The 57,671-nt window shown below is 37.7% G+C and carries 46 protein-coding genes (1 of these 46 running past the window's edge); 13 read left to right on the top strand and 33 right to left on the bottom strand.

All coding sequences use genetic code 11. The features are described from left to right. Both prfA and prmC read left to right on the top strand, forming a co-directional pair. Positions 1-662, top strand: the 3' portion of a protein-coding gene (prfA, locus tag ACFIKU_RS02885) for a peptide chain release factor 1 (RefSeq protein ID WP_375656626.1). The gene continues 415 nt to the left of window position 1, outside the view; only the last 662 of its 1,077 coding nucleotides appear in the window; its start codon lies beyond the left edge, outside the window; its stop codon occupies positions 660-662. Further along, the gene (gene prmC / locus ACFIKU_RS02880; RefSeq protein WP_375656625.1) at positions 659-1,525 is read left to right on the top strand and encodes a peptide chain release factor N(5)-glutamine methyltransferase; all 867 of its coding nucleotides are present in this window, start codon (positions 659-661) and stop codon (positions 1,523-1,525) included. Before prfA ends, prmC begins: the two co-directional genes overlap by 4 nt. Here prmC and nrdF read toward each other — a convergent pair. Genes nrdF through nrdH form a run of 4 tightly spaced genes read right to left on the bottom strand, consistent with a single transcriptional unit; the run spans position 1,522 to position 5,262 of the window. After that, the gene (gene nrdF / locus ACFIKU_RS02875; protein WP_273722534.1) at positions 1,522-2,496 is read right to left on the bottom strand and encodes a class 1b ribonucleoside-diphosphate reductase subunit beta; all 975 of its coding nucleotides are present in this window, start codon (positions 2,494-2,496) and stop codon (positions 1,522-1,524) included. The two genes, prmC and nrdF, sit on opposite strands and share 4 nt — an antisense overlap. Positions 2,497-2,507: 11 nt before the next feature. Next, positions 2,508-4,658 (bottom strand): class 1b ribonucleoside-diphosphate reductase subunit alpha, encoded by a 2,151-nt coding sequence (gene nrdE / locus ACFIKU_RS02870; RefSeq protein ID WP_375641640.1) that lies wholly within the window; start codon positions 4,656-4,658, stop codon positions 2,508-2,510. Then, positions 4,640-5,038: a class Ib ribonucleoside-diphosphate reductase assembly flavoprotein NrdI gene (nrdI, locus tag ACFIKU_RS02865; protein ID WP_375636005.1), complete on the bottom strand. Its 399-nt coding sequence runs from the start codon at positions 5,036-5,038 to the stop codon at positions 4,640-4,642. The genes nrdE and nrdI overlap by 19 nt, the downstream gene beginning before the upstream one ends. Next, positions 5,038-5,262 (bottom strand): glutaredoxin-like protein NrdH, encoded by a 225-nt coding sequence (gene nrdH / locus ACFIKU_RS02860; RefSeq protein ID WP_005774163.1) that lies wholly within the window; start codon positions 5,260-5,262, stop codon positions 5,038-5,040. The genes nrdI and nrdH overlap by 1 nt, the downstream gene beginning before the upstream one ends. A 681-nt stretch (positions 5,263-5,943) precedes the next feature. Between nrdH and ACFIKU_RS02855 the strand changes: the two genes are divergently transcribed. The 4 genes from ACFIKU_RS02855 (at position 5,944) to ACFIKU_RS02840 (ending at position 9,971) form a co-directional block, all read left to right on the top strand. Continuing rightward, positions 5,944-6,696: an ABC transporter ATP-binding protein gene (locus ACFIKU_RS02855; protein ID WP_375656624.1), complete on the top strand. Its 753-nt coding sequence runs from the start codon at positions 5,944-5,946 to the stop codon at positions 6,694-6,696. Between the two features lie 3 nt (positions 6,697-6,699). Beyond that, positions 6,700-7,569, top strand: a complete 870-nt coding sequence (locus ACFIKU_RS02850) for a metal ABC transporter permease (RefSeq protein ID WP_273790610.1) — start codon at positions 6,700-6,702, stop codon at positions 7,567-7,569. A 10-nt stretch (positions 7,570-7,579) separates the two neighbouring features. Beyond that, complete coding sequence (locus ACFIKU_RS02845; RefSeq protein ID WP_375656623.1) at positions 7,580-8,497, top strand: metal ABC transporter solute-binding protein, Zn/Mn family; 918 nt, start codon at positions 7,580-7,582, stop codon at positions 8,495-8,497. A 1,336-nt stretch (positions 8,498-9,833) separates the two neighbouring features. Beyond that, positions 9,834-9,971: a hypothetical protein gene (locus tag ACFIKU_RS02840; protein ID WP_375641643.1), complete on the top strand. Its 138-nt coding sequence runs from the start codon at positions 9,834-9,836 to the stop codon at positions 9,969-9,971. A 465-nt stretch (positions 9,972-10,436) separates the two neighbouring features. Here ACFIKU_RS02840 and ACFIKU_RS02835 read toward each other — a convergent pair whose 3' ends face one another. The 7 genes from ACFIKU_RS02835 to ACFIKU_RS02805 form a co-directional block, all read right to left on the bottom strand. Then, a complete protein-coding gene (locus ACFIKU_RS02835) occupies positions 10,437-11,483 on the bottom strand; it encodes a sn-glycerol-3-phosphate import ATP-binding protein UgpC (protein WP_375656622.1) in 1,047 nt (348 codons plus the stop codon). Between the two features lie 2 nt (positions 11,484-11,485). Continuing rightward, positions 11,486-12,337 (bottom strand): sn-glycerol-3-phosphate ABC transporter permease UgpE, encoded by an 852-nt coding sequence (ugpE, locus tag ACFIKU_RS02830; protein WP_273722527.1) that lies wholly within the window; start codon positions 12,335-12,337, stop codon positions 11,486-11,488. A gap of 10 nt (positions 12,338-12,347) precedes the next feature. Next, positions 12,348-13,232, bottom strand: a complete 885-nt coding sequence (gene ugpA, locus ACFIKU_RS02825) for a sn-glycerol-3-phosphate ABC transporter permease UgpA (protein ID WP_273790614.1) — start codon at positions 13,230-13,232, stop codon at positions 12,348-12,350. Positions 13,233-13,327: 95 nt separating this feature from the next. Next, a complete protein-coding gene (gene ugpB, locus ACFIKU_RS02820) occupies positions 13,328-14,662 on the bottom strand; it encodes a sn-glycerol-3-phosphate ABC transporter substrate-binding protein UgpB (protein ID WP_375656621.1) in 1,335 nt (444 codons plus the stop codon). 968 nt (positions 14,663-15,630) lie between these two features. Then, complete coding sequence (locus ACFIKU_RS02815; RefSeq protein WP_375656620.1) at positions 15,631-16,353, bottom strand: glycerophosphodiester phosphodiesterase; 723 nt, start codon at positions 16,351-16,353, stop codon at positions 15,631-15,633. A gap of 171 nt (positions 16,354-16,524) precedes the next feature. Continuing rightward, a complete protein-coding gene (gene guaA, locus ACFIKU_RS02810; RefSeq protein ID WP_375656680.1) occupies positions 16,525-18,081 on the bottom strand; it encodes a glutamine-hydrolyzing GMP synthase in 1,557 nt (518 codons plus the stop codon). Between the two features lie 132 nt (positions 18,082-18,213). Beyond that, positions 18,214-19,500 (bottom strand): RsmB/NOP family class I SAM-dependent RNA methyltransferase, encoded by a 1,287-nt coding sequence (locus tag ACFIKU_RS02805; protein ID WP_375656619.1) that lies wholly within the window; start codon positions 19,498-19,500, stop codon positions 18,214-18,216. A gap of 497 nt (positions 19,501-19,997) precedes the next feature. Between ACFIKU_RS02805 and ACFIKU_RS02800 the strand changes: the two genes are divergently transcribed. Continuing rightward, the gene (locus ACFIKU_RS02800; protein WP_375656618.1) at positions 19,998-20,144 is read left to right on the top strand and encodes a hypothetical protein; all 147 of its coding nucleotides are present in this window, start codon (positions 19,998-20,000) and stop codon (positions 20,142-20,144) included. 176 nt (positions 20,145-20,320) lie between these two features. Here ACFIKU_RS02800 and guaB read toward each other — a convergent pair whose 3' ends face one another. The 3 genes from guaB to ACFIKU_RS02785 all read right to left on the bottom strand — a co-directional run bounded on the left by guaB (position 20,321) and on the right by ACFIKU_RS02785 (position 25,325). Continuing rightward, positions 20,321-21,820, bottom strand: coding sequence for an IMP dehydrogenase (guaB, locus tag ACFIKU_RS02795; protein ID WP_375656617.1), 1,500 nt, complete (start codon positions 21,818-21,820; stop codon positions 20,321-20,323). 149 nt (positions 21,821-21,969) lie between these two features. After that, entirely contained in the window at positions 21,970-23,541 is a 1,572-nt protein-coding gene (locus ACFIKU_RS02790; protein ID WP_375656616.1) for a phospholipase D family protein, read from the bottom strand. A 398-nt stretch (positions 23,542-23,939) separates the two neighbouring features. Continuing rightward, on the bottom strand, positions 23,940-25,325 hold the full coding sequence (locus ACFIKU_RS02785) for a sigma-54-dependent transcriptional regulator (RefSeq protein WP_375656615.1): 1,386 nt from the start codon (positions 25,323-25,325) through the stop codon (positions 23,940-23,942). A 253-nt stretch (positions 25,326-25,578) separates the two neighbouring features. Between ACFIKU_RS02785 and ACFIKU_RS02780 the strand changes: the two genes are divergently transcribed. After that, positions 25,579-25,938, top strand: coding sequence for a hypothetical protein (locus ACFIKU_RS02780; protein ID WP_273722518.1), 360 nt, complete (start codon positions 25,579-25,581; stop codon positions 25,936-25,938). A 275-nt stretch (positions 25,939-26,213) separates the two neighbouring features. Here ACFIKU_RS02780 and ACFIKU_RS02775 read toward each other — a convergent pair whose 3' ends face one another. Continuing rightward, entirely contained in the window at positions 26,214-27,206 is a 993-nt protein-coding gene (locus tag ACFIKU_RS02775; protein ID WP_375656614.1) for an SIS domain-containing protein, read from the bottom strand. A gap of 39 nt (positions 27,207-27,245) precedes the next feature. Next, positions 27,246-28,136 (bottom strand): UTP--glucose-1-phosphate uridylyltransferase, encoded by an 891-nt coding sequence (locus ACFIKU_RS02770; protein ID WP_375656613.1) that lies wholly within the window; start codon positions 28,134-28,136, stop codon positions 27,246-27,248. Between the two features lie 267 nt (positions 28,137-28,403). On the opposite strand from ACFIKU_RS02770, the gene ACFIKU_RS02765 reads away from it, so the two are divergent. Together ACFIKU_RS02765 and ACFIKU_RS02760 are read left to right on the top strand one after the other, a co-directional pair. Then, complete coding sequence (locus tag ACFIKU_RS02765; RefSeq protein WP_375656612.1) at positions 28,404-29,660, top strand: lytic murein transglycosylase; 1,257 nt, start codon at positions 28,404-28,406, stop codon at positions 29,658-29,660. 14 nt (positions 29,661-29,674) lie between these two features. Then, positions 29,675-30,751 carry an SGNH family hydrolase gene (locus tag ACFIKU_RS02760; protein ID WP_375656611.1) on the top strand — a complete coding sequence of 359 codons (1,077 nt, stop codon included), beginning with the start codon at positions 29,675-29,677 and terminating at the stop codon, positions 30,749-30,751. A gap of 168 nt (positions 30,752-30,919) precedes the next feature. Here ACFIKU_RS02760 and ACFIKU_RS02755 read toward each other — a convergent pair whose 3' ends face one another. Then, positions 30,920-32,944, bottom strand: coding sequence for a M3 family metallopeptidase (locus ACFIKU_RS02755; protein WP_375656610.1), 2,025 nt, complete (start codon positions 32,942-32,944; stop codon positions 30,920-30,922). Positions 32,945-33,492: 548 nt separating this feature from the next. Here ACFIKU_RS02755 and mgtE point away from each other — a divergent pair. The 3 genes from mgtE to ppa all read left to right on the top strand — a co-directional run bounded on the left by mgtE (position 33,493) and on the right by ppa (position 38,558). Beyond that, complete coding sequence (gene mgtE / locus ACFIKU_RS02750; RefSeq protein WP_375656609.1) at positions 33,493-34,869, top strand: magnesium transporter; 1,377 nt, start codon at positions 33,493-33,495, stop codon at positions 34,867-34,869. A 1,263-nt stretch (positions 34,870-36,132) separates the two neighbouring features. Beyond that, a complete protein-coding gene (gene typA, locus ACFIKU_RS02745; protein ID WP_375641659.1) occupies positions 36,133-37,959 on the top strand; it encodes a translational GTPase TypA in 1,827 nt (608 codons plus the stop codon). A 68-nt stretch (positions 37,960-38,027) separates the two neighbouring features. Further along, on the top strand, positions 38,028-38,558 hold the full coding sequence (gene ppa / locus ACFIKU_RS02740; protein WP_273722510.1) for an inorganic diphosphatase: 531 nt from the start codon (positions 38,028-38,030) through the stop codon (positions 38,556-38,558). 52 nt (positions 38,559-38,610) lie between these two features. Here the strand turns inward: ppa and ACFIKU_RS02735 are convergent, their stop codons facing one another. The 16 genes from ACFIKU_RS02735 to ACFIKU_RS02660 form a co-directional block, all read right to left on the bottom strand. Next, on the bottom strand, positions 38,611-38,925 hold the full coding sequence (locus ACFIKU_RS02735) for a DUF167 domain-containing protein (protein WP_012754584.1): 315 nt from the start codon (positions 38,923-38,925) through the stop codon (positions 38,611-38,613). A gap of 22 nt (positions 38,926-38,947) precedes the next feature. Next, positions 38,948-39,241, bottom strand: coding sequence for a YggT family protein (locus ACFIKU_RS02730; RefSeq protein ID WP_375641660.1), 294 nt, complete (start codon positions 39,239-39,241; stop codon positions 38,948-38,950). 347 nt (positions 39,242-39,588) lie between these two features. Continuing rightward, positions 39,589-40,149: an invasion associated locus B family protein gene (locus tag ACFIKU_RS02725; RefSeq protein ID WP_273790632.1), complete on the bottom strand. Its 561-nt coding sequence runs from the start codon at positions 40,147-40,149 to the stop codon at positions 39,589-39,591. Between the two features lie 99 nt (positions 40,150-40,248). After that, positions 40,249-40,770, bottom strand: coding sequence for an RNA pyrophosphohydrolase (locus ACFIKU_RS02720; protein WP_375641661.1), 522 nt, complete (start codon positions 40,768-40,770; stop codon positions 40,249-40,251). A 39-nt stretch (positions 40,771-40,809) separates the two neighbouring features. Continuing rightward, the gene (locus tag ACFIKU_RS02715; protein ID WP_375641662.1) at positions 40,810-42,120 is read right to left on the bottom strand and encodes a S41 family peptidase; all 1,311 of its coding nucleotides are present in this window, start codon (positions 42,118-42,120) and stop codon (positions 40,810-40,812) included. Further along, a complete protein-coding gene (locus ACFIKU_RS02710) occupies positions 42,110-43,390 on the bottom strand; it encodes a murein hydrolase activator EnvC family protein (protein ID WP_375656608.1) in 1,281 nt (426 codons plus the stop codon). Before ACFIKU_RS02710 ends, ACFIKU_RS02715 begins: the two co-directional genes overlap by 11 nt. 96 nt (positions 43,391-43,486) lie before the next feature. Further along, positions 43,487-43,969 (bottom strand): 23S rRNA (pseudouridine(1915)-N(3))-methyltransferase RlmH, encoded by a 483-nt coding sequence (rlmH, locus tag ACFIKU_RS02705; RefSeq protein ID WP_375656607.1) that lies wholly within the window; start codon positions 43,967-43,969, stop codon positions 43,487-43,489. 1 nt (position 43,970) lies between these two features. Further along, the gene (gene rsfS / locus ACFIKU_RS02700; RefSeq protein ID WP_375656606.1) at positions 43,971-44,357 is read right to left on the bottom strand and encodes a ribosome silencing factor; all 387 of its coding nucleotides are present in this window, start codon (positions 44,355-44,357) and stop codon (positions 43,971-43,973) included. A 110-nt stretch (positions 44,358-44,467) separates the two neighbouring features. Then, positions 44,468-45,061 carry a nicotinate-nucleotide adenylyltransferase gene (locus ACFIKU_RS02695; RefSeq protein WP_375656605.1) on the bottom strand — a complete coding sequence of 198 codons (594 nt, stop codon included), beginning with the start codon at positions 45,059-45,061 and terminating at the stop codon, positions 44,468-44,470. A 29-nt stretch (positions 45,062-45,090) separates the two neighbouring features. Further along, on the bottom strand, positions 45,091-46,347 hold the full coding sequence (locus ACFIKU_RS02690; RefSeq protein ID WP_375656604.1) for a glutamate-5-semialdehyde dehydrogenase: 1,257 nt from the start codon (positions 46,345-46,347) through the stop codon (positions 45,091-45,093). A 45-nt stretch (positions 46,348-46,392) separates the two neighbouring features. Continuing rightward, positions 46,393-47,532, bottom strand: coding sequence for a glutamate 5-kinase (proB, locus tag ACFIKU_RS02685; protein WP_375656603.1), 1,140 nt, complete (start codon positions 47,530-47,532; stop codon positions 46,393-46,395). A 1-nt stretch (position 47,533) separates the two neighbouring features. Beyond that, positions 47,534-48,559 (bottom strand): GTPase ObgE, encoded by a 1,026-nt coding sequence (gene obgE, locus ACFIKU_RS02680; protein ID WP_375656602.1) that lies wholly within the window; start codon positions 48,557-48,559, stop codon positions 47,534-47,536. A 173-nt stretch (positions 48,560-48,732) separates the two neighbouring features. Next, a complete protein-coding gene (locus ACFIKU_RS02675) occupies positions 48,733-49,461 on the bottom strand; it encodes an RlmE family RNA methyltransferase (protein ID WP_375656601.1) in 729 nt (242 codons plus the stop codon). Between the two features lie 29 nt (positions 49,462-49,490). Continuing rightward, on the bottom strand, positions 49,491-50,801 hold the full coding sequence (locus ACFIKU_RS02670; RefSeq protein WP_375656600.1) for a Ppx/GppA phosphatase family protein: 1,311 nt from the start codon (positions 50,799-50,801) through the stop codon (positions 49,491-49,493). A 757-nt stretch (positions 50,802-51,558) separates the two neighbouring features. After that, positions 51,559-52,161, bottom strand: a complete 603-nt coding sequence (locus tag ACFIKU_RS02665; RefSeq protein ID WP_375656599.1) for an invasion associated locus B family protein — start codon at positions 52,159-52,161, stop codon at positions 51,559-51,561. Further along, on the bottom strand, positions 52,158-57,626 hold the full coding sequence (locus ACFIKU_RS02660) for a Vomp family autotransporter (RefSeq protein ID WP_375656598.1): 5,469 nt from the start codon (positions 57,624-57,626) through the stop codon (positions 52,158-52,160). Before ACFIKU_RS02660 ends, ACFIKU_RS02665 begins: the two co-directional genes overlap by 4 nt. Positions 57,627-57,671 lie beyond the last annotated feature (45 nt).

Below are 57,671 nucleotides of genomic sequence, written 5' to 3'. Positions count from 1 at the left end.
ATGCCCATGCTCACAATTGGAAAGTAGAAGTTATTTCACTCAGTGAGGGGGAAGTTGGCGGATATAAAGAGATTATTGCTACCATCTCAGGAAAAGGTGTCTTTTCTAAATTGAAATATGAATCAGGGGTTCATCGTGTGCAACGCATCCCTGAAACAGAGACAGGTGGACGTATCCATACATCTGCTTCTACCGTTGCTGTGCTTCCAGAGGCTGAAGAAATTGATATTGATATTCGTCCTGAGGATATTCGTATTGACACAATGCGTGCATCTGGAGCAGGAGGACAGCATGTTAATACAACAGATTCAGCTGTTCGTATCACGCATATTCCAACAGGAATTATGGTCGTACAAGCAGAAAAATCACAACATCAAAACCGAGCGCGAGCCCTTCAAATTTTACGAGCACGCTTATTCGATATCGAACGACAAAAAGCGGAAAGTGAACGTTCAGCTTCTCGTAAAAGCCAAGTTGGTTCTGGCGATCGTTCAGAACGTATTCGTACCTATAATTTTCCACAAGGACGCGTCACGGATCACCGTATTAATCTAACCTTGTATAAGCTTGATCGCATTCTAGAGGGAGATCTTGATGAGCTTCTTCATGCACTCATCTCAGATTATCAAACAACACAGCTGATGGAAATGGATAATAATTGAGCAAATATTCTTTCAAGAACGTCATCCAACAAACGCGAGAAAAATTGCGTACGAAAGGAATTTTGGAAGCCGATCTCGATGCGAAAATACTTGTTGAATGGATAACAGGAATAAATGCTGCTGAACGAATTTCTAAACCAGATATGCATCTGTCTTCTGAGCATATTATACAAATAGAACAGGCTGTACAACGGCGTATTGCAGGCGAACCCGTCTACCGTATTATAGAGATGAGAGAATTTTATGGCATATCTTTCGCATTGTCTCAAGAGACGTTAGAACCCCGTCAGGATACAGAAACGCTCATCGATCTTGTTCTCCCTTTTCTCAAAAAACAGGTCGAAAATTCGAGAAAAACAACATTCCTTGATATGGGGACAGGAAGTGGTGCCATTGCCATTGCACTCCTTAAACAAATTCCCCAATCCTATGCGGTGGCGGTCGATATTTCTGAAGATGCCCTTAATACAGCGAAAAAAAATGCAAAAAATGCTGAAGTAGAACACCGCTTCACACCTCTTCTTAGCGATTGGTTTGATTCTGTCACAGGTCCCTTTGATTTCATTGTTTCCAATCCACCTTATATTCCCACAAAAGATATCAAAAAACTTGCAAAAGAAGTGCGCTTACATGACCCATTGCGCGCTCTGATAGGAGGGGAAGATGGACTTGATTTTTATCGAAAACTCGCCCATGAAGCAGCCGACTACTTAAAAGAAAACGGCTATGTCGCTGTTGAAATTGGTTTCTCTCAAGAAAATGAAGTCTGTAATTTGTTTGAAAAAAATGGTTTTCAATGTTTAGAAATGCGCAAAGATCTGAGTGGAATACCCCGCGCACTTCTATTTGCATGCAAACATTAAAATTCCCAATCATCATCCGTGGTAGCAACTGCCTTGCCAATGACATAAGAAGAACCTGCCCCTGAAAAAAAGTCATGGTTTTCATCAGAGTTTGGTGATAACGCTGCCAAAATAGCAGGATTAACACGACAAACCTCAGGGGGGAAAAGAGCTTCAAAACCTAAATTCATTAAAGCCTTATTAGCATTATAATGAAGAAAAATTTTAACATCTTCTGTTAATCCAAGCGCATCATAAAGATCTTCAGTATATTTGCATTCGATGTTATAAAGGTCAAAGAGCAGGTTAAAAGCAAAATCTTTAATTTCTTGTCTTTTGGCTTCATCAAGCTTTGCAAAGCCCAATTGGAATTTATAACCTATATAATAACCATGGACTGCTTCATCACGAATGATTAATCGAATGAGATCTGCTGTATTGGTCAACTTAGCGCGACTGGCCCAATACATGGGCAAATAAAAACCAGAATAAAATAAAAAGCTTTCCAGCAAAGTCGAAGCAATTTTTTTCTTCAGTGGATCATTTGCTTCATAACGCTCAAGTACTAATCTAGCCTTTTTCTGCAAATGAATATTTTCTTCTGACCATCTAAACGCATCATCAACTTCTACCGTCGAACAAAGGGTTGAAAAAATAGAGGAATAAGAACGTGCATGAACCGCTTCCATGAAGGCAATATTCGTCAAAACTGCCTCCTCATGCTCTGTTATCGCATCAGCCAGAAGCGAAATGGCTCCTACGGTGTTTTGAATTGTATCTAGAAGCGTTAATCCTGTAAAAACACGAATTGTGAGTTTACGTTCTTCATCCGTTAAGCTTGACCATGAAGGAATATCATTGGAAAGTGGTACCTTCTCAGGTAACCAAAAATTCCCAGTTAAGCGGTTCCATACTTCAAGATCTTTCTCATCATGTAATCTATTCCAATTAACAGCGCACACAACAGGATTTTTGGTTGTAATCTTTGTCATATGATGATCTCCTATAAACTACACGAAACACAGCCATCAACTTCTGTTCCACTTAATGCTACTTGCCGTAATCGTACATAGTAAATACTCTTTATACCCTTTTTCCAGGCATAAATTTGTGCGCGGTTAATATCACGTGTGGTAGCGGTATCAGGAAAAAATAATGTTAATGAAAGACCTTGATCAACATGCTGTGTTGCAGCAGCATAGGTATCTATAATTTTTTCAGGACCAATCTCATAAGCATCTTGGTAAAAATTCAAATTCGTATTATCCATATAAGGAGCGGGATAATAAACCCGCCCAATTTTTCCCTCTTTGCGAATTTCAATTTTTGAAGCAATTGGATGAATAGAAGAAGTAGCATGATTAATATAGGAAATAGATCCCGTAGGTGGAACTGCCTGCAAATTGCGGTTATAAAGCCCATACTCAATAACTAATTTTTTGAGTTCCTGCCAATCCTTTTGATCTGGGATAACAATATTGTTCCGTGCAAAAAGCTCTTGCACAAGCGCAAATTGTGGTTTCCATTCTTTTTCAATATATTTTTCGAAAAAACATCCATCTGCATAAGCTGATTTTTCAAACCCTGCAAACATTTCTTGACGTTCACGTGCAATCAAATTGGAAGCCCGTATAGCGTGATATGTCACAATATAAAAATAGATATTAGTAAAATCAATCGCTTCTGGAGACCCATAATAGATTTGCTCACGTGCTAGAAACCCATGCAAATTCATTTGTCCCAAACCAATCGCATGACTTTCAGCATTGCCTTTCGCAATGGAAGGCACACAGGCAATATTGCTCATATCTGAAACCGCAGTAAGAGCACGAACAGCAGATTCCACGGTCTGTCCGAAATCAGGACTTTCCATTGCTTTGGCAATATTCATGGATCCAAGATTACAAGATATATCACTTCCAATCGTGCGATAAGTTAAATCTGTCTCCAGTTCACTCGCCTCACTCACCTGCAAAATTTCTGAACATAAATTGCTCATACTTATGCGCCCAGCTATCGGATTCGATCGATTAGCAGTATCCTCAAATAAAATATAGGGATAACCCGACTCAAATTGAATTTCCGCTAATGTCTGAAAAAAAACGCGTGCACTTATTTTCTTTTTACGAATTTTTGCATTATCAACAAAAGAACGATAATGCTCCGTTAAAGAAATATCGCTAAAGGGCTTACCTGTCACACGCTCGATATCATAAGACGAGAAGAGGTACATATCCTCATTATTCCGTGCAAGCTCAAAAGTAATATCAGGAATGACGACACCAAGGGAAAGCGTTTTGATTCTAACTTTTTCATCAGCATTTTCACGCTTTGTATCCAAAAACTTCATAATATCTAAATGATGGGCATGCAAATAAACAGCCCCAGCCCCCTGCCGTGCCCCAAGCTGATTGGCGTAAGAAAAAGAATCTTCTAAGAGTTTCATCACCGGTAAGACACCTGAGGACTGATTTTCTATTTGCTTAATTGGTGCCCCAGCTTCCCGCAAATTGGTTAAACAAAGCGCCACACCTCCACCACGTTTTGAAAGCTGCAAAGCCGAATTAACCGCACGACCTATCGATTCCATATTATCTTCAACACGTAGCAAAAAACACGAAACCAATTCACCACGTTGTTTTTTCCCAGCATTTAAAAATGTCGGGGTTGCCGGTTGAAAACGTCCTGTAATAATTTCATCCACAAAATTTTCAGCAAGAGCTTTATTCCCTTGTGCCAAATATAAAGCTACAAGACAGACGCGATCTTCATAACGTTCAAGATAACGTTTCCCATCAAAAGTCTTCAGTGTATAGCTGGTATAATACTTAAATGCGCCTAAAAAGGTAGGAAAACGAAACTTAAATGCATAAGCACGTTTAAAAAGTTTTTTTATAAAAGAAAAATCATAAAGCTCAAATAAAGCTTTTTCATAATAACCTTCTTCTATTAAGTAATCTATTTTTTCCTTCAGGTTATGAAAAAAAACTGTATTTTGATTAACATGCTGAAGGAAATACTGCCGTGCGGCAAGCCGATCCATATCAAATTGAATATGACCATTTTCATCATAAAGATTAAGCATTGCATTCAGCGCATGATAATCAGTAATCTGATCCGGTTTCTGCGATTGTCCTATACCAATTGTTTCCAAAATCTTTCCAATCCCTTTTTTACATAAATAACGTCTTCATCAGTTCCACGCAGCTCAAAACGATAAAGGCAAGGTACACAACATTTTTCAGCAATGATTTTACTTGCTAAATTATAATAGCAACCAAAATTACGATTCCCACCACCAATGACACCACGAATTAATTTTCGATTCTCAGCTTCATTAAGAAAATGGATAACAGCTTTCGGCACTGCCCCTCTTCCCTCACCATCTGCATATGTAGGAACAACCAGTACATAAGGTTCACCAACCAATGCAGAAGGCTTTCTTTTATCAATTTTGAAGAGTCGTTGACCAAGTTGCGAGACAAAATGTTCTGTATTACCCGTTGCACTCGAATAATAAACAATAAGCCCCATTAAGCACAAAGACCACTAATCATATCTGGTCTAAAACCAGACCAATGATTTTCACCACAAACAACGACAGGAACCTGACGATACCCCAGAGATTGAACAAAACTGTATGCTTGTTCATCACAAGAAATATCAACAACACGATAATGAATGCCTTTTGCATCAAAAGCGCGGCGTGTAGCATCACATTGGACACAAGATGGTTTACTATAAATAGTGATCGACATTTTCTTCAACTTTCACAATTCCAAACAATCAACCCTACACGGTTAATCTAATAATTTTATAGGTACTCAAGAATAACAAAAAAACAGAAATTGTACGCAAAACATGTGGTTATTTTCAAATAGTACGCAACTTCCTGAACATAACAAAATTCCTCATCAAATAACGTCAAAGACTATGATGAGAATAAGCGATTATTCTACAACTTAAATGGCAAAGCCCCCTAGTTATAAACAATCTTTTGCTTGGCAAACAATTCCCTCCTGCTGTCTAAAAAACTCACGTTCTAAACTACCGTTTTTCAAGAGCTCTGTTTGCTCTTTTACGGCAAAAATCAATTACAAAAACGAAAGGAAATCCTTCTAAAAGAGATCCTTCAGTAAAAATACTGCTATGCCTTTGGCCAGTAAACTCTTTACAATAATGGAAATAACTTAGATACCAAACGAAACACACTAACACCCTCTCTTGTGCTTATTTAGAATCACCAATCATTTTGATACTATATATAGTATATACTCTCTCTCTTTCGTCAAGGTGAATCCAATTATTATTTTTAATTTTCCACGATCTTCCCACTAAAATTTTCAGTCCTCAAAAACTATGTAATAATATAACATTTTATTGACAAACGTTATATTATTACATAGTTTCCAAACTAATAAGCAACGATGGTAAAGAATATGGATCTGCACTTCAATAAGACAACATTAGGTTATGGGAATAGGGTAGCAATAAAGAACTTTTCAGCAAAGTTAAAAGCTGGTTCATTGGTCGCAATAACAGGTGATAATGGCGCAGGAAAATCAACATTGCTAAAAGCCATCGCCGGATTGCTTAAGCCTCTTAAGGGAAAAATTACAAAACCAAAAAAAAGCCGCATTGCTTATCTTGCTCAGCAATGTGATGTAGATAAAACATTTCCAATTGATGTGAAAACGCTTGTAAAAACAGGACTGTGGTCTTTTTGTGGATTATGGAAAAACCAGCGCCCTTATGATTCTAAGATTCAAAATGCGCTTAAAATGGTTGGACTTACAGAACTCGCACCCCGTTCGCTTGAAACATTATCAGGCGGGCAATTACAACGCGCTCTTTTTGCACGTATCATTGTGCAAGATGCCAATATTATTTTGCTTGATGAACCTTTCAATGGTGTAGATAATAATACCCAAAAAGACCTTCTTGCACTGATCACATACTGGCAACAGCAAGGACGCACAGTTCTCACCGCACTCCATAACCCTCTCATCGTGCAAGAATTTTTCCCCCAAATGATTCAAATTGATCAACAAAACGCCTTTTATGGAGAAACAACACAGTTTTTAAACAACGCCATTCATCACGTTATGCCACTTCTCACATCCAATTCTTTCCCTATTAGCGCACAAAAACAAAATCTTCCCATCAATGATCCTCTCTTTCTTAGGTTATAAGACGTGTATGCATTTTTTCTTGCCCCCTTTGTTGATTTCCAATTTATGCAAAACGCCCTTATCGGTTCTATTTTTCTGTCTATTAGCGCTTGTCCTGTTGGTGTATTTTTAATGCTCCGTGGAATGAGCTTGACAGGAGATGCTATCTCTCATGCCATTCTTCCTGGTGTTGCAACTGCTTTTCTGATTTGTGGCTTTTCCCTCATATCTATGACACTTGGTGGCATCTTCGCTGGTATTATTGTTGCTTTAGCAACCATTTTAATTTCACGAAATAGCTTTCAGAAAGAAGATGCATCCATGACTGTTTTTTATCTTATTGCACTCGCGGCAGGTGTCATTATTATCTCACTAAAAGATTCAACAATTGAGCTGCTTCATCTCTTATTCGGATCGGTTCTTGCACTTGATGCACAAGCCCTCTGGTTAATCACTACTATAATGCTGATTACACTATGCAGTCTTTGTATTTTTTGGCGTGCACTCGTTTTAGAAAGCTTTGACCCCCTCTTTTTTAAATCACTCTCTCCATTGAGTAAATATATTCATATTTCATTGCTTGGACTTGTGGTGTTGAATCTGGTTGGAGGCTTTCAGTCACTAGGAACATTACTTTCCGTTGGCATTATGATGATTCCAGCTATTACAGCCCGTTTTTGGTTTTCACGGCTAGGCCCTATTTGCGCGCTTTCCACTCTTTTTGGAATCATTTCTAGCGTATGTGGTCTCCTGCTTTCTTTTCATCTTTCACTTCCCTCCGGCCCTGCTATCATCATTGCTGCAGGATTTATTTATCTTGTTTCCTGCTTAATAAGTCCACGTGGCTTTATTGTAACATGGTTTCCCCACCTCTTTTATACCTCCTCACTTTAAGGAAAAAAATGTGCCTAAGTTTGCTCAAACAATTGTTTTTCTTGGAGCTTTATTGCTTGCCCTTTCTCCATTTTCTGCTTCTGCACACAATAAAATCAAAGTTGTTGCGAGCTTTTCTATTCTTGCAGATCTCGTAAAAAATGTAGGAGATAACCATATCTCTATGACCACTTTTGTCGGTCCCAATGCGAATACCCACACTTATGAACCTACCCCCCATGATGCTCAAGCTCTTAGAAATGCTCAAATTATTTTCATCAACGGACTTCATTTAGAAGGATTCATTGATCGCCTCATTACAGCAAGCGGTACAAAAGCACTTCTTGTCGAAGTTAGCGCTAACATTCCCTCCCTTAAAATGAAAAATCAAGAACATAATGCCCATCACCACCACAGCGTTATTGATCCACACGCTTGGCAAACAATTCCCAATGTCAAAATCTATGTAAAGAATATCGCTGCTGCTTTTTGTAAAATCGATCCACAATCCTGCACCAGCTACAAAAAAAATGCCGAAACCTACATCAAAAAACTTGAAATAGCACAAGATACCCTGAAAACAAAAATTGCTACTATTCCTAAAGATAAACGTATCATTATCACATCTCATGATGCCTTTGGCTATTTTGCCGAGGAATATGGTTTTACTATCCTTGCCCCTCAAAGTGCTTCAACAGAAGCTGAAGCAACCGCAGCCGATGTTGCTAAACTTATCAAACAAATTAAAGCGAATAAAGCAGCTGCACTATTCGTTGAAAATATCTCTAACCCCCGTCTCATAAAACAGATTGCAAAAGAAACAGGTTTAAAAATTGGTGGGACACTTTATTCTGATGCATTGTCAAACAAAAATGGCCCTGCAGCAACTTATCTCGATATGATGGAACATAATGTGAATACCATCATTGATGCCATCACAAAACATTAAGATCTTCTACAAAAGAGATAAAAAAGAGTTCATAAAATCCTAAGTCTATGATTATGTTACTAATGATACCCAATATCTATAATTGATAACATTGATATGAAATAAAGTTACTTTTAAAGAGAAATTTATACTCAATAAATGCTAAGATAGATAAAGTAAGTGAATTTATTGCCTCATGGTGCCCAGATCGTCAGCGACATCATTCTATTTCCAACGCTTCTTTTACAATAACTCTCAACACTTGAAACGATTCATAAGAAGCATTTTGGGTCTCTTTCTTAAAGTATTTTTATCTACCCAACTCCATTTATAACATGCAAGTAAAATTAATGTATGAATAAAAAAACTTGAAAAAAATACCCCTTATGACGAGTCCAACACAATAATTGTTGCAATGTTGGAAACTGGCAGAGAGTACGATGATGACCCAAGCTTGCATTTTATAAGCATAAAGATGGAGATACACTATGGATTTTATATTATACTACTCATAAACGACTGCGTGAGAAAATAGTTGGAACAACCTTACAAGATATTTTTAAACAAGTGCGTGAATTGGCAACCTAATAGCCTTCTGTTTAGGTGTTCTGTTTTGTATGAGAGATGCAACTCTATTCAAAGAACGTAATAAAAAATGTGTTCGGCAATGCGTAATCTCCATTATGTAAGAGACATTGGCTCAGATATTTTTGAAAATCGCAATACTAAATTAAAAGATGATGCTAGAGATAGAATCTATTTTTTATCTTGATGCTTTCATATTCCCCTAAATTAAGCAGTCCCCTCATTTTAGAAATTACACAAGCAGATAAGCTCATTCTACTCTGGCATACACAACTGAATACAGCACTGAACCGTCTTCATATTTGTCTCAAACATACTGCTATATAAAGTTTAGGTTGATTTATAAGCAACAAAAAAGCACGCGCTTTATAAGAAAGCAATATCATAAAACCATTAATAGACTGGCAATATATTTAAAAAATATACCAGCTTTTATAAAATGCTTTGCAAAACAACAATATAACTGTCTTTGTCCCTGCTGATTCTTATAGGTGTTCGCACCAATCCCTTATGTTATATTCATAAAGATCTGTTTAAGGATGATCTATAGGCAATTTTAAATTCAAAAATATAGAATGATCAATGAAATGTTACAGATGTGTTTCATTTGCTTTTATCATTAAAAATAATGAAAATTGTAAAACAAGCGCGTCTTCTATCTCTCAGTGATTTCTTTTGCAACTGATTGGATACCCTCGCTGAGAATTGCATAGTGATTTACATGAGTAAAAAATAAACTTGCAGTATGCGCACATAGGTTTCTCTCTAATTTATGTTATTGGTAGAAAAAACAAATGCTTCTTATAGGAGCTCTGAAAGCATTTTAGATCATATGGTCAGCGGTAAAATAGAATGTGCCTATTCTCGTACAGACTATTTAGAACAGCGTCGTATTTTGTGGCTCAAATAGACTTCTTATGTTAGGAAACAAAGCTAGGATATGGGGCGCATCCTCCCTTATCTGTGAATTATTGTTTCCCTCTATTTCTCTCATTTACTTTTTATAAGTTACATAAATTATTACATCAAGGAACATATGATAATATATTGTTTTTTATAAAAAAATTATAAATGAGAAAATATGGTTAATAAATGGTTATTTTATATTGATATTTTTTTATAATGAAAATGATTTTATTATGTTTGAGGTTTGAAAATAATATTCTTCTCACAGACCCTGAAAATGCACATTTTGTTCATATAAATGTTTTGACATTCTCAGCGCCATGGGACAATGGATCATTACCAAAACTTTTAAAATTTTATTTTTAATCCCATCGGTTACAATCTGATTTTGTAAATGTAATCGAGAAAATCGAAACGCAACATTATCATGACGCAACATAAAAGAAAGTCGTGTCACATCAATTAATGCTTACTTATTATTTGTGCGCTTTCCAGTGTTTTTGTTAAAAGTATGAAAATTCTGATGAGCGACAGTGAAACTTAGTTTTTGCCCATAGTCGTGTGTCAAGCGTTCTTTTATTTCAATCGTAAAGATGATATTATTCCAACGCGTTAAAACATGGCAACCTGTTCCAATAGGCTTGATAAGCTCAATTTTTGTGTGAAAAACAGGTCCTTTATCTGGATGTTCGCCCAATAAGATTATTTCAGGTCTGAATGCTAAAAGATCAGTTTCTTCGCCGTAAGAAAATGAATGCCCTAAATGTTGTTCTAAGACATGGCGATCAAGAAAATTCATAGGAGGAGAACCAATAAAATCAGCAACAAATGTTGTTGCTGGAGTGTCGTAAATTTCCATTGGTGTTCCAATTTGCTCGATAGCTCCTTTATTCAAAACGACTATTCTATCAGCTAATGTCATAGCTTCTAGTTGATCATGGGTAACATAGAGGCTCGTTGTTCCTAATGAACGCTGTAGTGTTTTTATTTCAATACACATTTGCGCCCGTAATTTTGCATCAAGATTTGAAAGAGGTTCATCAAAGAGAAAAACACGGGGTTGACGTACAATCACACGCCCCATTGCAACACGCTGACGTTGTCCTCCTGATAATTGTCGTGGTTTACGATCAAGAAATGGTTCTATCTCCAAAAGCTTTGCAGCATGTGCGATGCGTTTTTTAATTTCTTCTTTAGGGGTTTTACGATTTTTAAGACCATATTCTAAGTTTCCACGAACTGTCATATGGGGATAAAGAGCATAATTTTGAAAAACCATTGCAATATCACGATCAGCTGGTTCACGATCATTGATACGTTCGTTATCAATACATAATTCACCTGAGGTAACTTGTTCAAGTCCTGCTATAATACGCAATAAGGTTGATTTTCCGCACCCTGAAGGACCGACAAGAACAAGAAGTTCTTTATCGGCAACAGTTAAGTTTAAATCATCAATGACCAGAATGCCGTTGTCATACCGTTTTTTTATATTTGATAACTGGATTATGGCCACAATTACTTCTCCGTTTCAATAAGGCCTTTGATAAAAAGCCGCTGCATGAAGATAACAACAAGAACAGGGGGAACCATAGCAACAACCGATACTGCCATGAGTATATTCCATTGAGGATCATGTTGAAGTGATTCGACAACAAGCTGCTTTAAAATAATAAGAATCGTTTGATGATTTTGATCCGTTGTGATGATAAGAGGCCAGAGATATTGTATCCATCCATAAATGAACATAATGATAAATAAAGCAGCGATATTGCTTTTACTAAGAGGAAGAAGAATATCCTTAAAAAATTTAACTGGACCAGCACCATCAACACGTGCCGCCTCTAAGAGTTCATCTGGAATAGTCAAAAAAAACTGGCGAAATAAAAATGTAGCGGTTGCAGATGCAATAAGTGGAATAATCATTCCACCATAGGTATCGACCATCCCCAATTTCGCAACAACCTCATAGGTTGGAAGAATACGAACTTCGACAGGGAGCATCAATGTAACAAAAATAAGAACAAAAGCAGTTTTTCGGAAGGGAAAACGCATGTAAACAATTGCATAAGCAGACAAAAGTGAAATAATAATTTTTCCAATACTAATCCCAAGAGCCATAATGAGTGAATTCATTAAGAGTGGCCAGAGGTTGGGCAGACCTAGCTGTGCAAGGCCATCACCAAAGATTGTTTTATAATTTTCCAAAGCATATTTCCCAGGTAAGAGAGGAAGTGTTCCTGAGTTGAATGCTGCTGAACTATGGGTTGATGCAATGATAGCAACATAAACTGGAAAGCAAATAATGATAATGCCAACAATGAGAGTAATATGGGTTAGAAATTTCAAAACAGGGCGATTTTCAACCATAATTTACTTCCTAATATTGTACACGGCGCTCAATCCAGCGAAACTGGATAAAGGTTAAGACAATAACCATCAACATCAATATTGTTGATTGTGCTGCGGATGCACCGATTATTTGATTTCTAAAGCCATCATCATATACTTTATAGACGAGGATGCTCGTTGCACGCGCAGGACCTCCAGAAGTTGTATTATCAATAATACCAAAAGTATCAAACATAACATAATTGACATTGACAATAAGAAGGAAAAACGTCGTTGGTGAAATTTGCGGGAAGACCACAGTCCAAAATCGTTTAAAGGGACCAGCACCATCAATGGCGGCTGCTTCTATTTGAGAACGCGGAACAGACTGAAGACCTGTAAGAAAAAAGAGAAAATTATAAGAAATTTGTTTCCAACTAGCCGCAATGACAATAAGAATCATTGCTTGAGTACCATTAATACGATAATTCCATAGCACCCCTATTTTCTCGAGAAGAAAAGGAATAATTCCGATAGTGGGATGAAAGATAAACAGCCATAATATACCTGCCAATACTGGAGCAACAGCATAGGGCCAGAGCAAAAGCATTGTATAAGCCTTTTTTGCACGGATGACACGATCAACACAGACAGCTAAGAGAAGTGATATTGTCATTGAAGCGACAGTAACGGAGATGGAAAATACTGCGGTTGTAAGAAGTGATTGCCGATAAGTAGGATCAGAAAGAACGGTTAGATAATTTTCAAAACCAATAAAGGTTGTTGTAAAACCAAAAGGGTCTTCACGCTCAAAAGATGATTTTATTGCCTGAGCAGCAGGCCAAAAGAAAAACAAAAAAGTCACAAGAAGCTGAGGAAAAAGCAGTCCGTAAGAAAGTAGACTATTTTTAAAATATGCTTGTTTTTCTTGCATTCGTAGGGCTCTTTAAATGTAGAGACTTTAAAAAGGTAAACAAAAAGGACTCAACTGTTTTTGTTGAGTCTTTAATGTTTAACAATAAAACGAAATTAATGATTAGACTTTTCAAATTCACGCAAGAGTTTATTTCCACGTTCAACGGTCTCATCTAAACCATCTTTCGGTGTTTTTGAACCACTAAGAACAGCTTCCAACTCTTGATCAAGAATGGCTCGGATTTGTGGTAAATTACCAAATCTTATCCCCTTCGAGTTAACTGTTGGTGGATTAAGATTAATCTGTTTGATAGCTATATCCGCACCTGGCGTTTTTTCATAGAAATGTTGTTTTTTGCTCAATTCATAAGTCGTTTTTGTGGTTGGAAGATAACCTGTTTCCTGATGCCATTTTGCTTGATTTTCTGTTTTTGAAAGAAACTTAAGAAAAGCAGCTGCCCCTGCATATTCCTTCGGGGTATGGCCCTTAAACGCCCAAATAGAAGCGCCCCCAATAACTGAGTTTTGTGGTGTTCCTTCTGTATCCTTATAGTACGGTAGCATACCAACCCCCACATTAAACTGAGCTTCAGAAACAATTCCAGCATGTGATCCCGAAGATTGCATAAAAATTGCACAATTTTGTGCCATAAACATTGGTGTTGAATCTAATGCACCTGCTGGACCACCATAACGGAAAATACCTTGATCAGACCACTTTTTTAGGTCAGTCCACATACGCACTTGTAAAGGTCCATTAAATGTAAGTTCTGAATCAAGTCCTTTAAAGCCATTTTCCTTCGTTCCAAAAGGAACATTATGCAACGCTGAAAAATTTTCTATACCAATCCATTGAGCGGCATAAGCCATTGTAAAACCACAAGTTGCCGCTTTAGTCTCAAGAATTTTTTTGGAAAAGTCTTCTATATCTTGCCACGTTTTAGGAGGCTGTTCTGGATCAAGCCCGGCTTTTTTAAAGATATCTTTGTTATAATAAAGGATGGGTGTTGAAATATTGAATGGCATAGAGACGATACGTCCCTGTTCATCGGAGTAATAACCACTAATAGCAGGGAAATAATCTTTAGGATCAAATTCTTGTTTTGTATCAGCCATAAGTTGATAAAATGGGTAGATTGCGCCTTTTGCAGCCATCAGAGTTCCAGTACCAACGTCATAAATTTGAGCAAGCACTGGCTGTTTCTTTCCACGAAATGCTGCAATGAGTGAAATCAACCCCTCTTCATATTCGCCGCGAAATGAAGAAATAACTTTATACTCAGATTGACTTGCATTAAAATCGTTAATAAGATTTTCTGTTTGCTTTCCTAATTCACCACTCATAGAATGCCAAAAGCTGATTTTTGTCTGCGCAAAACTTGCTGTTATTCCCGCTGTGGACATTATGATAGCAACCGTGGCCGCTATGGAAAGATAAAAACGACTCATGGTTCACCCTTTCTGAAGTGATGGAATACAAACTACCCCTAAATTTATAGTATTACACACGAACATGCTATGAAAGTTTTATTTCACAGATAATACATTTTCTCATTTAAACAGGAACCACCAAAAGGTCAAATGAATTTGTTTAAATTTATTCATTTTCTTTTATAAGCTTTCTTAATGTATTAACGAGATACGCGTTTGTAACTATCTGAAAAAAGTGAAATGGCTTTAATAAGCAAAGTCAATTGGTGAAAAGATATAGATCATAAATGTCATTCAATGACTATTTTAATATCTGAATTTACTTTTTTAAAAAGAATTGTTTATTCTTTTGTTATTTATTTTATAATCTTCGGCTTATAACTTTAACACGATGTTGCTACTGAATTTAACGAAGAGATAAATAGTATTTTTCTTAAAATTAAGAAAATCGTTTTTAAGCGCTTAATAAGCTCCTTCCCTGTAGCGAGATCACACCCATCACGCAAAACAAAATGACTCTGTATTACCAATTTCCATGCTGTTAAAAAACCTTTTAATACATCTACATTTCATGATAACACCTATAAAATAAGCCATAAAGCCTCTCCACTAAAGTATATAAGACTTTTTGTATACCATCATTTTTACACTTCATAAAAGTGCAAAACAACACCATCACATGAGACCCAAATGCTTCAACAAGTCTTGCATTTAAAATACGTTAAATGAATATTTTTATTCTTTTCTCAATAATTTTTATCCACACACCAACCCTGCTTATAATGTGCAAACGAATGATTTTGATTGATTCATTGGAAAAAGATCTAAAATAAGAGAATCTTACGTATTAATGTCTCTTTTTCGCATGAAAAACTATTAATTATCATTATAAATCAATGTATTATTGTTATATATTAGGTAATTTTTCTTCTTTCATTACGCTAGCTTTATGAAGATATATAGTTCCTTTTGTGTTGTTGTATTTTTTACCTTTGTGCACGCAATTGCAATGCGAGATCAGGTTGATCTGTCGTAATGTAATGTACAGGCATATCAAGCCAATGTGATAACCGAGCTTTTCCATTAATTGTCCATACCCCTACAGTAAAACCAGCCTCAAGAGCTGATTCAATAAAGTTCCGTGAAACAATAGAGCCATCTAAACTTAGATCAGAATAACCTAATTGCTTCCATTCAGAAAAATGACGGTACATATCACCTTCAAAATTATCAACACATGGACCAGATGGTATTCCCGCTTCAATAAAAGGACGAAGGATAAAAGGATCAAAACTAATTGCAGAAACCCGTTCTGATAAATTTCGGTTTTTTATTAGCGCAAGCGCTTTTTTGGATAATATTGTTTCACGCTCCACTTCACCACATGTCTTGATTTCAAGATGCAATGCAACATTCGTTGGTGCTAAAAGATCAAGCACCTCTTCTAATAAAGGGGGGGCTTCTTGGCTTCCTTTTACGCAGAGCTGTTTGCGTGTTTCATTATCAATGTCGTGAATATACCCCTTTTTTCCAACCAATTGGTCTAGACGAAAATCGTGAAAGACAACCACTTCACCGCTTTTCAGCAAATGAACATCACATTCAACTTCATCGACACCTAACGCTATAGCATTATTAAATGCCGAAAGGGTATTTTCAGAATAAAGATGAGCTCCACCACGGTGTGCAACAATTTTTTTCTCAGACATGCAAAATTCCACACTTCTCAATTTTAAACGATATTGACGTACAGATTGCCAGATACCGGCTTATATCATATGAAAATACACAATCATTTTTAAATGATTTTTTCTACACTTTTCGAATATCAAATACTCAGTCATATTTTATTCTTAAAAAGACTTATCCTTCATCTTTAATTATTCCCATTCAATAGTACTAGGAGGCTTTGAGGTTACATCATATACAACACGATTAATCCCTCTAACTTCGTTAATAATACGTGCTGCCGTCTTACTTAAAAACGCCATATCATAGGGATAAAAATCAGCAGTCATTCCATCTACAGATGTGACGGCGCGAAGAGCACAAACAAATTCATAAGTGCGACCATCGCCCATCACGCCAACAGTTTGAACAGGAAGAAGAACAGCAAAAGCCTGCCAAATTTCGTCATAAAGACCGGCTTTACGGATTTCCTCAAGATAGATAGCATCTGCTTCACGTAAAATTTCTAATTTTTCACGGGTCACAGTACCTGGACAACGAATTGCAAGACCGGGACCTGGAAAAGGATGGCGACCAATAAACTGCTCTGGTAATCCTAACTCTCGCCCCAGTAAGCGAACCTCATCCTTAAAGAGCTCACGCAACGGTTCTACAAGTTTCATATTCATCTTTTCTGGTAGCCCACCCACATTATGATGGCTTTTAATGGTTACCGTTTCACCAATAGCAGACACACTCTCAATAACATCTGGATAAAGTGTTCCTTGTGCTAAAAACTCTGCACCTCCTATTTTTTTAGTTTCTTCTTCAAAAACTTCAATAAAAAGACGACCTATCGTTTTGCGCTTTTTTTCTGGATCTGTCTCACCTTCTAAAGCATTAAGAAACATATCGGCAGCATTAACGTGAATAAGCTCTATATTATAATGATCACGAAAGAGCGTGAGAACTTCTTCAGCTTCATTCTTGCGCATCAGCCCATGGTCTACCAAAATGCATGTCAATTGATCTCCTATGGCTTCATGAAGGAGTACCGCTACAACAGATGAATCCACTCCCCCTGAAAGACCACAAATTACACGACTTTTCCCAACTTTTTGTCGTATCGTAGCGATTGCCTGCTCACGATAAGAAGCCATTGACCAACTACCTTTAATAGCAGAGATCTTATGAATAAAATTTTGCAAAAGTTTTGTACCATCTGGTGTATGGATAACTTCAGGATGAAACTGTACCGCATAAAAATGTCTTTTTTCATCAGCAATAGCCGCATAAGGAGCTCCTTTTGAAGTTCCTATGACACGAAAACCTTCTGGTAAAGCTGCCACACGGTCACCATGGCTCATCCATACTTGATAATGAGAACCTTTTTCCCACACTCCATCAAAAAGGGCACTCTCTTCTTGCACTTCCAAAAAAGCACGCCCAAATTCACGCTCATGTCCAGCTTCAACCTTTCCTCCAAGCTGAACACACATGACTTGTTCACCATAGCAAATACCCAGAATCGGAATACCCGCCTCAAAAATTTCCATTGGAGCACGCGGAGAGCTCTCATCAATAACGGAATAAGGACTCCCTGATAAAATAATAGCTTTAGGATTTATGCGGCGCACAGCTTCTAAAGCCAATTGAAAAGGGGCAATTTCACAATATACCCCCATTGCTCGTACCCGTCGTGCAATAAGTTGTGTAACTTGTGAACCAAAGTCAATAATAAGAACAGTGTCTGGATGTGATATGCTCATAGAAAACCAATCAATAATTGTAAAAGAAAACTCATGAGAGTTATGATTCAATCTTTCTCTTTTCACAAGCCTGTTTTCTTAAGAAAAAAATTATTCTCGTAAAATTTATGATAAAAAATGCAAAAATATGGATCAATGTTTTTTTTGCAACACAGATAAAAAGAAACCATCTGTTTGTGTTGTTGCGGGCGATAATGTCAGTCCATAATTTGAAAAAACTGGTTGCACCGGAGAAAAACTAAAATGTTTCTGCCAAAGTGCTGGCATATCTATTGGAGAAAAATGAGAATGTTGTTGAAGGAAATGGGCAATTTGTTCCTCATTTTCATCTGCAAAAAGAGAACAAGTAATATAGACTAGGCGCCCATTTGGCTTAAGATAAGCTATCGCTTCATTCAAAATAGCTCTCTGTTCTGTTTGGCGTTGTTTTACCTGCTCTAATGTTAAACGCCATTTCGCATCTGGACGACGACGCCATGTTCCTGTCCCACTACAGGGTGCATCCAGTAGAACTCTATCCATCTGACCCATTAATGATTTTAATTCTTCTTTTTGTGCTCGTATTTGTACATTACGAACACCAGCGCGTCGAAGACGATCAAAAATAGGAGCCAAACGAGCTTTGTCTGAATCATAAGCATACATTTGCCCACGATTATTCATATCGGCAGCTAAAGCTAATGTTTTACCCCCAGCACCTGCGCAATAATCTAATACCTGCATGCTTTCTCGCGCTTCCACAAGGTGAGCAACAATTTGAGATCCTAAATCCTGTATTTCAAAGTGTCCTTTTTGAAAAGCTGGTTCCACTTGAACATTAGGATGACGATTAAACTTTTCAATTGGTGCAATTCTTAAAGCTTTCCCAAACCATGGAAAAGATTTAAGTCTGATTTTTGCTAATTCTTTCAGCACCTTCTCTGGTGTTGCTTTTAAGCTATTTACCCGCAAATCTAAAGAAGGACGCGTTGCTAGCGCAGCCGCTTCAATGACCCAATTATCGCCAAATAAAGGACGCAGATGCGCTTGACACCATTGCGGAATATCACCACGAATATAGTCTGGAGCATCCACTAATTGCTGACCTTGCCACGATTTACGCTGTTTAGCCCCTAATAACTGCGGCGCAAACCGATCTTCTGCCAACTCACCGTCAATTTGCTCCAACGTCATTTTTCCAGCATCTAATAAAGCACCAAAAACGATATCTCGGATATCATCACTCTCCATACGCCATTGTAAAGAATAACGTCGTCTTAAAACATCATAAACGATTGTACCAATAGCTGCGCGATCACCTGCTCCAGCAAAGCGATGAGAAAGTCCCCAATCCTTTAAAGCTTCTCCTACTGGGCGATGCTTCATTTCTATCTCTTGGAGAACATCTATTGCTGCTTGCAAACGCCCACCTAATCGCATTCATTTCTCCCATTTAAATAATAAAATTATCTTCTTCTTGCCAATGAAGCCTTCTCAAAGCCATAAAAAATTTACATTCAATATTAAAATGATCTGATCATATTTTTTATAAGATCTAATTTAGAGCATCTAGATTTTTCCTTTCATCTTCTGCCTATTCGCTATTCGCTTTTTATCCTTCTACCTCTCATACTAAAAGATACGCAGCTATCCATAAAGAACTTATCTCCGCCATGCCTTACGAAAAAACTAAACTCTTTGATTATTGCGTAAAATAAAATTTACGAAGATTATCTGAATAACAGAAAAAATCAAATATCTCCCATCTTTGTATGGCTATCCTTCTGAAAAAATAGAAAAAATCTTCTCATAAAGTTAAACAAGTTCATCTTACGCTCACCCAAAAATTAACTTTTTAGAAAATGCTTGGAACCACTATTTGGCATGACCGTTTTTACTCTAATGGCAACTGCCAGACAATTTAAAAGGAGAAAATAATGACTTATAATAATGGAAAAACAACTTCATCTAAAAGCCGTCATAACACAATGCCCTCAAACAACGGAAAGAAATCCGTCCAAAGTGATCAGACAAACACTCGCCAACGTGCGTCAAAGACAGGACGGAAGACAACAAAAAATTAATTCTAATTTTATATAACTTATTTCATATAGTCTTAACAGAAAGAATTAGAGTTTTGAGCTCTAATTCTTTCCTTTTTGGGATTATTACACCAAATCACAAACAGAAAAAGCGCGGTCTCCCTTTCTTGTTTGCGGAAGATTTTATTTATGCGATATGACATTAGGCTCTTGTATCTTTAGACTGGCCCACGATAATTTGGACTCTCCCGTGTGATAGAAACATCATGCGTATGACTTTCATGAAGTCCCGCATTCGTAATACGTACAAATGTTGCTTTTTCACGAAACTCTACGAGATCTTTTGCTCCAACATACCCCATCGAAGCACGAAGTCCACCAGCAAGCTGATGTAGAACTGATGCTATAGGACCTTTATAAGCCACCTGCCCCTCCACACCCTCAGGAACCAACTTAAGTTCATCACGAACATCATCTTGAAAATAACGATCTGCCGATCCTCGTGCCATAGCACCAACAGATCCCATGCCGCGATAAGCTTTAAAGGATCGTCCTTGATATAGATAAACTTCACCAGGGCTTTCTTCTGTACCAGCTAAAAGAGAGCCAATCATAGCAGCACAAGCCCCACCTGCTAAGGCTTTAGCAAAATCACCTGAAGCTTTTATCCCCCCATCAGCAATAACGGGAATACCTACCTTATCAGCAATTTCTGCCGCACTCATAATGGCTGCAAGCTGAGGAACACCAACGCCTGCAACAATTCGCGTTGTGCAAATAGAACCAGGACCAATACCAACTTTTATAGCATCCGCACCACTGTCAATCAAAGCCTGTGTTGCTTGCGGAGTCGCGACATTACCAGCAATAATGGCTGGAGAAAACGTCATTTTTTTAATACGCTCAACTGTGTCTAATACACGCTGAGAATGTCCATGTGCAGTATCAATCACTAGAATATCAACGCCTGCATCAATTAATCGCTCAGCCCGCTCAAACCCATCGTTCCCTACACTACTTGCAGCTGCAACACGCAAGCGACCTTGCGAATCTTTGGCAGCGTTTGGATTTAATTTTGCTTTTTCAATATCCTTAACTGTTATCAGTCCGACACAACGATTTTGTTCATCCACAACTAATAATTTTTCAATACGATGATGGTGTAAAAGATACTTCGCTTCATTGAGTTGAACATTTTCACGCACTGTGATTAAATTTTCATGCGTCATTAATTCATAAATTTTTTGTTTGGGATCCGATGCAAAACGCACGTCCCTATTTGTCAAAATGCCAACAAGCCGTCCAGCAGTTTCGCCTTTAGCTCTATTTTCAACAACCGGAATACCGGAAATACCATGAGAACGCATCAAAGATTTTGCTTCTTCAAGTGTTGCATCTGGACCAATTGTGACTGGATTAACAACCATACCAGATTCAAACTTTTTTACTTGGCGGACTTCTTCTGCCTGCTCTGCCGGAGACATATTACGATGAATAACCCCAAGACCACCAGCTTGAGCCATCGCAATTGCCAAACGCGATTCTGTTACCGTATCCATTGCCGCAGAAAGCAATGGCAAATTAAGCTTAATATCCGCTGCAACGCGCGTACTGAGATCCACTTGACTAGGCATAACAAGAGAATGACCGGGTTGTAAAAGTACATCATCAAAAGTCAGTGCCAATGCACCTGTACCCGTTTCAACAATCTTTGCCATAGAAAATTCCTTTTATAATAAAACACCGCAAGGAGCTTTAAAGTACAACTGCGGTTCTCATACATGGTAGATTGGCAAAAAATTATGCCATGCTACAAACAAAATGAAAAGAAAAATAAATATTTTTTTTAAGTGTGGTTTATAAAAATTTACAATTGTGATTCAATAGGTAACCAACTTATTATTTTTGCAAATGCGCGACGCCAAAAATTGCTTTCTGGCTCATAGTCAATGCTATATTTTTTTTCATTTTCAATAAAATCCCAATAAATACGATTATTATCACCAAGACGCAGATGATAGCTCATTTCCCCTGTGATTTCTTCAGAAAACAACAAATCTAATCTTGCTGTAATAGGAGCACATTCAAAAAGAATGCCCATTTCTGTATTTAATGATGCTGACCTGGGATCAAAATTTAAAGATCCAATAAAAGCTGTTTTACGATCAATTAAAAAAGCTTTGGCATGTAAACTTGCCTTACTCGATCGAAACAATCGTAACCCATGGGTGTCGCCCTCCGCTTTTAATTCATAAAGCTTAACACCATTTTTCAACAGCGCCTTACGATACGGTACATAACCACCATGCACCAATGCTACATCAGTAGCTGCTAAAGAATTTGTCAAAATTTTGACATCAACACCCTTTGAAACCAAATTACTAAAATTCTGCGTACCAACCTTACCAGGAACAAAATAAGGTGACGTAATCTGAACCGTTTTTTGGGCATTTCCAATAACCTTTGAAAGTGCCTTCATAAGCCAATTGCTTGCTTTTTTACGCAATGCTTTTTCTGGAGGGTCAGAAAGAACAACAACTTTGTCTGCTAAAAATAACCGCTTTCCTGTTTGGATAAAACAATTAAAGTTAATGTGCTCTTTGACATAATCTAAATAAACTTTTGCAACCTTGGAATCACGAAATTTTCGTAATTTATCCTTCCAATAGCTAAGATCACTTGCGCTTTTAGGGACAACCAAAGTATGAATTGGCAAAACAACAGAACTATTCCAAAAATCATCAAAGATACTTTCTACCTTTTTAACAGAGGGACCGATTAACATCAAATCTAAATCTCGAAAATGGGATTCTTTACCAGCATCAAAATAAGAATCTGCAAGATTACGTCCTCCTACAAAAGCGACCCTGCCATCAACAATAAAAGCCTTATTATGCATTCTACGTGTTACAGTAATTGCCCGTAATATAATTTCTAAACCACGGCGCAAACCACCTTTACGCGATCGCCCTGGATTAAACATTCTCACCTCAATATGAGGATGTTTATCTAGCGCAATATAAGCTGGATCACGTGCCTGAGCATTAATATCATCCAAAAGAAGGCGTACCCGAACACCCCGATCCGCTGCCTCAACTATTTCACTTAATAATAGGCGCCCTGTTAAATCATCGTCCCAAATATAATACATCAGATCAAGGCTACGCCCAGCCTCTGCAGCTCCTATTGCACGAACACAAAACGCATCCAAATTGCTGATAATGAGGGAAAGGGCATCTTTATCAATCCCCAATCCATTTTCTTCCTCAGCTAATTGACTGACGATACGATCAAGCTTAGTTTCATCTTTCTGAATAGGTAACGCATAAGAACATTGCCCCCTAGCATTTTTCACAAAACGCCCATAGGTGTAGATTGCCAACATAGATGCAATTAAAAAAAAGAGGACAAAACCAACAACAATCTGTAAAAGAGTCAAAGAGGACAAACTTTCTATTTTAAGCTATCGCATCATCAGCAATGCAAATGATAATCACTTTATCTTAATCGTGTAGAAGATAAAATGCCACTTCTTGCTTAAGAGAGTATAAATTTAATATTGATGATACAAAAATTTCAGCGGTAGTATCTAAAAGTTTTTAAAAATGCCTCTCTGCTTTAATAAATGTAAACTTAACTAAAATTGTATAAATTGAAACAAACGATTAAAATAGTCACATAAAATTTATATTTGATTTAAATCTACAAAATCATCCTCTATAGATAAATTTTATAATAAATGATTATTTTCTTAAGCCACCCCCCCACGGACTTTATCAAAATCCACTCTACTTTTTGAAACTCATGCCTATCATGAAGAGAAATTTGTTATGAATTTTACTTTCGTTCTTGATTTCTTATTGCTCTCAATTCTTCCATTTTTCTATAAAGTGTAGAGCGACCAATATGAAGGCGGCGCGCAATCTCACTCATATGTCCCTTATAATGTTTAACCGCTTTCTCGATAATATCATGCTCCATCTCTGCAAAAGTACGCACATGCCCATCAGTATTCAAAAATTTTATCGATTCTTGTTCATTATCTTCTTGCATGTTACCCTCAATGATATTGGGAACATTCATTAATGAATTTCCCATTAATTGCGGAAAATCTCGAACAGTTAATAACGGTCCTTCACTGAGTAAAATCGCACGAAATAAAAAGGTTTCAAGCTCATTTCTATTGCCAGGCCAATCATACTGCATAAGCAAGGAAAGAGCAGATCCTGCTAACCCATGGACATGTGATCGCCCTGTTTCTGTGATAATGCGATCAATCAAACGTTGTGTGATCTCTGGAAAATCATCCCTTAATTCTCGTAAAGCAGGGACGCTAATAGACAAGTGAGAAAATTGTTCAAACAAACTATGCAAAAAAAAGTTCTCATTAACCAAGTCCTTTAAACGCGATGTTGAAATAGCAATGATCCGAAAAGGGAAAATTTCCCCTTTTGTATCCCTTTCCCTTTCTTTAAGGTAATGAGCAAACCGTTTTTGCTGTATGGGCTCAAGTCGATCAATATCACAAAGGCAAAGTGTCCCTTTTTCAAGAGAAGAAACCAATGGTAGGAATTCTTTAAACCACTGCTGATTTTCTTCTTCTGGATCAACGATGGCTGAACATTGAAAGCGAATAAAAACACCCTCCGAAAATAATCCCTCATGATGAATCATCCGAGCTAATGTCTCACGTCCTGTTCCAACTTCCCCCTCTATCAAAAGATTCTGTAAAGAAGTTGCTGCTTGTCTCGATTGTTCTAACACTATCTGCATAGCTCTACTTTTTATGCAAAGATCAGAAAACCGTAAATGATTCTCTTTTTTTCGCCTAATATCTCGAACCTCATGCTTCAAGGCAGAAATAAGAGCAAGAATATCCAAAGTAACTCTTACGCGTAATAATGTTACTGGATGGATCCAATAATCAATAGCTCCAGCTGTTAAAGCTTTCTGGAGTAAATGCTGATTCTCTTGTTGTGCTATAACGACAATAGGAACAGAAACACCAGCAACTCTAATCATTTTTATCAAATCGCTCACACTCAAATCACTCATAACGACATCAAGGAGTGCAAGCACAATGTTTTTACGCCTGTGTAAAAGATCAATCGTACGGAGACCATTTTCTGCTTCAATGACACGATAACCAAAACCTCGCAGCATAGCAGAAAGTTCTATACGTCTTCCATAATCTTCACTCGCAACAAGAATGGGACCAACCATAATGTCAATAATCTCCTTTGAGACCACTCAGCGGCTTAATATAAAAATTGTTGTAAACCATAAGAAATATTTCACCTCTTGTGTTTCACTTACGAACTTCATCAAGCTGTCAATTAAATACAACATTAAGGCATTTTTTTCCATTTTTTTGCTTTTTCATTGATTTTCATCAAATTTTTCATATTGACTCATGGGATAATTTAATAATGTTATAGAGACTAGAGAGCAAAATAATCTAAATAGAGTGCAATAAATGAAACATACCTATCATATTTTATGTCTTACAATCACCGCTTTGCTGTTAAGCGCCTGTAACTTTTCGCAATATTATAACTCAAATATGCCAACTGGAATTGATGGGAAATGGGTTGATGAGAATGGTATTATTTCTTCTTTCCACAATGGTGTTTTTGAAACACGTGCAGCAGATACAGAAGAAAAACTATCAGAAGGGGCATATAATTATCTCAATGCCCAAAATATAGAAATTGAAATACGCTCTATTCTCCGTGGAACAATTTCTAGAGTCAATTGTACAATGTCATATGACGCCACACAACTTCTCTGCACCTCACATACAGGAGCACAGTTTTTCCTTAAGCGGAAATCTTAAACAAAGTACAAGGGAAGCCTCTCTTAAGAACAGAGCAGAGGGAGCACATACATTAAGCAGGAGGCGATCCTTTCTCCTCCTGATAGAGAATCCTCTCTAAAATACGCAAAGAGGCTGGTATAATCTTTATCCTGAGAATTTTCTAAACATTATGAAATGCGTATCGTTTTCTTCCACAAAACATCAGTAAAGCCACCTCACAATAAAATTGTAACTTTGTATTATTCAATCTATTTTAACCTAAAATAAAATTTTATTTGATAAGGAAGCTTAATCTAAGCAGCGCCAATGCGCAAAAGATCATGAAAATGGACAATTCCTATCGGTTTTTTATCTTCAACCACGAAAAATGCACCAATCTGATGATCATTAATAAAAGCTGTTGCTGCACCAACAAGTGTATTTGGCTTTACAACTTTAGGAGCTTTGGTCATCACCTCGTCAACATTAAATTTTGATAAATTAAAATGAATGTTACGTGCAAGATCGCCATCGGTTACAATTCCGATTAGTTCACCTTCTTGATTCACAACACCAACACAACCAAAATGTTTTTCCACCAAAACATTCATCGCTTCAGTCATAGCTGTTCCCTGCATAACCAAAGGAATATTATCACCCTCATGCATAATATCACACACGTATTTAAGGCTTGCACCAAGAGAACCACCAGGATGATATATTTTGAAATCCGTTGCGGTAAAACCACGCATTTCTAAAAGAGAAACCGCTAATGCATCTCCCATTGCCAATTGCATAATTGTTGAAGTTGTAGGGGCTAAACCATGGGGGCAAGCCTCTTCTATCTTTGGTAATAATAAAACAATATCAGCTTGTCGTCCTAACACAGAGTGCTTACTTGATGTCATCGCAATAAGGGGGATACGAAAACGCGCCGCATAACTCATAATACCACTTAACTCTTGAGTTTCACCAGACCATGATAAAGCAAGAATAACATTATCAGATCCAATCATACCAAGATCACCATGATTGGCTTCTGCAGCGTGAACAAAAAAGGCAGGTGTTCCAGTTGAGGCTAAGGTTGCTGCAATTTTTGTCCCTATATGACCACTTTTCCCAAGACCCGTAATGACCACATGTCCACGAGCATTTCTAATAGTTCGAACAGCTGCTTCAAAAGAAGAAGAAAGACTTCCCAGAAGAGCTTTTTCAAGGGCTTCAAGCCCCTGCTTTTCACTGGCCAGTGTTTTAAGTGCTGACGCAACAGCACCTTGCAAAGCCATATGAGGAGACGATATTATCATAATCAAATTCGATCAATAAAATTAAATGAGAGATTTATATCATTTTTCAACATTAATGGTTTCCAGTAAATTTTTCAATGAAGCAGAAACGTGGCTGTGCATATCAGCGCGCGCCAAAGAAAATGCAACATTGGCTTCAATGAAACCAGCTTTAGAACCGCAATCAAAAGTGTGCCCTTCTACTTGCAAACCCCAAAAATCCTGTTCGTTTGAAAGCCTTATCATCGCATCCGTTAGTTGAATTTCATTTCCTGCTCCTCGTTCTTGAGTGGAAAGAATATTAAAAATTTCTGGCTGCAAAATATAACGTCCATTGATGTACAAATTTGATGGTGCCGTTCCAAGCACTGGTTTTTCTACCATTTTTGTGATTTCAAAACCATTTGCAATCTGTTTGCCTTTCCCCACAATACCATATTTATGGGTTTCTCTAGGATCGCATTCTTGAACTGCTACAATATTTCCCCCACCCACCTTTTCATAAAGACTAATCATCTCAGAAAGGCATCCTTTTTTGGCTTGAATCAGCATATCGGGTAATAACAAAGCAAAAGGTTCGCCTGCAACTAATTCACGCGCACACCAAAGAGCATGCCCTAATCCCAAAGGTTGCTGTTGCCGAGTGAAAGAAGTTGACCCTGGTAATGGCTGTAAACGGTATAAATGTGCAAGATCTTCTTTCTTTCCACATTCAGCAAGTGTCGTGTATAATTCAACTTGCGCATCAAAATAATCCTCAATGACTGCTTTGTTACGTCCAGTCACAAAAATAAAATGCTCAATACCAGCTTCCCTCGCCTCATCCACAACATATTGGATAACAGGTTTATCAACAACTGTTAGCATTTCTTTAGGAATTGTTTTGGTCGCAGGAAGAAAACGCGTACCAAGACCTGCTACTGGGAATACCGCTTTCCGGATTTTACGCACACTCATCCTCCTCAATGAATTCATATAACTTTTTTATTTTATTTATCATATGTTTTTACGAAATGGTAAAAAAGATATCTTATTGTTTTGATTATCATTATAATGGGCAATCAAAAATGCAAAAAAGAGTATGAGAATTTATTGAAAGGATTAAAACGAATTATTTATTTCAGTTTTCTCCCCTTCTTGATCATATTATCGATTAAACTAAATACAAAATAAAGTTATTGCACATCTAATAAATTGAATATTAATGGGGATTTCAAAATGCAAAAAACAGAATTGAAGACTTTCTCTTTTTTAGAGAAGTCCATAAATTGGAGAACTCTTCTCACTGGCTCTGCCGCTATTTTTTCTGCTTTTTTAATGTTTTTTGTATCCCTTTCATATGCTGATAGCGGATTTAAACACTGGATTAAAGAATTTAAAAAAATAGCTATAGCTCACAATATTACCCCTTATACGTTTCATATGGCGTTTAAAGGTGTTAATGCAATTGATCCAGAAGTTCTAAAAAGTGCCGCATACCAACCGGAATTTGTTGCTCCTTCATGGAACTATTTCGATAATCGTGTCCATGATATTGCAATTGAGGAAGGACGGCGCCAAACTCAAAAATGGAACAAATGGCTTCTTCAAATTGAAAAACGTTTTGGTGTTGACCGCAATATTCTGCTTGCTATTTGGTCAATGGAAAGCAACTATGGGAAAGTTTTAGCTAATAAAAGTGTAATGCGTGACACCATTCGTTCTCTTGCAACTTTAGCCTATGCTGATAAAAAACGTGCAAAATATGCATATACACAGCTGATTGCTGCTATGAAAATTCTACAAAGTGGCGAAATTAAACGCTCTCAACTCACTGGATCTTGGGCCGGTGCATTGGGGCATACACAATTTATTCCAAGCAGTTATCTCGCCTATGCAGTTGATATGGATCAAGATGGACGGCGTGATATCTGGAACTCTGTTCCAGATGCTCTGGCTACTGCTGCTAACCTTCTCCACAAAAATGGCTGGCAACCTAATCTTATTTGGGGAGTAGAGGTAAAAGTACCGCAGGGGAAAAATCTCCCTGAAGGCTGGTATTCCTTTGAACAATGGAAAAAATTAGGTGTAAAACACGCAAATGGGCATCCTCTTCCTACATTATCTGAACAAGCAATATTAAAATATCCAGATGGAGCAAAAGGACCTATATTTTTAGTCACAAAAAATTTCTTTGTTCTGAAAAGTTATAATAATGCAGATCGTTATGCATTTGCTGTTGCCCTTCTTGCTGATCGCATTGCCGGACATCCTGGATTAGTGAATGATTGGCAAAGACCTTTTCAACCTCTTACTTTTCAAGAATGTAAAGAACTGCAATCTCGCTTAAGTGCACTGGGCTATTATAAAGGGAATGTTGACGGAAAAATCGGAACAGCTTCTCGCAAAGCAATTAAAGCTTTTCAACTGAGTCACGGTCTAAAAGCAAATGGATACCCATCATCTCAAGTGCTTTTTCTCCTTCGCAAACAATAATGGAGACTAAGGTTTTGTCTTCTTTTCGCCTGATATACTTGACATTATTGCTATTTTCACTTTCTATTGTGGGGATCTTACAGCCATCCCAAAGTAAAGCAACGAACTTCTTCAAATGGTTATCACAACATAACAAACAAACACAACAACCACCGCAAACTATAGAACAAAAAATAGATAAGCCGCAAAAAAAGATTTTAACACAAAAAAACATACAAAAACTAAAAAATGAGAATGCAAAGCGCATTCTTGTCATAGGGGATTTTACAGCTTCTGCTGTTGCCGATGCACTTAAGAAGTTTTTTATAAATAATAGCGATATCGTTATCATGAACAACACAATGCCTGCTTCCGGCTTCGTTCGAACGGATTATTATTCTTGGCAAAGCAATATTTCTAAACTTATTGATCAAAATAACCCCGATGTTATTATCATGATGATCGGTGCAAATGATAATCAACCAATCACAGACTCTTATAGCACAATTAACACAGATCAATCAGAATGGATGCGCATCTACAAACAAAGAATTATCGAAATTGCTGAAAGTCTTCATGCCTCTGGAAAATCATGGATATGGATAGGTCAGCCTTCTTTTGGAAATGACCTTTTGACACAAAAAATGAAAATTTTTAACGCGCTCTATAAACAAGAAACAGAAACAGCAGGAGGATATTTTCTTGATATCTGGAGCGGCTTTAGTGATGAGGCAGGAAATTTTTCTTTTTCAGGCTATGATATTAATGGAAAAATAACCAAATTACGCACCAATAATGGCATGCATTTCACCCCTGAAGGAAAGAAAAAACTTGCCTCTTATTTAGAAAAACCATTGAAAAATATTTTAAATTTTTATGCCTTTTCCCATGAAAATCCTTACTCAACCGATCAAGCTATTCAAAAACTTATACAAAAATCAGAGAATCAAGAGCGGAGTAAAATTATGCGTCAGCCTCCAATGAGCCTCGATGATATGGCACAACAAAACACTCACCTTTTAGGTAAACGAACGTCAAGTTTTATAAAAAAATCATGGTTTCCACCAAATGGGTATCAAAAAGATCGAGCTGATAATTTTTCTTCCCCATAATGTCTCTTTAAAATACAAACTCTAATTTCCTCCATAAATAAAAAGCGAATAAGATAAAAAACTCTGTTTACAGAGCTATAATGAAGAAAAAATTTGCATAAATCGCAACTGCATCTTTCGAATAATATGAAAACGGCATGGTGTTAACCATACCGTTATATCTTATACTTATAGTCCACGTTTGTTAATCATTGCCTCTGGTAAAGGCATCCGCCCCCGAAAAGCTTTATAAAGCTCCTCTGGATCACGACTTCCTCCAGCGGAGTAAATAAAACGTTTCAACTTATCAGCAAGCTCTGAATTAAAAACATCTCCCGTTTCTTCAAAAGCCTGAAAAGCATCGGCATCAAGAACTTCCGACCACATATAAGAATAGTAACCAGATGCATAACCATCCCCTGCAAACACATGCATAAAATGTGGGGGACGATGACGCATAATAATTGTGTCAGGCATTTGCAGCTTTTCTAATTCTTGGCGTTCAAACACTGTTGGATCAGTGACTGTTACGCCTTGATGAAAAGCCATATCCACTAAAGCTGATGAGATAAATTCAACGGCAGAAAATCCCGCATTAAATGTCTGTGCTGCTAAAACTTTATCTATCAACTCTTGTGGTATAGGATGTCCTGTTTTTGTATGTATAGCATAAGATTTTAATATCTCTGGTACGGTTAACCAATGTTCGTAAAGTTGAGAAGGCAGCTCAACAAAATCACGTGAAACAGATGTTCCCGACACAGATGTCCACGTGACATCAGAGAGCAAACCATGCAATGCATGCCCAAATTCGTGGAAAAGCGTACGTGCATCATCAAGCGATAAAAGAGCAACTTCCCCTTTGGGTGGTTTAGCAAAATTACAAACATTGTAGATAATAGGCTTTTGTCCGCCATCCAATTTATGTTGTGATTGCAAACTACTCATCCACGCACCAGAGCGTTTTGAAGAGCGTGCAAAATAATCACCAATAAAATGCCCAAGTAAACTTCCATCAGACTTTTTTACTTCCCACAAACGTGCATCAGGATGCCAAAGTGCAACAGCGTTTTTTTCTTCAAATGTAATGCTAAAAAGTTTTTCTGCTACCCCAAAAGCCGCTTTAATCATATGATCAAGCGGAAAATAATATTTAATTTCAGCGCTATCGAAAGAAAGTTTTTCAGTGCGAAGTTTTTCAGCATAATAACGCCAATCCCAAGCAGCTAAAGATTCATTGTTGCCCTGATTGTTGGCAAAATTTTGTAATTCAATTTGCTCAGTAGAAGCCTTTGCTCTTGCACGCTCCCATACAGGCAAAAGCAAATCCATAACGGAATCAACACTTTTAGCCATGGTATTATCAAGCTTCAAATCTGCGAAAGATTTATATCCTAATAATTTCGCCTGCTCATCTCGAAGCGCAACAATCTCTACAATAATTGTTTTATTATCATTCTTGTTATTATTTTCACCACGTTTAGCCCAAGCTTGGAATGCAACCTCACGCAAATCACGACGATCCGAGAATTTTAAAAAAGGTTCAACAATCGAACGTGCTAGTGTTAATGCATACTCTTCTTCATTGCCTCTTTCACACGCAATTTCCTTCATTGAAGCAATGAGATCTTGCGGTAAACCAGATAAGTCTGTTTGTTTTAAAAACAAAATCCATTCAGCTTCATCATTTAAGACATTTTGTCCAAAAGTAGCATTTAAGAAAGCAAGTCTTTCATTAATTTCCAAAAGCCGTTTCTTAGCTTTTTCATCGAGTTTTGCCCCATGACAAACGAGCTTTTTCCACCATAATTCAAGAACACGTGTTGTTTCACTCTCAAATATGCCCAGCTGCGACTGTTTATAAAGCACATCTATTTTCGCAAATATCCGCGTATCCATCATCATTTTTGAAGAGTAACGAGAAAGTTTTACAACGAACTCTTGCTCTAGCTGTTGAATTAATACATTCGTATGAGCACTGGTGCGCAAGAAAAATATTGAACAGACACGATCAAGCGCTTTGCCACAAAGCTCAAAAGGCTGCAAAAAATTCTCAAGCGTTGGTGATTCTTGCACCATCGCAATCGACTCTAGTTCTTCTTCGGCTTCTTGAAGTGCCTGTTCAAAAGCGGGTTTAAAATCTTCATCATTTATAGAAGAAAAATCAGGAAGACCTGAAAATCCCTTCCAGTCCAGCACTGCTGCTTTTGTCATAATACTTTATGTCTCCATTATAAATTTAAGCTGTAACAATTATCTTTACGACACAAATTGATAATATACTAAAATTATTTCGTGAGTTTCAAAACTACCTTTCAAAACGCTATTGAATAAAAAACCTGAAAATCGTAAAACTCTTTCATTTCAAACCATATTATATTGAAGCAATAAAGATTATTCGCTCGCACATCACGTAGAATTGCATATTAATAAAAACACTTGAAGAAAGGCATAATCTCCACTCTTTACAAAATATTGCTGTAGATTCTTTTGAAAATCGCAAAACTGCATTAAAGAAATGATGGTAAAAATCAGAACTGATTTTTACATTTACGCTTTTTATCCTCAAATTAAGCTGTATTCTCGTTTTAGTGATTCAGAAACTTGTTTATAACTTATAATTTACCCTTGACTTTACTTCAAATATTAACAATTGGGAATATAGCTGGGGAGTTTTTTTTAAAATCTTCCATAAACTTTTGTTTTTATCTCATCTATTATCTAGATTTGCAACTCTCCAACTCTTCAGGAGGTACTTTATCATGACTGAAATCAAAACGACCTTCGACTTCAAAAATTTTTCTCCTGAAGCTCTCGCTGAAAAGTTAAAGAACCAGCATTTTGCAGACTCTATTGATATCATCAATGACCTCGATATCATGGAACGTGTAACTATTCTTAGTCTTCTGCCTCTTGATTATGTTATCGAACTTTTTGATAAACCAGAGCTTGAGCAACCTGCTGCCATCCTAGAACTTCTCCCTATAAATCGTGCTGTTGAAATTCTTGATGGCATGTCTGCGGATGCTGCTGCAGACGTCTTTCAAGAAATGGATAAAGAAACCCGCACACGACTTTATGCCTTGCTTAAACCCTTAACGCGCGCTGAACTTAAAAAACTCACCAGTTACCCTGATCATACAGCAGGGGCACTGATGACAACAGAATTTATAGCGGTTCCTTCAAACTGGACCATACAAAAAACTTTGGATCACATCCGTGAGGTCGAGCGAACACGTGAAACAGTTTATACCAGCTATGTAATTGACCCTAAAACAGGTACTCTTCTCAAAGCTGTTTCCCTGCGTAACCTTATTCTTGCCTCACCTGATGAACAAATTCTTAATGTCCCTACCCATGACTCGCCCATTACAATATCGCCCTTTACACATCATGAAGATATCGCACGCCTTTTCCAGCGCCATGATCTTCTCTCTGTGCCTGTAGTTGATGAAAGTAACCATGTCATTGGCATTGTAACCGTCGATGACGTGCTTGATACTATGGTTGATGAGATGAATGAAGATGCCTATAAATTTGGGGGTATGGAAGCGCTTAATAAGCCCTATATGCAAATTAAGTTTCCTGAAATGATGAAAAAACGTGGAGGATGGCTCGCTTTACTCTTTATCGGTGAAATGTTGACAGCAAGCGCTATGCAACATTTCGAAACAGAACTCGAAAAAGCGATTATTCTTACACTGTTCATACCTCTCATTATGAGCTCAGGAGGAAATTCCGGCTCACAGGCTACATCCCTTATTATCCGCGCATTGGCTTTACGTGAGCTCACGTTGAAAGACTGGTGGAAAGTGATTATTCGTGAAATTCCAACAGGACTATCCCTTGGTCTTTTACTCGGAATTATTGGTGTTACGCGCATTGCTCTTTGGCAAAAACTAGGTATCTACGACTATGGACAACATTGGATTGCTATTTCGACAACAGTGGGTACAGCTTTAGTTGGAATCGTTACCTTTGGTTCTCTTTCTGGATCTATGCTGCCTTTTATTCTTAAAGGTTTAAAATTTGATCCAGCAAGTGCTTCTGCTCCTTTTGTGGCAACTTTAGTAGATGTCATGGGCATTATAATCTATTTTTCTGTAGCTTCCCTCATTTTGTCAGGAACTCTTCTTTAAACATGTAAAGTAAAAACTCTTTCTTCTGGAAAGATCTTGTCGTGTAACCTAAGATCTTTCCAGAAGAGAATAAACTTTATTATTTGTTTTCTAGCGCATCGCTCCATAGATAATTTATTATTTTTTATTGAATAACAACTCTGAATATCGTACATTTACCTCATCAGAAAGCTTTTTATATTAAATCAATTAAAGTCATCTTCTTGCCTGTCATAAACGAGATTGTGTGTATAGCTGAAAACTATTCAAGAAAAAAATACTTCTTATATCCTCTCTCTCTCGTATCAAAAACTGTCGCAATATTGACAGCTGAGAAAGAATAATAATGATGATGCTATAGGCTTTATATTTCTTCACAAAGGCGTTGATAGTATACTATTCGCGTATATTATATCATTTATGAGCCCTATCATGAAATGGATGTAGTGTACGTTAAGAAATCTCTCTTAAGTACATGTATATGCAACAGCAAGTGTATTCTGTTTAAAGCGTTCTGTTTGGCATGAAAAACATGCTCCTATTAGAGAATGCGATAAACAAAAGGTGAGGCAATGCACTATCTCCATAGTTTAAAAGATATTGCTTAAATGCTTTTGAAATCATAAATTTGGCTTAATGGCAAAGATGGGAATTTTCTTTTGATGCCTTCATATTCTTTCTAAATAAGACTGTATTCCGGTTTCATAAATAAATCAAACAGATATAACTCTTGCCCCAATCTGGCATACAAAAACTAGAACTTCTTATAAAATTCTTAATCGTCTCAATATTTACCTCAAATACACGGTTGCATTAGATCTGGATTTGGATTGACACGTTATAGAATAAGAAAAAGCTTTATTTAGAATAAAAATGTTGTACAGTTGTCAATAAATTGGCTATAGACTGAGAGATATTCCGGATTTTATCAATCTCTTCGTAAAACAACAAAAATAATACGGCTGGCTTTATACTTACTTACTCTTACAAGCGTTCATATAAATTCCTTGCGTCATATTGATAACAATCAAATTGACGGTGATTTTTATGGACAATTCTTAGCTCGAAAATAGAACATACGTACTATAAAAATCCTTTTACGAAGCTCTGACAATTGAAGCTTAATAGAGCCTTAAAAACTCGGATGAATAGTTTTGCCATAAAAATATTGTCTCCATCTTCCAAAATTATAAAAAAACATGTAAAAGGTTTTGTAATAGTCAGGCAAAGAATGTAAAGACTTTGCCTCAAATGAAATTTCATTAAACGAAAAGAAGAAAATTTATGCAATTGCGTAACATTGCCATCATTGCCCACGTTGACCATGGGAAAACAACGCTTGTGGACGGACTTCTCAAGCAATCAGGAAACTTCCGTGATAATCAGCGTACAAGCGAACGTATGATGGATTCAAACGATATTGAAAAAGAACGTGGAATTACAATCCTAGCAAAAGTGACATCTGTTGTTTGGAAAGATACTCGAATTAATATTGTTGATACACCAGGACACGCCGACTTTGGTGGAGAAGTTGAGCGCATTCTAAATATGGTTGATGGAGCCATTGTACTTGTTGATGCTGCTGAAGGACCAATGCCACAAACAAAATTTGTCGTTGGCAAAGCCTTGAAAGTGGGCTTGCGTCCTATTGTTGCTATTAATAAAATTGACCGCCCTGATGCACGCGTTGATGAAGTCATTAATGAGGTTTTTGACCTTTTCGCTGCTCTTGATGCAACCGATGAACAGCTTGATTTTCCTATTCTTTATGGATCTGGACGCGATGGATGGATGGCTGAAGCCCCTGAAGGACCAAAAGATCAGGGATTAGGTCCTTTATTTGATCTTGTAACGCAGCATGTCCCTTCTCCTAGTGTAGCAGAAGGACCGTTTCGCATGATTGGAACTATTCTTGAAGCGGATCCGTTTTTAGGACGAATTATTACAGGGCGGATTCATTCTGGCTCTCTAAAACCCAATCAAAATGTCAAGGTTCTTGGACAAGATGGAAAACTTTTAGAAACTGGGCGGATTTCAAAAATTTTAGCATTTCGTGGCTTAGAACGGCAACCTATTGAAGAAGGAAGTGCTGGTGATATTGTTGCGATTGCAGGTCTACAAAAAGGTACCGTTGCTGATACTTTCTGTGATCCTACTGTTAATGAACCCCTTACTGCCCAACCAATTGATCCTCCTACCGTTACTATGAGTTTTCTCGTCAACGATAGTCCCCTTGCTGGAACTGAAGGCGATAAAGTAACAAGTCGTGTCATTCGTGACCGATTGTTAAAAGAAGCAGAAGGTAATGTCGCTCTTAAAATTGAAGAATCAGCCGATAAAGATTCTTTCTATGTTTCAGGACGAGGAGAATTACAGCTTGCAGTTCTCATTGAAAATATGCGCCGTGAAGGATTTGAGCTTAGTGTTTCACGTCCACGTGTTGTTATGCAAAAAGATGAAAATGGAATAACTCTTGAGCCAATCGAAGAAGTTGTTATCGATGTTGATGAAGAATATTCCGGTACTGTTGTACAAAAAATGTCTGAACGTAAAGGCGAAATGGTGGAATTACGTCCTTCTGGAGGTAATCGTGTCCGTCTTGTTTTTTACGCACCAACCCGAGGACTTATTGGTTATCAATCTGAACTTTTAACGGACACACGTGGTACAGCAATTATGAATCGCCTTTTCCATGCTTATGAACCTTATAAAGGAGACATTTCTGGTCGTGTTAATGGTGTTATGATTTCAAATGACAACGGTGAATCTGTCGCTTATGCTCTTTTTAATCTTGAAGATCGTGGGCCTATGATCATCGATGCCGGTGTGAAAGTCTATCAAGGTATGATTATTGGCATTCACTCACGAGATAATGATTTAGAAGTCAATGTGTTAAAAGGAAAAAAACTCACCAATATGCGCGCTTCCGGAAAAGATGAAGCCGTTAAGCTAACTCCCCCCATTAAAATGACACTAGAACGTGCCTTATCGTGGATACAAGATGATGAACTTGTGGAGGTAACCCCTAAAAATATTCGTCTCCGCAAACTCTATCTTGATCCTAATGAACGTAAACGTTTTGAAAAAACACGTGCTTCAATTTCAAGTTAATTTCATAATCTCTTTGAGAAAATATTTAATTGTATTGAGCCTCACTATATTCCAGAAAGGATGTCTCTATGAATATTAAGGAAATACCCGTAGGCAAAAATCCACCAGAAGATATTAACGTTATTGTGGAAGTCTCCCTTGGTGGTCAACCAATAAAATATGAGATGGATAAAAAGTCTGGCGCATTATTTGTTGACCGTTTTCTTCATACATCAATGGTTTATCCTGGAAATTACGGTTTTGTCCCTCATACGCTTTCAGATGATGGTGATCCTATTGATGTCCTTATCTGTAATACCCGTCCACTTATGCCTGGTTGTGTTATCAATGTTCGCCCCATCGGAGCTCTGATGATGGAAGATGATGGTGGTAAAGATGAAAAAATTATTGCCATTCCCACTACAAAATTAACAAAACGCTATATCAATATTCATGACTATACAGATTTGCCCGAAATTACACTCAAACAAATTGAACATTTCTTCAAGCATTACAAAGATCTGGAACCTGGGAAATGGGCTAAAATTGAAGGATGGCGAGATAAAAACTTTGCTCATGAATTAATTACGCAAGCTGTTGAGCGCAATAAAAAATTATAACGATTTTAATAAAATAAAGCCTATAAAAAATAGGCTTTGTTATTTATTTTTTCTACGAGATGCAATCTCTAAAGGATTGCCATATCTGCTTTAGCTCTTCTAAATGTGTTGAAAAGTAAAGTTGTTTGTAGCGAGATATTGCGCCATTTTTCAGAGAAATAGAAGAAGATGGTATTTTCCACTGCTTCGCAAGAAATTTAATGAGAGCTTTATTCGCTTTTCCATCTTCAGGAACAGCACGAAGGCGTATAACCAGATATTGTTTTTCACCATCCCTACATTCAACCCCTATTATTTTGTCAACGGATGATTTAGGAATGAGATATACAAACAAAATCAAGTTATTTTTATCAACTTGATAAAACATGTATTCGCCTCAAGTAATATTTCTATATATACATGTTTGCGTAAGCGCGCCACATGAAAGTACGAATAAAATAAATAATAATGAAAACTACAATAGGTGAAATATCAATTGTTCCCAAATTTGGTAAAATTCTCCGGACACGGCTTAGAACAGGATTTGTAAGACAGTTTAGAAAGCTTCCTATCAAAACAACAAAGCGATTGCGCGAATTTACGATATTAAAGACATAAAGCCAAGAAAAAATGACACTAGCAATTAAAATATAAATATAAATATCAAAAATAAAATCAATCGTTCGAAGCAATGCATAAGTCATGCGTCATCCCTTTCAATCAAGGAAACAGAAGAGCTTATAGACAACCTTCATTAAAGCAGGTCTGTGTATCAAAAAATGGTTTTATATTTCAATACTCTTTTTTCTTGAATAAAAACCAGACATCTAAATTCTTCAGCTCTCTATTTAATGACAATGCAGCTAGAAAACAAATATCAAAATTGAAAATAGCACATAAAAATAGAAGAAACAGCAAAGAATCTAAAAGCTTTTAAAAACTCTGAATATTCCTTGTAGGATTAATCTTAAATATCATTGTCTTAATTATTAATATATAAAAAACAAACAAAATAAAAACGGCCTTTTAAAGGCCGTTTTTATTTTCAAAATTATTTCTGCAAAGCAGTCAAACGATTAAGAGCACTGCTAAAACCATCTAGCTGAACAAATAAATCATTCAAAGCTGGTTCACCTGCAGCAGCAATTGTCATCGCCAACTTTAACTGTTTTCCAGAACGCAAAGCTGCTACGTGATTTTTGTCAAAAACGACAGGAACCACACAACCTGCTGGTACACAAGTCCGAATACCGGTTTCGATAACAGCTTTTCCCTCATCAACTTGTAAACGAACAGGCTTAGAAACCAAAATGCCAAAAGGAACTGTTAAATTACCAGATACAACACCCTCAGCATCGAGAGTAAGACCCATAGCGACAACAACACGCCCCTGCTCATTCACTTCTTGACGGTGCATAAAACAAATTCTTTTCCCTTCTTGTATACCACAGTTAATAGTCCACAAACCATAGGTTTCAGTCAAAGAAGAAGCTCCATTTGGCAATGTCGCTGCCGCATCTTTTGATGCAGGAGGCTTTGAACTTGTTGCAAATGCAACAGATGAAATACTCAAGAGAGTAAAAACTATAAGTAAATTAAATAACTTTTTCATTTTATATTCCTGTTCTTTACATAAAAGAGAAACATGTTTATTATTTATTATAATATAAAGCATCTTAATAAAAAAAGCTTTCTGATAATCATATAGCTTTTATAATGGTCTAAGGCTACCTCGAAATTCGCTGACCACTTTCGTATAAACATGCTTTTTGAAAGAAACCGCAATCAACGGAAGGGTTTCTAGATCGATCCATTTCCATTGATCGAATTCCGCTTTACTGCCATCTGGTGGCGGATTAATCGCAATTTCAGAAAGCTTTCCTGTAAACTGGAAAGCAAACCACTTTTGTATTTGCCCACGATATTTATTGGTTAATGTGCACCCAATAAGTTCTTGTGGAAAATCATAATGGAACCAATTTTGTGCTTCTTTAATTAACTTTACAGATCGAATACCCGTTTCTTCATAAAGTTCACGATATGCTGCATCCAATGGTTTTTCATCTTCATCAATCCCTCCTTGAGGAAGCTGCCAACGATGAGATATTTCAATATCTGCATGAATGGGCATCTTTAAACGACGCCCAACCCACACTTTACCCTCATGGTTAAAGACAACAATCCCAACACATTTGCGATATGGAAGAATCTTCAAATCAATACCTGCATCCATTTAATATTCCTCAAAATCGCAAGCTATAGATATCAATGCTCACTTTAACACATCCTTATTGGGATCTGGTGGAAATGCTGCATTTGCCATTTCACCTCGTAACAATTTATAAGCCTCATTCAATTGAATATCATCTTTAGGGTCTTTGGGAACAAAAGCAGCTGAACCAGATCCTTTATTACTCTCTCTTTTTCCTTTGATATGTCCTTTTAATGCAGACTCACCAATTTTTACATCATAACCCTTATATTTTTCAGGGAGTGGTTGCTCTACAATAATATCAGGCGTAATCCCTGTTCCTTGAATAGAAGTGCCAGATGGCGTGTAATAAAGTGCTGTTGTTAAGCGTAAAGCTCCATTTTCACCCAAAGGAATAATTGTTTGAACAGATCCTTTACCAAAAGACTGCGTTCCTAAAATTGTTGCACGACGATGATCTTGTAATGCACCAGCAACAATTTCAGAAGCACTTGCCGAACCACCATTAATAAGGACAATGAGCGGTTTTCCATTGATGACATCACCTGGTTTCGCGTCAAATCTTGTCACATCACTCTTTTTGCGCCCACGAGTCGACACAATTTCACCTTTATTGAGAAAAGCACTCGAAACACTAACAGCTTGATCTAAAAGCCCACCCGGATTAAGCCGCAAATCAAGGACGTAACCTTTTAGCTTATCTTCAGGAATTTTAGATTGGATATCTTTAATTGCCGCCAGAAGGTTATTCAATGTCTGCTCAGAAAACTGGATAACTCTCAAATATCCAATGTCACCCTCAACCCGATATTTCACCGCTTTTACTTTGATAATATCACGAACAATCTTCACTTCAAATGGCTTATCAACGCCAGAACGAATAATTGTTAAGGTAATTGGTGTTCCAGGAGCACCTCGCATCTTATTAACAGCTTCATTCAATGTTTGACCATTCGTTTGTACATCATCAATTTTTGAAATAAGGTCTCCGGCTAGAATACCTGCTTTTGAAGCGGGAGTATCATCCATTGGTGAAACAACTTTAATTAAGTTTTTTTCCATAGTGACCTCAATACCAAGACCTCCGAACTCTCCTTTCGTAGAATCCCGCATATCCTTGGCTTCTTCAGCATTCAAATAAGATGAATGAGGGTCCAGTGATGTGAGCATGCCATTGATAGCATTTTCAATAAGCTTTTTATCATCTGGAACTGTAACGTATTGCATACGCACGCGCTCAAAAACATCGCCAAATATAGCTAGCTTTTTATATGCATTATCTTCATTATTTGCAGCAACAGACTGCACCATAATCATTGAACAGGCGCCGAGCAATACCCCAGCGACCAAAAGAATAACTTTACGAATCATTTTGGCTCCTTCTTATTTTTTCAGTCTGCCACCAAGGAGTTGGATTTACAGGTTTTCCCTGCTTTCTAAACTCAATGTAAAGCATTGGAGAAGTTTTTCCTATATCCAATGCAACACTGTTTGAAATAAATTGCATCTCCATTATACCCAGAGGCTCACCTGAAAGAACAAACTGCCCCTGTTTTACATTAATTCTCGACATTCCAGTAAGAATGATATGATAACCATTTCCAACATTGAGAATGATTAAGTGTCCGTAAGAACGAAATGGCCCAGCAAAAGCAACAAAAGCATCCACAGGTGATATAACAACAGCTCCTGACTCTGTTTCTATCGTTTCACCAAAGCGCGTAATCTGCGAACTTTTGTTAGAGCGATGTATTCTTTTTCCTGAAACAGGAAAAAGTAAAGAACCTTTTCGGCTTTCAAAATTTGACTGTTCTAATAATTGCAAACTTTTCCGTACCTGTACTGATGCATCAGAGCTAAATTTTGACTGACGGTCGAGCTCTAAAATCAATTCTTCCAAAGACTGCGCTTTTTTAGCAAGAGCAATATTTTTTTGTTGCTGTTCTGTAAGTTCTTTTTCTGATTTTTTTTGTAGTTTGTTTTTTTGGTCTAATAAAAGCTCTAGACGTTTTCGCTGCTCTGCTTGATTTTGCAGTTTTGTCTTTAATGCCTTATATTCTGTAGTAATGGAATTACTCAAATTGGTCAACTCCTTGAGTTTTTCTGTTAAATCTCGTGTTTTCTCCTGCATCTGAGGAATAACAGTACCTAATAAAACAGAACTACGTATAGAAGCCAACGCATCCTCTGGCTGTATCATAAGAGCAGGAGGTGGATTCAATCCCATACGTTCTAAAATTGCAAGAACTTCCGCAAATTCAGCGCGACGATTTTTTAAACTTTGATAGACTTGTACCCGCTTTTCTATCATTTTTTTAAGCTTTTCTTCCCTTTTAGCAATATCATCTGCTACTGTACGTTCTTCTTTAGCCGCCTTTATGAGTGCATCACTCAAAACACGTTGATCTTTTTTTAAATGCTCAACTTGATGCATAAGAACAGCAACACGCTCACGCGAAAGTGAAATATTTTGGCGAATTTCTCCCAATTCTTTATGTACTTCCGTACTTCCCATTGTATCTTCCGCATGCGATACAGAGGAGCAAAAAAACATACTCAAGAGCAAAATGACAAATATCACGTACTCCCCATATAAATATAGCATCTTTCTATGAAGAAGCTTTTTCATTTGCCCAACCATGACACCTCATCGTATACATTAGAGATGCTTTAAATGGTGTCAGCTAAAACAATATTAATAAATATATAAATAAGTGCTAAAAATTGCACAAAAATATTAAAAACGATGATACGGATGATTATTTTCAATTGTTACAGCGCGGTAAAGTTGTTCTGTAAGAAGAATACGTGCAATTTGATGTGGCCACGTCATCAAACCAAACGATAAAAGAAAATCAGCACGCTTCCTTATTTGTTCATTATGCCCATCAGGTCCTCCCAAAGCAATGACGACATCTCGAATGCCCTCATCACGATAACACCTCAATTTTTCAGAAAAAGAGGTTGAAGAAATCGATTCTCCACGCTCATCTAACACAATTAATCGACATTTTTCAGGTAAAAATTCAATAAGTTTTCTCCCCTCTTCCTCCGCACGTTGACAAGCTGTTTGAGCACGACTTTCTGGTATCTCTCGTAACTTTTTAAAATGAAAGCCTACATCTCTAGAAATTTTAGAAAAACGATCCAAATAATGCTGAACTAATTTTTGCTCCGCCCCACTTTTCATACGACCAACCGCAAAAATAGAAATTTGCATTTTAATGCTCTCCGAAGAGAAGCAAAGCTGTATCGTTTAAATCCGGAGTCATCCATATTTTTTCTAAATTATAAAAAAGACGAATTTCTGGACGAAAAAGATGAGTGATAATATCACCTGTATCAATCAATACCCAGTCGCCTCCAGCAAGTCCTTCTACACGTGCAAGCCCCTGCCCACTATCTTTCCAAGTATGTAATAAATGATCAGCAACAGAAGATACATGACGCTGCGAATTTGCTGAAGCTATGACCATATAATCAGCCAAAGATGACTTCCCCCGAATATCAATAGTAACAATATCTTCTGCTTTTGTATCTTCTAAGCTCTTGAGAATAACTTCAAGACTCTCACTAACAGAAAAAACTTTTTTTTCTTTTGAAGGCATAATATCGTAAGAGTGTTTGTGTGCAATATTTTTCAGATCAATATCCTTTCTTATCGTTGTGGAATCTAAAAAGAGATTTCTCTAAAGAGAAGCAGAATCTTATGAAATGTTCAAGAAAAATCATTTTTTTTCAAACGCAGCTTCGTTGAAGATTGAAAAGATAAAGGTCCATGCAAATAAGTCCAAACTGGTGGCTTGATAAAAGGTAATCGCTTACTTTCTCTCTCATCCAAACGAAACCGACGATAAATATGTGCCATCGGGCAAGAAAGTGCCGACTGATTGCCTAAAGGACGATCAATAATCGCAATAGGAAGCATTGAGACAATATCATGCCATCGATACCAATGATGTATCGTCGTAAAACTATCTGCCCCCATAATCCATACAAAATTTACGCCACTGTAATGGGTAAGAATATGAAAAATCGTATCTACTGATACTTTGCTCCCTATAGCCTGTTCAAAACCTGTTAAGCGAATTTTTGGATGATCAATAAGTTTAAAACTTAATTGCATTCTCTCCTCTAAAGAGAGCAACTGTGTACAATCCTTTAAAGGATTTCCTGGAGTGATCATCCACCATAACTGATCAAGATGCAAACGCCGAATGGCAATTTTTGCAACAAGAAGATGCCCCGCATGCGGTGGATTAAAGGAACCACCAAAAAGACCCACAACATTGGATCTTTCAACATGTGGCATACAATTTTTCCATGGAAAAAATGGTGTTTTCAAGCTCTAACCTGACCATTTCCTTTAACATAATATTGAAATGAAGTTAGCTGTTCAACACCTATCGGGCCACGTGCATGCATTTTTCCTGTTGCGATACCAATTTCCATTCCAAAACCAAATTCACCTCCATCAGCAAATTGTGTAGATGCATTGTGTAATAAAATAGCTGAATCTAAATGATTAAAAAATTTCTTTACCACTTCCAAATCCTCAGCAATAATCGATTCCGTATGTCCTGATGAATAACGCTTGATATGAGAAATGGCTCCCTCAACACCCTCAACCGTTTTAACAGAAAGAATAGCATCAAGATATTCATGCGACCAATCTTCTTCAGAAGCTAATTTGACATCTGGCATAAGAAAAACAATATCTTCTGTGGCACGAATTTCACACCCCTTCTCCTGTAAAGCAGTTAAAACAGGAAGAAACTTTTTTAATGCTTGGCTGTCAATGAGAACTGTCTCAACAGCACCGCATATCCCTGTCCGCCGCAACTTTGCATTTAAAACAATATTGCGTGCCATATCTAGATCTGCCGATTTATCAATATAAATATGACAAAGTCCCTCCAGATGAGCAAAAATTGGAACACGTGCATCAGACTGAACACGGGCAACCAGGCTCTTTCCACCACGTGGTACGATCACATCAATCGCCCCATCCAATCCTTTGAGCATTTCCCCAACGGCAGCGCGATCTGTCGTTCTGACCATTTGGATGGCATCTTTAGGTAAACCAGAGCGTTCTAAACCTTGTACCAAAGCTAAATGAAGAGCGTGAGAAGAATGAAAACTATCCGAACCACCGCGCAAAATCGCAGCATTGCCTGCTTTTAAGCACAAAGCACTCGCATCAACTGTAACATTTGGACGACTTTCATAAATAATGCCAATCACACCAAGAGGTGTTCGTACACGACTTATATGAAGCCCATTTGGACGTTTCCACGCACTCATGACCTGTCCAACAGGATCAGATAAACGAGCAACTTGGCGAACACTGTCTATCATTGCACGTAAACGCAAGTCATCTAATTTTAGCCGATCAATCATTGCAGCTTTCAAATTATTCTGAGCAGCATTCTCTAAATCTTGACAATTCGCTCGTAAAATTTCATCTGATTGAGCCTCTAGACTTAAAGCGATCATTTCCAATGCATTATTCTTTTGCTCAGAAGAAGCAACGGCCAACGCTGCAGCGGCATAGCGTGCTTTTTGTCCCATATCTTTCATTTGTTCTTCTAAAGTCATCGTATCATCCACTCTGCGAAAACAATAAAAACAAAAGTAACTTTTTTAAACAGAATTGGTCAAGCAACGTACAATCATATCATTACGATGCACCATAGCAGAGCGCGCCTCATACCCAAGAATAGATTCAATTTCTTCACTTTTATGTCCTATAATGCGTACAGCCTCATCTTTGTCATAGCTTACAAGTCCACGCGCAATCTCAACTCCATCTGTACCAACAATTGCAACCGTATCCCCACGCTGGAAATTTCCCTCAACGCCAATAACCCCTGCTGCTAATAACGATTTTCCTGATTCAAGAGCCCTAATGGCTCCTTGATCAATCGTCAAAACACCAGATGGATCTAAATGACCAGAAATCCATGTTTTCCAAGCATTGACAGATTTCTTACTTGCCGCAAAAAAACTCTTGCGTTCACCTTTGTCAATTGCAGCAAGGGGATTCATACGCTTGCCTGAGGTGATAATCATCGCCGTTCCAGCAGCATTAGCTATTTTTCCGGCATCAAGCTTAGTCTTCATTCCTCCCCGTGAAAACTCTGAAGCAGCAACATCTGCCATTTTTTCGATATCATGCGTAATGGATGCAACAAAAGGTATAAATTCAGCCGTAGGATCACTATGGGGAGACTTTGTATAAAGACCATCAATATCGGATAAAAGTATTAAAAGATCTGCCCCCATCATTGTTGCTACACGTGCAGCTAAACGATCATTATCACCATAACGAATTTCATTTGTCGCAACAGTATCATTCTCATTAATAACAGGTACTGCTCTAAAACGTAAAAGCACATTAATTGTCGCACGTGCATTGAGGTAACGCCTTCGCTCTTCCGTATCAAAGAGAGTGAGCAAAATTTGTCCTGTTTTGAGTCCATGTTGAGCAAGCGCATCCCCATAGGTTTTTGCTAATTCAATTTGACCCAAAGCAGCACATGCCTGACTTTCTTCCAATTTCAAAGCGCCCTTAGGAAGCTGTAATAATGTCCTTCCTAAAGCAATAGCGCCTGAAGACACCAACAATATCTCTACGCCTCCTTTGTGCAATTCAACAACATCACTGATCAAGCTTTTAAGCCATTCAACCCGTAAACCTGTCTGAGGTTCAACCAAAAGGGCAGATCCAATCTTGACCACAATACGTTTATAGTGTGTAAGTTTTTGCGATCCAACAGCCATCTCAATCAACCTTGCTATCCCTACTAATCTCCTCTTTGCGTGACATTTCAATAATATGTGCACCAGCACGCAGCACATTTTCTAAACCTTCGCGACCAACCGCAGAAAACATCATAACAGGTTGATCCGTTACACTTTGCAAAGCTTCCCGTTTAGCTTCACGCTCTTCAATTGTCAGAGTATCTATCTGGCTTAAAGCAACAATTTCAGTTTTATTACTTAGATTATTTCCATATGCCTCAAGTTCATGACGCACAATTTGATATGCTTTTGCTACATCTTCTTCTTGAGAAGAAATTAGATGAAGCAGTACGCGACAACGTTCCACATGTCCTAAAAAACGATCTCCAATTCCCACACCTTCATGCGCTCCTTCAATTAATCCTGGAATATCAGCCAAAACAAATTCACGACCATCAATACGTACAACACCAAGATGAGGATGTAGAGTAGTAAAAGGATAATCTGCAACTTTTGGTTTTGCAGCCGTTACAGAAGCTAAAAAAGTTGATTTTCCAGCATTGGGTAAACCAATAAGCCCAGCATCAGCAATTAACTTCAAACGAAGCCATACTGCACGCTCTTCTCCAGCCAAACCTGGATTTGCACGACGCGGTGCCCGATTTGTCGATGTTGTAAAATGCAGATTACCAAAACCGCCATTCCCTCCTTTTGCAAGACGATAGCGCTGTCCCACTTCTGTTAAATCACAGATTAATGTTGTATTATCTTCTTCAAAAATTTGCGTCCCAACCGGAACTTTAAGGATGACATCATCACCCTTTTCACCCGTCATATTACGCCCCTTGCCATGCCCCCCTGTTTTTGCTTTAAAATGCTGTTGGTAGCGATAATCAATCAGCGTGTTAAGCCCATCAACAACAAGAGCCCAAACATCACCACCCCGTCCTCCATTCCCCCCATCAGGTCCTCCAAATTCTATGAATTTTTCACGACGAAATGATACTGCTCCAGAACCTCCATTACCAGAACGAATATAAACTTTAGCTTGATCAAGAAATTTCATTGGAAGCACTCACTGAGGAATCAATCTCTCTACCTCTACAGGCAATAAATTAGTTTTACCAGTTTTTCATCATTGATAACAGAAAAACTGTCAATATCGCCGATAACTCTTTGAGAAAAAAAACATCACATCTAAATAGGTTAAGTAAAGTTAAGTCTTCTTAAAAGAAGGCGCTATTCTTGTATTTTTGTTTTTCCCTTAAATTCAAGTGCTAGAAGATAAAGCTCTACTGATTCTGATCGGCTTGCGGGTGGTTTAACATGATAGACTTTTTTAAAATGCTGTTTTAGTATCGTGAGAAGAGTATTTTCTGCTCCTCCTTGAAAAGCCTTTGCTAAAAAATGTCCCCCAGGCTTAAGAACCGAAAGAGCAAAATCAGCCGCAACTTCACATAAATAAATCGTTCTTAAATGATCCGTCTGACGATGACCTGTTGTTGGCGCCGCCATATCAGAAAGAACCACATCCGGGTTTGTCCCTAAAGTTTCAATTAATTTCTGCGGTGCATCTGTATGTAAAAAATCCATTTCCAACATGGACACTCTAGGCAATGGATCAACATGTAAATAATCAATACCAACAACGCTAGGATTTTCATCGCTTGACCCTACTATACGCTCAGCCACCTGACACCAGCCCCCAGGTGCTGCTCCTAGATCAATAACCTTTTGGCCTTTTTTCAAAAACCTATAGCGCTCATTAATTTCAATGAGTTTATAAGCCGCACGCGAACGATAACCATCTACTTTTGATTGATGTACATAAGGATCATTCAGATGCCTCTCTAACCATCGTCGTGATGAAGCTTTAATGGTTCCTGCTTTCTTTTTTACGCGCTGATATAATTCATGTGACCCTGAACCTCCATAGCCACCTCTCGGTGTTTTTGTTGTTTTTTTCATCGTTATTCATTGTCTCCATATTTAATTCTCTAACGCTTGAAATTTCTGCTCTTTCTATGACGACACCATACCCCATCGCGTAACATCAGCTCTATCAAAATTCCTTCCCTTAATCCACGATCAGCAACTCTTAAACGCTGACTTGGCCAAACTTCCCGAATAACATCTAAAATTGCACAACCAGCTAAAACTAAATCTGCTCTCTCGCGCCCAATAAAAGGACTTATGATACGCTTTTCTATGTCCCATGATAATAGGCGTTGTGTCATAAGAGTAATGTCTGCATCATTCATCCAGATACCATCCACTTTTTTCCTATCATAACGCTCTAAATTAAGATACATTCCTGCTAAAGTCGTAACCGTACCAGAGGTTCCCAAAAGATGAAACTTCGAACCTTGCGCTAACTCTCCTAATTTATGACGATCTGAAAAATTATTTAATAACCCTCGCACATAGCTTTTCATTTTTTCAAAATCGTCTAAGTTAATATCATTTCCCCCAAAACGTTCAGCAAGCGTAACAACGCCAACAGGAAGAGAAGTCCAAGCAATAATTTGTCTCGCTAAACGAAAAGAACGCTTTTGAGAAACATCAAGTAGCACAATTTCTGATGACCCTCCTCCGATATCAAAAAGCACAATTGCATCAGTATTTGGTTCAACAAGTGTACTACACCCTATAACAGCAAAACGCGCTTCTGTTTGCCGATCAACAATTTCCAATTCAAGACCTGTCTCCTCCAAAACACGCTGAATAAAATGTCTACCATTTTCTGCAGAGCGACAAGCTTCCGTTGCAATCAAGCGATAACGCTTAATATGTCTTTGTTTTAGCTTTAAATGACAAATCTTTAATGCTTCAATCGCACGATCCATAGCTTGTGTATTAAGAAAACCGTTATTTATTAAACCTTCTCCCAATCGTACAATACGAGAAAAAGCATCAACAACACGAAAATATCCAGGTTTACTGGGAGATGCGATAAGAAGACGACAATTATTTGTTCCGAGATCAAGTGCCGCGTAAAGAGGTGGAGACTTTACTGGATGGAAGCGTCGAAGAAAAGGTGCTTTGAGTTTTTTTGTTTTTTGGACACCTATCATTATCTGACTATGAAACTCTAAAGCTGTCTCAGATTGAACAAAACCCTGTTTCTGTTCATAATGTTTTTTTCTCTGTTGTCTCTTTATATCAACAAGGACAGAGTATGCCTCTGTTCTTGACAGTGCAGAACGATTATTTGTATTACTACCGCACTGATCGTGCAACTGATCTGCTTTGGTATCATATATTTCTCCTCGTTTTAACTCTTTTGAACCATAATTTAACGGGGTCATTTCTCTTATCCCTTGAGCGTTCCCCCAATAAATAAACGCGAAAACTCTTCTGCTCATTCCTAAATAAAGCAATAATGCAGCAACAAATGATAAATACAAGAAATCATTCTTTCTTTTCCTATCATTAAAATTTTCTACACTAGCATCATTCAGATTTTTGTATAACCTTTTGGTTGTTTCCGTGAAATCATGTTTCTCTTTATGAACTTAAAACTATAAATTAATCGTTTACGTTCACATCAGTTTTTATAAATTATGCTCTTTTCTTTATACTATTTACACGGAGCACACCTCTATTGTAATAAACCCACATTATCATATTATTTACTGACTCTTGAGGTTACAAGAACCTATACATTAGTGCGGTTTATAAGAAAAAAATTTTCAATCTCGTTATCCACACACAAATCTCGTTTATTATATGAAACGAAATGGCTTTGATTACGCTGGAATAAAAGTTCCATAGTACTACAAAAAGCAATTACAATAGCTCTTATTTTGTGAATACCAATAAAAATTATCGTTCAAGAAAATCTCTAGGATTATAAATTTATCTGAAAAATATTAACTTGATTTTCTATTACATATAAAGAACTTATTATGACTTTATATTCATAAAACTCTCACTCTTTCCAATAAATCATCTCGATATCATATTATATAAAACTTCTTACTTATTTGACCTTATAATTTACACTCATAAATATAATACAACGATTTATAAAAAATGACTCTTGTTAAAAATACTCGATGGATTTTAAGAACTTAAAGAATTAAGTGCCGCACTTAGCCCTTTAAACGGTACAGTAAAAGAAAATACCTTTCCTTCTTTAGTTTTATAGGAAATACGTACTTTATTGTTCTGCTCTATTTGTTTAGTCAAAACCGGACCTACAGGTGATTGTGCCAAACAAACCGTTTCATTACATTGTGTATAATGAATAAGAACAGGTTTTTTAACACCTTTTACAAACATTTGAATCGGAATATTTATATCAGAATTTGGCAATGTTCGAAAAAGCATCACTGCTTGACCATTTGTCGTAGAAACAAGAGACCAACTAAAAATGGTATTTCCTTCTTGATCATGAACCGTCTGTGTCACATTACATATACCTTGCTTATGTTTAAGCTTTTGTTTTTCGTCACAAATCAAAGTCCAGTCATAAAACTGCATAATAATTCGACGTGTTTCGCCAGGTTCGCCCTTAGGTATCGATAAGCGCGGTGGATGCACTGTATAAATATTATTGTTCTCGTTAGCAAAGCTTTCGCTCTTGCCTATTAAGGCAAGAGCGAACAGAATCTTTATTAACATACTTCTCTTTTCTACAATAACAGCCATTTTTTCTATTATCATCTCAACCTCAGAGTAATTCCAGCACCTACACCCCAATGACCTCCAGCACTTGTCACAGATACATTCGAGCGAATATTTCCATCTTCAGATGTATACCCAGCACCAAGAGCAAATGCGGACTGACTGCGCCATAAACCACTACCAAATGAAACACTTAAAGATCCTGGTATATCATAGTAACGTAAGTTGGATACCGCCAAACCAATAGCAGCCGCTTGTCTTGCTTCTTTCCGAACATCCTCAATAGCATAATTCAACGTCTCAAACTTCATATCTGTATAGGATTTCGACTCGTTAACAGCATCATTGACAAAACTACTAACTTTCTCATCCGTATACTTATTGGCATCTTCAAGAACTATCTTCATCTGCTCTTCAGTATAATCATGCAACTGACCGCCATTAATAGCTTGCTGAGATCCTGTTTCAATCTTGCCATCCGCTACATTGTCTATCATAACAGGTTCGCTGTCATTGCCACCTACTAACGTAATGCTATTGGTCTTTTTCCCATCATTATCTTTGTCATAGTTAACAACGCCATCTGTTACCGCTACTTCAATATCTTTCACATGTTGATCTATCGTATCTACTTTGTCTTCAACCTCTTTTACCCTCTCATTCGTGCTCCAAAGCTGACCACCATTAACAACTTCTTGCGAGCCTTCTTCTATCTTACCATCCAACACATTCGTAATCTTACTCGAATTGCCATCATGCTTCGCATCATACGCGCCTTCTTCTTCATTCCAGTTCAAACCATTGGTCGCCACATTCTTCTCAACATCATGAATACGGTCGTTGATACTCGTCATACCCTCACTGACACCATCAAAGGCTCCTGCTACATCATGATAAATCTTCTTTTCAGACGAAAGACCATCAGTATTGAATTGTGCAACCTTGAATTCCGGGGCCCTCCATTCGCCTCCTTCATAGCTAGCCCCTCCTCCTAAATACATCGCTAGCGTCTGATGCAATGAATAAAGCTGAGAACCATTCACTGCTTCCGTCGAGCCTTCAGAAAGTGTCCCCGCTTTCACACCAGAGAGACTACGTGTATCACCATTCATGTTTGAAATTGTGATTGCACTACCCTCTTTTTCATCACCTATCTTGATCACCTTCGTAGCATCATCCTGCTTAACAAGACTATCTCCTACAACTTTATTAATCTCATTCTGAAGCTCTTTATGAATATTCGTGAATGAATCACCCACACCAGCAAAGGCAGACGCAACATCATCATAGCTCTGCTCTTCAACGGCACTGCCATCTTCTTTGACAATCTTAACCTTGAAGCTTGGAGCACTCCATTGACCTTCCTTATATTCAGCGCCACCGCCTAAATAAGTTGCGACTGTCTTATTCGTATCAAAAAGCTGAGAACCATTAACCGCATCACTCGAGTTTGCAGAAACCTCTCCATTGGAAAGAAACTTAATTTTACCGTTTCCTTTCTCATCACCCTCTCCATGTGTCGCTACAAACGCCTTTTCAGAATCACTCCACAATAACGCATTCTGCTTAATATTTTCAGTAATCTCCGTGTTATTGTGGGTAAACTCTTTTTGAAGATTCTCAAAAGATGTTCCTACACCAGCAAGCGCTGCCGATACAGTATCATACTCCTTCTCTTCAACTTTAGCGCCATCTTCATTAACGGTCTTAACTTTGAAACTTGGAGCCATCCAAGCGCCACCTGCATAACTAGCTTCACCACCTAAAGACTTTGTAACACTGTTACCTAGAGCATATAGCTGATTTCCTGCTACTGCATCGCTTGAGCTAGCAGTAATGTCACCATTTGCAAGTGATGTGATCTTGCTGTGTGTCTTCTCACCATCTTTTTCTCCATGCAAGGCGACAAAAGCACCTTCAGCCTTGCTCCATGATAAAGAATCTTGTGCAACTCCTTCTGAAACTTCCTTAATACGAGCGTTGATAGTGCTCATGCTGTCATTAATGTCATTAAATGCACCTGCAACATTATTACTGCTCTTCTTATCACCTTTCGTACCATCATTGCTGAAAGTCTGAATTTGGAAATCCGGATCTTGCCATTCGCCTTTCTCATTATAACCAGCACCACCACCAAAATAGCCAGCAAACTGTTTTTGCAGACCAAAAAGCTGAGAACCATTAACCGCATCACTCGAGCCTGATACTATAGAGCCAGCCGCAAGTGATGTAATCTTACTCTTGCTTTCCTTCTCTCCATGTGTCGCTACAAACGCCTCTGCGTCCTCATTCCACAACAAAGCATCTCCTTGAACTTCCTGAGTAATATTCGTGATGTTTTCAGTAAGTTCATTAAACTTATTCGTTAGGTTGCTATTTACATTCTTGAAATTCGTATCAATTCCTGAAAAAGCAGAGCCTACATCATTATAGGATTTTTCTACTACCTCGCCTTTTGCATCAACACTAGATATTTTATAGGTTGGACCCGTGAAAGTGCCTTCTTTAAAGCTTGTTCCTCCACCTAAGTATTGCGCAATATCCTGAGAAACCTTAGAAATCTGACCGCCGTTAACCGCATCATGCGAATTCTCACCAATTGTACCATCGGCAACATTATGCAAACCAACAGGTGTAGAACCCTTACCTTTACCCAAAGTCACACTTGTGTAATCAATGCTGCCATTATCACCATCTTTTTTATCGTAATGAACAACAGCTGATTCATCAGACTGAAGATTATTAGAAAGATCTTTCAAGCTTTCATCAAGCTGACCTTTGTTAACCGCTTCATTATCCTTTGTCGCTGCCTTAACACCGGAAAGTATTCTATCCCCTTTGTCTTTATTTGCGATATTGATTTCACTGCCTTCTACTTCTGTACCAATATTGATAACTTTCGTATCATCATCCTGCTTGGCAAGGCTATCACTGACAACATTAGTAACATCATTATGAACATTCGTGACAGAACTACTAATATCAGAAAGTGCTTCCGCTACACTCTTATAACTTTCCTCACTTTCTTTACCTTCTGCATCAACTTTCTTGATTACAAAACTTGGTGCTTTCCATTGTCCATCTTTATCATAACCTGCACCACCACCAAAATACGTCGCAAATGTCTGATTCATGGAATAAAGCTGATTGCCCGTGATCGCTTCTGTTGAACCTTTAGAAATTTCTCCATCTAATAGAAACTTTAATTTGCTATTGTTTCTGTCCTCACCTTCCCCATGAAGAGCTACAAAGGCGTTATCACCCTTACTCCACGATAAAGAATCCTGCGCTACTCCTTCAGAAACTTCCTTAATCCGTGCATTCACATTCTTGATATTCTCATCAAGACCAGTAAATGCACTACCAACATTATCAAAAGAGCTGTCTGTTATATTACCAGCTGTATCAACCTTGGATAACTTGTAGGTTGGTCCTGTAAACGTACCTTCAACAAATTTTGCATCGCCACCAAGAAATTTAGCTACATTCTGAGAAATTGTGTTGATCTGGCTACCATTAATCGCATCATGTGAACTCTCACCAATAGCACCATCTTTTACATTATGAAGTGCAACTGGTCCTGCATCCTTACCTTTTCCTAAAGTCACGCTCGTGTAATCAATGCTGCCATTATCACCATCTTTTTTATCGTAGAGAACCACTGCTGAATCATCAGACTGAAGGCTACTGGAAAGATCCTTCAGACTTGCATCAAGCTGACCTTTGTTAACCGCTTCATTGTCATTCTCTGCTGCCTTAACACCGGAAAGTATTCTATCTTTACTATCCTTATCCGCAATACTGATGCTCGCACCTGCTTTTTCACCACCAAGATTGATCATATTTGTCGTGTCATCAAACTTAACAAGGCTATCTCCCACAACCTGGGTAATCTCTTTGTTAATTTCATTCTTAATATTCGTAAAAGAACTTCCTACACCAGCAAGTGCTGCCGATACACTCGTATAATCCTCTTCTCCAGAGTTGCCATCTTCTGTAATGGTTTTTACCTTGAATGTAGGTCCAACCCATTTTCCTTCCTTATATTCAGCGCCACCGCCTAAATAAGTTGCAACTGTTTTATTCGTATCAAAAAGCTGAGAACCATTAACCGCATCACTCGAGCTTGCAGAAACATCGCCATTGGAAAGAAACTTAATTTTACTGTTGCCTTTCCCATCACCCTCTCCATGTGTCGCTACAAACGCCTTTTCAGAATCACTCCACAACAAAGCATTCTGCTTAATATTTTCAGTAACCTCCGTGTTGTTTTGGGTAAACTCTTTTTGAAGTTTCTCAAAAGATGTTCCTACGCCCTCAAAAGCTTCCGATACAGTATCATACTTCTTCTCTTCAACTTTAGTACCATCCTCATTAACGGTCTTAACCTTAAAACTTGGAGCTGTCCAAGTTCCACCTTCATACCTAGCATTACCGCCTAAAGACTGCGCAACATCACCACCTAATTTATGAAGCTGGTTACCCGTTACCGCATCCGTAGAACCATCCTTAATGGCGCCATCTAAAAGAGATGTAAGCTTACTATTGCTTTTGCCTTCTTTCTCTCCATGCGTCGCTACAAACGCACCTTTATCCTTATCCCACAACAATGCATCAGCTTGAGCAGTGGTAATCTCGTTGGTAATCTCTTTATGAAGATCCGTGAAAGAAGTTCCTACACCGGCAAACGCTGAAGCCACATCTGTATAACTCTCCTCACTCTCACTACCATCAGATTTTATTATCTTAACCGTAAATTTAGGTTTACTCCATTGGCCATTCGCATACTGAGCGCCGCCACCTAAAGATTTCGCAACACTGTTACCTAAAGCATATAGCTGATTACCCGCTACTGCATCACTTGAGTCTTTAGTTATATCCCCATTTGCAAGCGACTTTATCTTGCTGCTTTCCTTTTTACCTTCTTTCTCATGCAAAGCTACAAAGGCATTCTCCGTTTTGCTCCACAACAGCGCATCGCCTTGAACTGCTTGCGTAATATTACTTAGTTTTTCATCAAACTTTTTGACCTCATTAGACAAATGAGTGTTTACATTCTGGACACTCGTATCAAGACCCGCAAAGGCGCTACCAACATCGTTATACGAATTACTTACTACCTGACCATCTTTAGCAACATTAGAGATGTTATAAGTCGGAGCTGTAAAAACACCTTCCTTGAAAGACGAACCACCACCAAAATATGTTGCAACATCCTGAGAAATTGTGTTGATCTGACTACCGGTGATTGCGTCATGTGAACTCTCACCAATAGCACCATCTTTTACATTATGAAGTGCAACTGGTCCTGCATCCTTACCTTTTCCTAAAGTTACACTCGTGTGGTCAGTTTTACCATCTGCCAGCTTATCGTAATGAACAACAGCCGAGTCATCAGACTGAAGGCTGCTAGAAAGATCTTTCAGACTTGCATCAAGCTGACCCTTGTTAACGGCATCATTATTATCTTTTGCATCCTCTACACCAGAAATAACCCGTTTCACACCGCTTTTGTTTGCAACATTGATTACAGTGCCATTTGTTTCCTT

Source organism: Bartonella sp. CM120XJJH (assembly GCF_042194715.1).
GTDB lineage: Bacteria > Pseudomonadota > Alphaproteobacteria > Rhizobiales > Rhizobiaceae > Bartonella.
The sequence above is the reverse complement of the archived record's forward strand: the minus strand, read 5'-3'. Positions and strand labels throughout refer to the sequence as shown.

What these genes read in the sequence shown, in the direction of transcription:
- nrdF (WP_273722534.1), bottom strand. Translation starts at nt 2,496, where the DNA reads ATGACAAAGATTACAACCAAAAATCCTGTTGTGTGCGCTGTTAATTGG.
- nrdI (WP_375636005.1), bottom strand. Translation starts at nt 5,038, where the DNA reads ATGGGGCTTATTGTTTATTATTCGAGTGCAACGGGTAATACAGAACAT.
- nrdH (WP_005774163.1), bottom strand. Translation starts at nt 5,262, where the DNA reads ATGTCGATCACTATTTATAGTAAACCATCTTGTGTCCAATGTGATGCT.
- ACFIKU_RS02855 (WP_375656624.1), top strand. Translation starts at nt 5,944, where the DNA reads ATGGATCTGCACTTCAATAAGACAACATTAGGTTATGGGAATAGGGTA.
- ACFIKU_RS02840 (WP_375641643.1), top strand. Translation starts at nt 9,834, where the DNA reads ATGTTATTGGTAGAAAAAACAAATGCTTCTTATAGGAGCTCTGAAAGC.
- ugpE (WP_273722527.1), bottom strand. Translation starts at nt 12,337, where the DNA reads ATGGTTGAAAATCGCCCTGTTTTGAAATTTCTAACCCATATTACTCTC.
- ugpA (WP_273790614.1), bottom strand. Translation starts at nt 13,232, where the DNA reads ATGCAAGAAAAACAAGCATATTTTAAAAATAGTCTACTTTCTTACGGA.
- ugpB (WP_375656621.1), bottom strand. Translation starts at nt 14,662, where the DNA reads ATGAGTCGTTTTTATCTTTCCATAGCGGCCACGGTTGCTATCATAATG.
- ACFIKU_RS02815 (WP_375656620.1), bottom strand. Translation starts at nt 16,353, where the DNA reads ATGTCTGAGAAAAAAATTGTTGCACACCGTGGTGGAGCTCATCTTTAT.
- guaA (WP_375656680.1), bottom strand. Translation starts at nt 18,081, where the DNA reads ATGAGCATATCACATCCAGACACTGTTCTTATTATTGACTTTGGTTCA.
- ACFIKU_RS02805 (WP_375656619.1), bottom strand. Translation starts at nt 19,500, where the DNA reads ATGCGATTAGGTGGGCGTTTGCAAGCAGCAATAGATGTTCTCCAAGAG.
- ACFIKU_RS02800 (WP_375656618.1), top strand. Translation starts at nt 19,998, where the DNA reads ATGACTTATAATAATGGAAAAACAACTTCATCTAAAAGCCGTCATAAC.
- guaB (WP_375656617.1), bottom strand. Translation starts at nt 21,820, where the DNA reads ATGGCAAAGATTGTTGAAACGGGTACAGGTGCATTGGCACTGACTTTT.
- ACFIKU_RS02785 (WP_375656615.1), bottom strand. Translation starts at nt 25,325, where the DNA reads ATGGTTGGTCCCATTCTTGTTGCGAGTGAAGATTATGGAAGACGTATA.
- ACFIKU_RS02780 (WP_273722518.1), top strand. Translation starts at nt 25,579, where the DNA reads ATGAAACATACCTATCATATTTTATGTCTTACAATCACCGCTTTGCTG.
- ACFIKU_RS02775 (WP_375656614.1), bottom strand. Translation starts at nt 27,206, where the DNA reads ATGATAATATCGTCTCCTCATATGGCTTTGCAAGGTGCTGTTGCGTCA.
- ACFIKU_RS02765 (WP_375656612.1), top strand. Translation starts at nt 28,404, where the DNA reads ATGCAAAAAACAGAATTGAAGACTTTCTCTTTTTTAGAGAAGTCCATA.
- ACFIKU_RS02755 (WP_375656610.1), bottom strand. Translation starts at nt 32,944, where the DNA reads ATGACAAAAGCAGCAGTGCTGGACTGGAAGGGATTTTCAGGTCTTCCT.
- mgtE (WP_375656609.1), top strand. Translation starts at nt 33,493, where the DNA reads ATGACTGAAATCAAAACGACCTTCGACTTCAAAAATTTTTCTCCTGAA.
- typA (WP_375641659.1), top strand. Translation starts at nt 36,133, where the DNA reads ATGCAATTGCGTAACATTGCCATCATTGCCCACGTTGACCATGGGAAA.
- ppa (WP_273722510.1), top strand. Translation starts at nt 38,028, where the DNA reads ATGAATATTAAGGAAATACCCGTAGGCAAAAATCCACCAGAAGATATT.
- ACFIKU_RS02735 (WP_012754584.1), bottom strand. Translation starts at nt 38,925, where the DNA reads ATGTTTTATCAAGTTGATAAAAATAACTTGATTTTGTTTGTATATCTC.
- ACFIKU_RS02730 (WP_375641660.1), bottom strand. Translation starts at nt 39,241, where the DNA reads ATGACTTATGCATTGCTTCGAACGATTGATTTTATTTTTGATATTTAT.
- ACFIKU_RS02725 (WP_273790632.1), bottom strand. Translation starts at nt 40,149, where the DNA reads ATGAAAAAGTTATTTAATTTACTTATAGTTTTTACTCTCTTGAGTATT.
- ACFIKU_RS02720 (WP_375641661.1), bottom strand. Translation starts at nt 40,770, where the DNA reads ATGGATGCAGGTATTGATTTGAAGATTCTTCCATATCGCAAATGTGTT.
- ACFIKU_RS02715 (WP_375641662.1), bottom strand. Translation starts at nt 42,120, where the DNA reads ATGATTCGTAAAGTTATTCTTTTGGTCGCTGGGGTATTGCTCGGCGCC.
- ACFIKU_RS02710 (WP_375656608.1), bottom strand. Translation starts at nt 43,390, where the DNA reads ATGGTTGGGCAAATGAAAAAGCTTCTTCATAGAAAGATGCTATATTTA.
- rlmH (WP_375656607.1), bottom strand. Translation starts at nt 43,969, where the DNA reads ATGCAAATTTCTATTTTTGCGGTTGGTCGTATGAAAAGTGGGGCGGAG.
- rsfS (WP_375656606.1), bottom strand. Translation starts at nt 44,357, where the DNA reads ATGCCTTCAAAAGAAAAAAAAGTTTTTTCTGTTAGTGAGAGTCTTGAA.
- ACFIKU_RS02695 (WP_375656605.1), bottom strand. Translation starts at nt 45,061, where the DNA reads ATGCCACATGTTGAAAGATCCAATGTTGTGGGTCTTTTTGGTGGTTCC.
- ACFIKU_RS02690 (WP_375656604.1), bottom strand. Translation starts at nt 46,347, where the DNA reads ATGACTTTAGAAGAACAAATGAAAGATATGGGACAAAAAGCACGCTAT.
- proB (WP_375656603.1), bottom strand. Translation starts at nt 47,532, where the DNA reads ATGGCTGTTGGATCGCAAAAACTTACACACTATAAACGTATTGTGGTC.
- obgE (WP_375656602.1), bottom strand. Translation starts at nt 48,559, where the DNA reads ATGAAATTTCTTGATCAAGCTAAAGTTTATATTCGTTCTGGTAATGGA.
- ACFIKU_RS02675 (WP_375656601.1), bottom strand. Translation starts at nt 49,461, where the DNA reads ATGAAAAAAACAACAAAAACACCGAGAGGTGGCTATGGAGGTTCAGGG.
- ACFIKU_RS02670 (WP_375656600.1), bottom strand. Translation starts at nt 50,801, where the DNA reads ATGACCCCGTTAAATTATGGTTCAAAAGAGTTAAAACGAGGAGAAATA.
- ACFIKU_RS02665 (WP_375656599.1), bottom strand. Translation starts at nt 52,161, where the DNA reads ATGATAATAGAAAAAATGGCTGTTATTGTAGAAAAGAGAAGTATGTTA.